69 protein-coding genes and 2 other annotated features (1 of these 71 running past the window's edge) are annotated in these 56,360 nt (G+C 40.3%); of the genes, 67 read left to right on the top strand and 2 right to left on the bottom strand.

Translation table 11 applies throughout. The features are described 5' to 3' along the window. The 63 genes from ACFSBH_RS18635 to rpsI all read left to right on the top strand — a co-directional run. Positions 1 to 229 carry the 3' portion of a CtsR family transcriptional regulator gene (locus ACFSBH_RS18635; protein WP_379599047.1) on the top strand. The gene continues 236 nt to the left of window position 1, outside the view, so the window shows 229 of its 465 coding nt (coding positions 237-465); its start codon lies off the left edge, out of view; the stop codon is at positions 227 to 229. A 22-nt stretch (positions 230 to 251) separates the two neighbouring features. After that, positions 252 to 797, top strand: coding sequence for a UvrB/UvrC motif-containing protein (locus ACFSBH_RS18630; RefSeq protein WP_251514784.1), 546 nt, complete (start codon positions 252 to 254; stop codon positions 795 to 797). Then, positions 794 to 1,855 carry a protein arginine kinase gene (locus ACFSBH_RS18625; protein ID WP_251514783.1) on the top strand — a complete coding sequence of 354 codons (1,062 nt, stop codon included), beginning with the start codon at positions 794 to 796 and terminating at the stop codon, positions 1,853 to 1,855. Before ACFSBH_RS18630 ends, ACFSBH_RS18625 begins: the two co-directional genes overlap by 4 nt. 12 nt (positions 1,856 to 1,867) lie before the next feature. Next, a complete protein-coding gene (gene clpC, locus ACFSBH_RS18620; protein ID WP_251514782.1) occupies positions 1,868 to 4,297 on the top strand; it encodes an ATP-dependent protease ATP-binding subunit ClpC in 2,430 nt (809 codons plus the stop codon). A gap of 152 nt (positions 4,298 to 4,449) precedes the next feature. Continuing rightward, entirely contained in the window at positions 4,450 to 5,817 is a 1,368-nt protein-coding gene (gene radA, locus ACFSBH_RS18615; RefSeq protein ID WP_251514781.1) for a DNA repair protein RadA, read from the top strand. 99 nt (positions 5,818 to 5,916) lie between these two features. Next, on the top strand, positions 5,917 to 7,014 hold the full coding sequence (locus ACFSBH_RS18610) for a PIN/TRAM domain-containing protein (RefSeq protein ID WP_251514780.1): 1,098 nt from the start codon (positions 5,917 to 5,919) through the stop codon (positions 7,012 to 7,014). A gap of 165 nt (positions 7,015 to 7,179) precedes the next feature. Beyond that, the gene (gltX, locus tag ACFSBH_RS18605; protein ID WP_251514779.1) at positions 7,180 to 8,652 is read left to right on the top strand and encodes a glutamate--tRNA ligase; all 1,473 of its coding nucleotides are present in this window, start codon (positions 7,180 to 7,182) and stop codon (positions 8,650 to 8,652) included. Between the two features lie 71 nt (positions 8,653 to 8,723). Continuing rightward, positions 8,724 to 8,949, top strand: a binding site (T-box leader). A 72-nt stretch (positions 8,950 to 9,021) separates the two neighbouring features. Further along, on the top strand, positions 9,022 to 9,684 hold the full coding sequence (gene cysE, locus ACFSBH_RS18600; protein ID WP_251514778.1) for a serine O-acetyltransferase: 663 nt from the start codon (positions 9,022 to 9,024) through the stop codon (positions 9,682 to 9,684). Further along, positions 9,674 to 11,074, top strand: a complete 1,401-nt coding sequence (cysS, locus tag ACFSBH_RS18595; RefSeq protein WP_251514777.1) for a cysteine--tRNA ligase — start codon at positions 9,674 to 9,676, stop codon at positions 11,072 to 11,074. Before cysE ends, cysS begins: the two co-directional genes overlap by 11 nt. Before the next feature lie 2 nt (positions 11,075 to 11,076). After that, positions 11,077 to 11,478, top strand: a complete 402-nt coding sequence (locus tag ACFSBH_RS18590; protein WP_251514776.1) for a Mini-ribonuclease 3 — start codon at positions 11,077 to 11,079, stop codon at positions 11,476 to 11,478. Beyond that, on the top strand, positions 11,471 to 12,217 hold the full coding sequence (rlmB, locus tag ACFSBH_RS18585) for a 23S rRNA (guanosine(2251)-2'-O)-methyltransferase RlmB (RefSeq protein ID WP_251514775.1): 747 nt from the start codon (positions 11,471 to 11,473) through the stop codon (positions 12,215 to 12,217). The genes ACFSBH_RS18590 and rlmB overlap by 8 nt, the downstream gene beginning before the upstream one ends. Further along, a complete protein-coding gene (locus tag ACFSBH_RS18580; protein ID WP_379599042.1) occupies positions 12,217 to 12,726 on the top strand; it encodes an NYN domain-containing protein in 510 nt (169 codons plus the stop codon). The genes rlmB and ACFSBH_RS18580 overlap by 1 nt, the downstream gene beginning before the upstream one ends. Positions 12,727 to 12,838: 112 nt before the next feature. Beyond that, positions 12,839 to 13,492: an RNA polymerase sporulation sigma factor SigH gene (sigH, locus tag ACFSBH_RS18575; protein WP_379599040.1), complete on the top strand. Its 654-nt coding sequence runs from the start codon at positions 12,839 to 12,841 to the stop codon at positions 13,490 to 13,492. 82 nt (positions 13,493 to 13,574) lie between these two features. Further along, a complete protein-coding gene (gene rpmG / locus ACFSBH_RS18570) occupies positions 13,575 to 13,724 on the top strand; it encodes a 50S ribosomal protein L33 (protein ID WP_251514773.1) in 150 nt (49 codons plus the stop codon). A 30-nt stretch (positions 13,725 to 13,754) separates the two neighbouring features. Further along, entirely contained in the window at positions 13,755 to 13,922 is a 168-nt protein-coding gene (gene secE / locus ACFSBH_RS18565) for a preprotein translocase subunit SecE (protein WP_251514772.1), read from the top strand. A 217-nt stretch (positions 13,923 to 14,139) separates the two neighbouring features. Then, positions 14,140 to 14,673 carry a transcription termination/antitermination protein NusG gene (gene nusG / locus ACFSBH_RS18560; protein ID WP_251514771.1) on the top strand — a complete coding sequence of 178 codons (534 nt, stop codon included), beginning with the start codon at positions 14,140 to 14,142 and terminating at the stop codon, positions 14,671 to 14,673. 208 nt (positions 14,674 to 14,881) lie between these two features. Next, entirely contained in the window at positions 14,882 to 15,307 is a 426-nt protein-coding gene (gene rplK / locus ACFSBH_RS18555) for a 50S ribosomal protein L11 (protein WP_251514769.1), read from the top strand. A gap of 169 nt (positions 15,308 to 15,476) precedes the next feature. Further along, the gene (rplA, locus tag ACFSBH_RS18550; RefSeq protein WP_379599037.1) at positions 15,477 to 16,169 is read left to right on the top strand and encodes a 50S ribosomal protein L1; all 693 of its coding nucleotides are present in this window, start codon (positions 15,477 to 15,479) and stop codon (positions 16,167 to 16,169) included. Positions 16,170 to 16,217: 48 nt separating this feature from the next. Next, positions 16,218 to 16,360: a sequence feature (ribosomal protein L10 leader region), on the top strand. 55 nt (positions 16,361 to 16,415) lie between these two features. Beyond that, complete coding sequence (gene rplJ / locus ACFSBH_RS18545) at positions 16,416 to 16,916, top strand: 50S ribosomal protein L10 (protein ID WP_251514767.1); 501 nt, start codon at positions 16,416 to 16,418, stop codon at positions 16,914 to 16,916. 47 nt (positions 16,917 to 16,963) lie between these two features. Beyond that, positions 16,964 to 17,329, top strand: coding sequence for a 50S ribosomal protein L7/L12 (gene rplL, locus ACFSBH_RS18540; RefSeq protein ID WP_251514766.1), 366 nt, complete (start codon positions 16,964 to 16,966; stop codon positions 17,327 to 17,329). Positions 17,330 to 17,633: 304 nt separating this feature from the next. Then, positions 17,634 to 18,236 carry a class I SAM-dependent methyltransferase gene (locus ACFSBH_RS18535; protein WP_251514765.1) on the top strand — a complete coding sequence of 201 codons (603 nt, stop codon included), beginning with the start codon at positions 17,634 to 17,636 and terminating at the stop codon, positions 18,234 to 18,236. A gap of 371 nt (positions 18,237 to 18,607) precedes the next feature. After that, the gene (gene rpoB / locus ACFSBH_RS18530) at positions 18,608 to 22,144 is read left to right on the top strand and encodes a DNA-directed RNA polymerase subunit beta (protein WP_251514764.1); all 3,537 of its coding nucleotides are present in this window, start codon (positions 18,608 to 18,610) and stop codon (positions 22,142 to 22,144) included. 168 nt (positions 22,145 to 22,312) lie between these two features. After that, the gene (gene rpoC, locus ACFSBH_RS18525) at positions 22,313 to 25,921 is read left to right on the top strand and encodes a DNA-directed RNA polymerase subunit beta' (RefSeq protein WP_251514763.1); all 3,609 of its coding nucleotides are present in this window, start codon (positions 22,313 to 22,315) and stop codon (positions 25,919 to 25,921) included. A 222-nt stretch (positions 25,922 to 26,143) separates the two neighbouring features. After that, positions 26,144 to 26,395: a ribosomal L7Ae/L30e/S12e/Gadd45 family protein gene (locus tag ACFSBH_RS18520; protein WP_379599033.1), complete on the top strand. Its 252-nt coding sequence runs from the start codon at positions 26,144 to 26,146 to the stop codon at positions 26,393 to 26,395. A gap of 129 nt (positions 26,396 to 26,524) precedes the next feature. Then, entirely contained in the window at positions 26,525 to 26,944 is a 420-nt protein-coding gene (rpsL, locus tag ACFSBH_RS18515) for a 30S ribosomal protein S12 (RefSeq protein WP_251514761.1), read from the top strand. A 41-nt stretch (positions 26,945 to 26,985) separates the two neighbouring features. Continuing rightward, on the top strand, positions 26,986 to 27,456 hold the full coding sequence (rpsG, locus tag ACFSBH_RS18510) for a 30S ribosomal protein S7 (RefSeq protein WP_251514760.1): 471 nt from the start codon (positions 26,986 to 26,988) through the stop codon (positions 27,454 to 27,456). A gap of 39 nt (positions 27,457 to 27,495) precedes the next feature. Further along, positions 27,496 to 29,577 carry an elongation factor G gene (gene fusA, locus ACFSBH_RS18505; RefSeq protein WP_251514759.1) on the top strand — a complete coding sequence of 694 codons (2,082 nt, stop codon included), beginning with the start codon at positions 27,496 to 27,498 and terminating at the stop codon, positions 29,575 to 29,577. A 119-nt stretch (positions 29,578 to 29,696) separates the two neighbouring features. Beyond that, positions 29,697 to 30,887 carry an elongation factor Tu gene (tuf, locus tag ACFSBH_RS18500; protein WP_379599030.1) on the top strand — a complete coding sequence of 397 codons (1,191 nt, stop codon included), beginning with the start codon at positions 29,697 to 29,699 and terminating at the stop codon, positions 30,885 to 30,887. A 438-nt stretch (positions 30,888 to 31,325) separates the two neighbouring features. Further along, the gene (gene rpsJ, locus ACFSBH_RS18495) at positions 31,326 to 31,634 is read left to right on the top strand and encodes a 30S ribosomal protein S10 (protein WP_251514757.1); all 309 of its coding nucleotides are present in this window, start codon (positions 31,326 to 31,328) and stop codon (positions 31,632 to 31,634) included. A 28-nt stretch (positions 31,635 to 31,662) separates the two neighbouring features. Further along, positions 31,663 to 32,295, top strand: coding sequence for a 50S ribosomal protein L3 (gene rplC, locus ACFSBH_RS18490; protein WP_251514756.1), 633 nt, complete (start codon positions 31,663 to 31,665; stop codon positions 32,293 to 32,295). Between the two features lie 25 nt (positions 32,296 to 32,320). Beyond that, on the top strand, positions 32,321 to 32,944 hold the full coding sequence (rplD, locus tag ACFSBH_RS18485; RefSeq protein ID WP_379599027.1) for a 50S ribosomal protein L4: 624 nt from the start codon (positions 32,321 to 32,323) through the stop codon (positions 32,942 to 32,944). Beyond that, positions 32,944 to 33,231: a 50S ribosomal protein L23 gene (rplW, locus tag ACFSBH_RS18480; RefSeq protein ID WP_251514754.1), complete on the top strand. Its 288-nt coding sequence runs from the start codon at positions 32,944 to 32,946 to the stop codon at positions 33,229 to 33,231. The genes rplD and rplW overlap by 1 nt, the downstream gene beginning before the upstream one ends. 28 nt (positions 33,232 to 33,259) lie before the next feature. Continuing rightward, positions 33,260 to 34,090 carry a 50S ribosomal protein L2 gene (gene rplB, locus ACFSBH_RS18475; protein ID WP_379599025.1) on the top strand — a complete coding sequence of 277 codons (831 nt, stop codon included), beginning with the start codon at positions 33,260 to 33,262 and terminating at the stop codon, positions 34,088 to 34,090. Positions 34,091 to 34,147: 57 nt separating this feature from the next. Continuing rightward, positions 34,148 to 34,426, top strand: coding sequence for a 30S ribosomal protein S19 (gene rpsS / locus ACFSBH_RS18470; protein ID WP_251514752.1), 279 nt, complete (start codon positions 34,148 to 34,150; stop codon positions 34,424 to 34,426). Between the two features lie 20 nt (positions 34,427 to 34,446). Then, complete coding sequence (gene rplV / locus ACFSBH_RS18465) at positions 34,447 to 34,788, top strand: 50S ribosomal protein L22 (protein WP_251514751.1); 342 nt, start codon at positions 34,447 to 34,449, stop codon at positions 34,786 to 34,788. Between the two features lie 3 nt (positions 34,789 to 34,791). Further along, a complete protein-coding gene (gene rpsC, locus ACFSBH_RS18460; protein ID WP_251514750.1) occupies positions 34,792 to 35,433 on the top strand; it encodes a 30S ribosomal protein S3 in 642 nt (213 codons plus the stop codon). Between the two features lie 17 nt (positions 35,434 to 35,450). Continuing rightward, positions 35,451 to 35,885, top strand: a complete 435-nt coding sequence (gene rplP / locus ACFSBH_RS18455) for a 50S ribosomal protein L16 (protein ID WP_251514749.1) — start codon at positions 35,451 to 35,453, stop codon at positions 35,883 to 35,885. Next, positions 35,875 to 36,075, top strand: a complete 201-nt coding sequence (rpmC, locus tag ACFSBH_RS18450; protein WP_251514787.1) for a 50S ribosomal protein L29 — start codon at positions 35,875 to 35,877, stop codon at positions 36,073 to 36,075. The genes rplP and rpmC overlap by 11 nt, the downstream gene beginning before the upstream one ends. 25 nt (positions 36,076 to 36,100) lie before the next feature. Beyond that, positions 36,101 to 36,364: a 30S ribosomal protein S17 gene (gene rpsQ / locus ACFSBH_RS18445; RefSeq protein ID WP_251514748.1), complete on the top strand. Its 264-nt coding sequence runs from the start codon at positions 36,101 to 36,103 to the stop codon at positions 36,362 to 36,364. Positions 36,365 to 36,407: 43 nt separating this feature from the next. Then, the gene (gene rplN, locus ACFSBH_RS18440; protein ID WP_251514747.1) at positions 36,408 to 36,776 is read left to right on the top strand and encodes a 50S ribosomal protein L14; all 369 of its coding nucleotides are present in this window, start codon (positions 36,408 to 36,410) and stop codon (positions 36,774 to 36,776) included. Between the two features lie 32 nt (positions 36,777 to 36,808). Continuing rightward, on the top strand, positions 36,809 to 37,120 hold the full coding sequence (gene rplX, locus ACFSBH_RS18435; RefSeq protein WP_379599021.1) for a 50S ribosomal protein L24: 312 nt from the start codon (positions 36,809 to 36,811) through the stop codon (positions 37,118 to 37,120). Positions 37,121 to 37,147: 27 nt separating this feature from the next. Further along, positions 37,148 to 37,687 (top strand): 50S ribosomal protein L5, encoded by a 540-nt coding sequence (rplE, locus tag ACFSBH_RS18430; protein WP_251514745.1) that lies wholly within the window; start codon positions 37,148 to 37,150, stop codon positions 37,685 to 37,687. Between the two features lie 25 nt (positions 37,688 to 37,712). After that, positions 37,713 to 37,898 carry a 30S ribosomal protein S14 gene (gene rpsN, locus ACFSBH_RS18425; RefSeq protein WP_206269980.1) on the top strand — a complete coding sequence of 62 codons (186 nt, stop codon included), beginning with the start codon at positions 37,713 to 37,715 and terminating at the stop codon, positions 37,896 to 37,898. Between the two features lie 29 nt (positions 37,899 to 37,927). Continuing rightward, complete coding sequence (gene rpsH, locus ACFSBH_RS18420; protein ID WP_251514744.1) at positions 37,928 to 38,326, top strand: 30S ribosomal protein S8; 399 nt, start codon at positions 37,928 to 37,930, stop codon at positions 38,324 to 38,326. 28 nt (positions 38,327 to 38,354) lie between these two features. Then, positions 38,355 to 38,891: a 50S ribosomal protein L6 gene (rplF, locus tag ACFSBH_RS18415; RefSeq protein ID WP_251514743.1), complete on the top strand. Its 537-nt coding sequence runs from the start codon at positions 38,355 to 38,357 to the stop codon at positions 38,889 to 38,891. A 30-nt stretch (positions 38,892 to 38,921) separates the two neighbouring features. Beyond that, positions 38,922 to 39,284 (top strand): 50S ribosomal protein L18, encoded by a 363-nt coding sequence (gene rplR / locus ACFSBH_RS18410; RefSeq protein WP_251514742.1) that lies wholly within the window; start codon positions 38,922 to 38,924, stop codon positions 39,282 to 39,284. Between the two features lie 24 nt (positions 39,285 to 39,308). Continuing rightward, positions 39,309 to 39,812 (top strand): 30S ribosomal protein S5, encoded by a 504-nt coding sequence (gene rpsE / locus ACFSBH_RS18405; RefSeq protein WP_251514741.1) that lies wholly within the window; start codon positions 39,309 to 39,311, stop codon positions 39,810 to 39,812. A 13-nt stretch (positions 39,813 to 39,825) separates the two neighbouring features. Further along, entirely contained in the window at positions 39,826 to 40,008 is a 183-nt protein-coding gene (rpmD, locus tag ACFSBH_RS18400) for a 50S ribosomal protein L30 (RefSeq protein ID WP_251514740.1), read from the top strand. A 28-nt stretch (positions 40,009 to 40,036) separates the two neighbouring features. Continuing rightward, positions 40,037 to 40,477 carry a 50S ribosomal protein L15 gene (gene rplO / locus ACFSBH_RS18395; protein WP_251514739.1) on the top strand — a complete coding sequence of 147 codons (441 nt, stop codon included), beginning with the start codon at positions 40,037 to 40,039 and terminating at the stop codon, positions 40,475 to 40,477. Further along, positions 40,477 to 41,772, top strand: a complete 1,296-nt coding sequence (gene secY / locus ACFSBH_RS18390; RefSeq protein WP_251514738.1) for a preprotein translocase subunit SecY — start codon at positions 40,477 to 40,479, stop codon at positions 41,770 to 41,772. Before rplO ends, secY begins: the two co-directional genes overlap by 1 nt. A 35-nt stretch (positions 41,773 to 41,807) precedes the next feature. After that, positions 41,808 to 42,458, top strand: a complete 651-nt coding sequence (locus ACFSBH_RS18385; RefSeq protein ID WP_379599016.1) for an adenylate kinase — start codon at positions 41,808 to 41,810, stop codon at positions 42,456 to 42,458. 394 nt (positions 42,459 to 42,852) lie between these two features. After that, the gene (gene infA / locus ACFSBH_RS18380) at positions 42,853 to 43,071 is read left to right on the top strand and encodes a translation initiation factor IF-1 (protein WP_156857249.1); all 219 of its coding nucleotides are present in this window, start codon (positions 42,853 to 42,855) and stop codon (positions 43,069 to 43,071) included. A 28-nt stretch (positions 43,072 to 43,099) separates the two neighbouring features. Then, complete coding sequence (rpmJ, locus tag ACFSBH_RS18375; protein WP_010095733.1) at positions 43,100 to 43,213, top strand: 50S ribosomal protein L36; 114 nt, start codon at positions 43,100 to 43,102, stop codon at positions 43,211 to 43,213. A 20-nt stretch (positions 43,214 to 43,233) separates the two neighbouring features. Then, positions 43,234 to 43,599, top strand: coding sequence for a 30S ribosomal protein S13 (gene rpsM / locus ACFSBH_RS18370; protein WP_251514733.1), 366 nt, complete (start codon positions 43,234 to 43,236; stop codon positions 43,597 to 43,599). A 22-nt stretch (positions 43,600 to 43,621) separates the two neighbouring features. Further along, positions 43,622 to 44,011, top strand: a complete 390-nt coding sequence (gene rpsK, locus ACFSBH_RS18365; protein WP_251514731.1) for a 30S ribosomal protein S11 — start codon at positions 43,622 to 43,624, stop codon at positions 44,009 to 44,011. A gap of 252 nt (positions 44,012 to 44,263) precedes the next feature. After that, complete coding sequence (locus tag ACFSBH_RS18360; RefSeq protein WP_251514728.1) at positions 44,264 to 45,208, top strand: DNA-directed RNA polymerase subunit alpha; 945 nt, start codon at positions 44,264 to 44,266, stop codon at positions 45,206 to 45,208. 37 nt (positions 45,209 to 45,245) lie between these two features. Beyond that, the gene (gene rplQ / locus ACFSBH_RS18355; protein WP_251514726.1) at positions 45,246 to 45,602 is read left to right on the top strand and encodes a 50S ribosomal protein L17; all 357 of its coding nucleotides are present in this window, start codon (positions 45,246 to 45,248) and stop codon (positions 45,600 to 45,602) included. A gap of 787 nt (positions 45,603 to 46,389) precedes the next feature. Then, positions 46,390 to 47,229, top strand: coding sequence for an energy-coupling factor ABC transporter ATP-binding protein (locus ACFSBH_RS18350; RefSeq protein WP_251514724.1), 840 nt, complete (start codon positions 46,390 to 46,392; stop codon positions 47,227 to 47,229). Beyond that, on the top strand, positions 47,205 to 48,068 hold the full coding sequence (locus tag ACFSBH_RS18345; protein WP_251514721.1) for an energy-coupling factor ABC transporter ATP-binding protein: 864 nt from the start codon (positions 47,205 to 47,207) through the stop codon (positions 48,066 to 48,068). Before ACFSBH_RS18350 ends, ACFSBH_RS18345 begins: the two co-directional genes overlap by 25 nt. 1 nt (position 48,069) lies before the next feature. Further along, a complete protein-coding gene (locus ACFSBH_RS18340) occupies positions 48,070 to 48,873 on the top strand; it encodes an energy-coupling factor transporter transmembrane component T family protein (protein ID WP_251514719.1) in 804 nt (267 codons plus the stop codon). A gap of 12 nt (positions 48,874 to 48,885) precedes the next feature. Next, a complete protein-coding gene (gene truA / locus ACFSBH_RS18335; protein ID WP_251514717.1) occupies positions 48,886 to 49,629 on the top strand; it encodes a tRNA pseudouridine(38-40) synthase TruA in 744 nt (247 codons plus the stop codon). A 193-nt stretch (positions 49,630 to 49,822) separates the two neighbouring features. Further along, positions 49,823 to 50,260 carry a 50S ribosomal protein L13 gene (rplM, locus tag ACFSBH_RS18330; RefSeq protein WP_251514715.1) on the top strand — a complete coding sequence of 146 codons (438 nt, stop codon included), beginning with the start codon at positions 49,823 to 49,825 and terminating at the stop codon, positions 50,258 to 50,260. Between the two features lie 19 nt (positions 50,261 to 50,279). After that, positions 50,280 to 50,672: a 30S ribosomal protein S9 gene (rpsI, locus tag ACFSBH_RS18325; protein WP_251514713.1), complete on the top strand. Its 393-nt coding sequence runs from the start codon at positions 50,280 to 50,282 to the stop codon at positions 50,670 to 50,672. A gap of 101 nt (positions 50,673 to 50,773) precedes the next feature. On the opposite strand, the gene ACFSBH_RS18320 is transcribed toward rpsI, so the two are convergent. Together ACFSBH_RS18320 and ACFSBH_RS18315 are read right to left on the bottom strand one after the other, a co-directional pair. After that, the gene (locus ACFSBH_RS18320; RefSeq protein ID WP_251514711.1) at positions 50,774 to 51,943 is read right to left on the bottom strand and encodes a site-specific integrase; all 1,170 of its coding nucleotides are present in this window, start codon (positions 51,941 to 51,943) and stop codon (positions 50,774 to 50,776) included. Positions 51,944 to 51,994: 51 nt separating this feature from the next. After that, positions 51,995 to 52,780, bottom strand: a complete 786-nt coding sequence (locus ACFSBH_RS18315; protein WP_251514709.1) for a helix-turn-helix domain-containing protein — start codon at positions 52,778 to 52,780, stop codon at positions 51,995 to 51,997. Positions 52,781 to 52,922: 142 nt separating this feature from the next. Between ACFSBH_RS18315 and ACFSBH_RS18310 the strand changes: the two genes are divergently transcribed. The 4 genes from ACFSBH_RS18310 to ACFSBH_RS18295 all read left to right on the top strand — a co-directional run. Continuing rightward, complete coding sequence (locus ACFSBH_RS18310; protein WP_251514706.1) at positions 52,923 to 53,207, top strand: helix-turn-helix domain-containing protein; 285 nt, start codon at positions 52,923 to 52,925, stop codon at positions 53,205 to 53,207. A 221-nt stretch (positions 53,208 to 53,428) separates the two neighbouring features. Next, the gene (locus ACFSBH_RS18305; protein WP_379599009.1) at positions 53,429 to 54,508 is read left to right on the top strand and encodes a DUF927 domain-containing protein; all 1,080 of its coding nucleotides are present in this window, start codon (positions 53,429 to 53,431) and stop codon (positions 54,506 to 54,508) included. Between the two features lie 55 nt (positions 54,509 to 54,563). After that, positions 54,564 to 55,046 carry a hypothetical protein gene (locus ACFSBH_RS18300; RefSeq protein ID WP_379599007.1) on the top strand — a complete coding sequence of 161 codons (483 nt, stop codon included), beginning with the start codon at positions 54,564 to 54,566 and terminating at the stop codon, positions 55,044 to 55,046. Between the two features lie 582 nt (positions 55,047 to 55,628). Beyond that, a partial coding sequence (locus tag ACFSBH_RS18295; RefSeq protein WP_379599005.1) for a hypothetical protein occupies positions 55,629 to 56,360 on the top strand: 732 nt, incomplete at its 3' end.

Below are 56,360 nucleotides of genomic sequence, written 5' to 3'. Positions count from 1 at the left end.
AGATTTAATCGAAGAAATTATAAAAATGATAAACCCTCACGTATCTCAACAAGCCGCTGTACATGTATTGGATCGGTTAAAGGAAGAGAAAATTATTACGAATCGTGAGGAGAAGCTTATTTTTAGTGCGATTGAACGATCGACTTTACCGTTTCCATTACCAGAACGTGATGAAATCCGTGCCCGAATTTTAACAGCAATGCTAAATACTTTAAAATATTACAGTTGACTCTTTGAGGAGGGGGAGAAGCGTGCGATGTCAAGAGTGTGAAGAACGACAAGCTACCGTTCACTTTAAACAAATTATTAACGGTGAGAAAAAGGAGTTCCACTTATGTGAGGTCTGTGCCCAAGAAAAGGGATACATGCAAATGCCGAATCAAGGTTCCAGCCTTCATGATTTATTGACCGGCTTGTTCAATTTTGATAGTGCTCCCTTAGGTGCCCAGACAGCTAGTACGCAACAATTAAAAGAATTGCAATGCCCTAGTTGTCAGTTAACCTTTTCTGCTTTTAAGGAGATGGGAAAGTTTGGCTGTGCAACGTGCTATGAAACTTTCTCTGGAAGAATTGATCCAATCATACGTCGAGTCCATGCAGGGAATGCGAAACATGCAGGGAAAATTCCTAAAAGAACAGGTGGCAGTATTCAAAAGAAACGTCAATTAGAGGAATATCGTGCTCAGCTGAAGAAATTAATAAGTGAGGAAGCGTTTGAGGATGCCGCTGTTCTAAGAGATAAAATAAAAGCATTAGAAAAAGAAGGACTAGACAAGAGGGAGGCAAGCGAAGAATGACGATGGAGCATTTTCTAAACGAAGCAATCAGTCCTTGGATGCGTGAAGAAGGTGCCGATAACGATATCGTTCTTAGCAGCCGTATTCGCTTGGCGCGGAACTTTGCAAACGTCACTTATCCGGTCCTCGGAAAAGAATCTGAACTAAAAAAAGTTCATGACTTTATGAAAGAGACGTATGATAAAACGTCATTCCAAGATTATAAGAACTTTCACTTTATCAATTTAAAAGACCTTTCGGAAATTCAAACGCAGATTCTTGTGGAAAAGCATTTGATCAGCCCTAATTTAGTCAGGTTTCCTGAGGCAGCAGTACTCATATCAGAGAATGAGCAAGTTTCGATTATGGTGAATGAGGAAGATCACCTTCGCATCCAGCTTTACTTGCCGGGAATGAAGCTTGCCGATGGTCTTGAAGAGGCGTTTGCTCTAGACGACTGGATAGAGGAAAGGATCGATTACGCCTTTGATGAGAAGTTTGGTTATTTAACGAGTTGTCCGACTAATGTCGGTACTGGGATGCGGGCGTCTGTGATGATGCACTTGCCAGCCCTTGTCATTACAAAACAATTGAACCGGATGATTCCTGCAATCAACCAGCTTGGTTTAGTAGTTCGGGGAATTTACGGGGAAGGCAGTGAGTCTCTAGGGAATATATTTCAAATTTCCAACCAAATCACCTTAGGTAAGTCAGAAAAGGATATCGTCCTTGATCTTGCAAGTGTAGTGAATCAACTGATTGAACAGGAGAGGCTTGCAAGAAATTATATTACGGAACAACTTGGAGTCAGCTTAGAAGACCGTGTTTTTAGATCGTATGGAATTCTTAAAAATGCACGGATCATTGAATCAAAGGAAGCATCGAAATGTATTTCTAATGTGCGCCTGGGCATAGACTTAGGTATTATTAAGAATACATCAAAGAATATTTTAAATGAACTCATGATTTTAACTCAACCAGGCTTCTTACAACATTATGCGAAAAGACGATTAACACCACGTGAACGTGATGTGTTTCGTGCTTCATTAATTAGGGAACGACTCGAAATGGAGAAATAGGAGGGACGCCATATGATGTTTGGACGATTTACGGAAAGAGCGCAAAAAGTGCTTGCGCTATCACAAGAAGAGGCAGTACGTCTCGGTCATAATAATATTGGAACAGAACATATCTTGTTAGGCCTAGTTCGCGAAGGAGAAGGTATTGCAGCTAAAGCATTACAATCATTAGGTGTACAGGTGGAGAAAATCCAAGAAGAAGTAGAGAAATTGATTGGGGTCGGCAAACAACCAATGCAATCCATTCACTACACTCCTCGTGCGAAAAAGGTAGTAGAGTTATCTCAAGATGAAGCGAGAAAACTTGGTCATTCCTATGTTGGAACAGAACATATTTTACTCGGACTTATCCGTGAAGGTGAAGGAGTAGCAGCCAGAGTTCTCAACAACCTCGGAATAAGCCTAAATAAAGCCCGTCAGCAAGTTTTAAAACTTCTTGGGAGTAATGAGTCTCAAGCAGGGAGAAGAGGCCGTACAGGGCAGCAATCTAACGCGAGTACGCCAACGTTGGATTCGTTAGCCAGAGATCTAACCGTTAGTGCGAAAGAAGGGAAAATTGACCCTGTTATTGGCCGTGCGAAGGAAATTGAACGTGTGATTCAAGTATTAAGCCGCCGAACAAAGAACAATCCAGTATTGATTGGGGAGCCTGGAGTTGGTAAAACAGCTGTAGCTGAAGGGCTGGCACAGCAGATTGTTGATAATGAAGTTCCAGAAACGTTAAGAGATAAACGTGTGATGACACTTGATATGGGCACAGTAGTTGCTGGTACAAAATATCGTGGTGAATTTGAGGATCGTTTAAAGAAAGTAATGGAGGAAATTCGTCAAGCGGGGAATATCATCCTTTTCATTGATGAGTTGCATACATTGATTGGTGCTGGTGGAGCAGAAGGCGCCATTGACGCATCCAATATTCTAAAACCTTCACTTGCTCGAGGAGAGCTGCAATGTATTGGAGCTACTACAATTGATGAGTATCGAAAGTACATTGAAAAGGATGCTGCCCTAGAACGCCGCTTCCAGCCGATTCAAGTAGATGAGCCGACGGTAGAAGAAACGGTTCAGATTCTGGAAGGTCTTCGTGATCGATACGAAGCACATCATCGAGTAACTATTACAGATGAGGCAATCGATGCCGCAGTTACTTTGTCTGACCGTTATATTACCGATCGTTTCTTACCGGATAAAGCAATTGATTTGATCGACGAAGCAGGTTCTAAAGTGCGTCTCCGCTCTTACACGATTCCACCGAACTTAAAAGAGTTGGAACAAAAACTTGAGGAAGTAAGAAAAGAGAAGGATGCGGCTGTACAGAGTCAAGAATTTGAGAAAGCAGCATCTTTACGAGACACCGAGCAGCGTTATCGTGAAGAATTGGAGAAAACCAAAAATGAATGGAAACAAAAACAAGGCCAAATGGACTCTGAGGTAACAGTTGAGGACATCGCGAGTGTCGTTTCCATCTGGACTGGTGTACCTGTCTCGAAATTGACGAAAGACGAAACTAATCGTCTCTTGAACATGGAAGAAATCCTCCATGAACGGGTGATTGGACAGGAAGAGGCAGTTAAAGCCATTTCTACTGCAATCCGTCGTGCCCGCTCTGGCTTGAAAGATCCTAAACGTCCGATCGGGTCATTCATTTTCCTAGGCCCTACAGGTGTAGGTAAAACAGAACTGGCAAGGGCGCTTGCCGAGGTTATGTTCGCTGATGAAGATGCCATGATACGTGTGGACATGTCCGAGTATATGGAAAGGCACTCTACTGCACGATTAGTCGGCTCACCTCCAGGTTATGTCGGGTATGATGAAGGTGGCCAATTGACGGAGAAAGTACGGAGAAAGCCATATTCGGTAGTTCTGCTTGATGAAGTGGAGAAGGCCCATCCAGAAGTATTCAATATTTTACTGCAAGTTTTGGAAGATGGACGTTTAACCGACTCTAAAGGCAGAACGGTCGATTTCCGAAACACAATTATTATAATGACTTCGAATGTTGGCGCGAGTGAATTGCGCAGAAATAAATTTGTTGGTTTCAACGTAGCTGATGAAAACCAACAGCATTCCGATATGAAATCAAAAGTAATGGATGAGTTGAAAAAAGCGTTCCGCCCAGAATTCTTAAACCGGATTGATGAGACAATCGTATTCCATTCCTTGGAGAAGAAGCATATGAAGGATATCGTGGTACTCATGCTTAAGGAATTGAAGGAGAGATTGGCAGATCAAGAAATTGAGCTCACGATGACAGATAAAGCAGTCGATAAAATTGCTAATGAAGGCTTTGACCCAGAGTATGGAGCTAGACCATTACGCCGTTCCATTCAGCAAAATATTGAAAATCTGCTTTCTGAAGAGTTATTAAAAGGAACGATTGAAAAAGGACAACAAGTAAAGATTGGTTTAAATAATAAAGGTGAATTTATCATCTTAAAGTAATCAACAAAAGCTAGAAGATTTATTTCTTCTAGCTTTTCCTGCAATTTTTCGTTTTTTGTGGCATAATTTAGGAAAAAAGTATCTAAATTGAAATTATTGTGTAACCTACAGAAGGTTAAAATCGTATACAATAAAGAAGGGACCGAATACGTTTGGCAAAGCGAAAGAATACATTTGTATGCCAGGACTGTGGCTACGAGTCACCGAAGTGGATGGGGAAATGTCCAGGCTGTGGTAATTGGAATACGATGGTTGAAGAAATTCAAGCATCTGCCCGTGGTGCCCGTCATGCTGGTGGTACGAGCCGCACAATCAGTAAACCAGAACGGATCACGCATCTTGAATCACAGAAAGAACCACGCATTACAACTGAGATGAGGGAATTTAACCGAGTGCTTGGTGGGGGAATCGTTCCAGGTTCACTTATATTAATTGGAGGAGACCCGGGAATCGGGAAGTCGACTTTGCTGTTGCAAATATCCGCTCAGCTTGCAAGGAAGCTTCGTGTCCTCTATATATCGGGAGAGGAATCAACGAGGCAGACGAAACTCCGTGCGGACCGTCTAGGTATTCAGGAAGAGGAACTCTATGTCCTCAGTGAAACAAATTTATATGATATTAGTCAGCAAATCGAGAAGCTGGAACCAGACCTTATCATCGTGGACTCTATTCAAACAATTTATCGTGAAGAAGTCACCAGTGCACCAGGTAGTGTCTCCCAGGTTCGGGAAAGTACCGGAGAATTGATGAAAATCGCAAAAACAAATAATATTGCTATTTTCATTGTTGGCCATGTGACAAAAGAGGGTGCGATTGCTGGTCCTAGGTTATTAGAGCATATGGTAGATACGGTTTTATATTTTGAAGGGGAACGCCATCATACGTATCGGATTTTACGCAGTGTTAAAAACCGTTTTGGAAGTACACATGAAATGGGTATTTTTGAAATGCGTGAGGAAGGACTGCGTGAGGTGATAAATGCCTCCGAAATATTTTTGGAAGAGCGGAAAGAAGGAACAGCCGGTTCCACAGTAGTTGCGTCCATGGAAGGGACTAGGCCAATCTTAGTTGAAATCCAAGCGTTGATTGCACCATCCAGTTTTGGAAATCCGAGGAGAATGGCTACTGGTATCGATTCAAACCGCGTGTCTTTAATAATGGCTGTATTGGAAAAACGAATGGGGTTCATGCTCCAGAACCAAGATGCTTATTTGAAGGTTGCAGGTGGAGTAAAACTAGACGAGCCGGCAATTGATTTAGCCATTGCACTTAGCATTGCATCCAGTTTTCGTGATCAGCCGACGGCATCGAAGGACATTTTTATTGGTGAGGTTGGGCTGACTGGAGAAATCAGAAGGGTATCCCGAATTGAACAACGGGTGCAAGAAGCGAGTAAGCTTGGTTTCGAGCGGGTTATTTGTCCAAAGAATAATTTGGAAGGCTGGACAATACCTAAAGACATTCAAGTGGTTGGTGTGTCGACTATTCAAGAAGCTTTTGAAGTGGGACTAGCAAGGTAATTTACACTTTTAATGAATTTTAAGGATTCGTCGTTATTCTATTCGTTAATGGTTATAAATAGTAAATAAAGGTAATAATAAACGTTAGGAGGTGAAAGTATGCTGAAAAAGGTTGTTCATATCTTTTTTATCGTCCTTGGTGGAACGATTGGGTATCTATATATTCCGGTTATCATAAATTTATTGAACCTAGATATGGACTTATTGAAAAATCCTTACCTTGGGATGGTTGTTGGGGCCCTTATTTTATTTTTACTCTCATACTTTATTGTTGATTATGTAGTGAATTTCTTCAAATGGATAGAAGAAGCTCTCATCAAACTACCTGCTATGGATTTGTTTTTTGGTAGTTTAGGGATGATCGTTGGACTTGTTATTTCTTACCTTGTTACGATGCCGCTACAAGATATCAACATTCAAGTAGTCTCTCAGGTGCTTCCAATCTTCATTACAATTATCCTAGGTTATTTAGGTTTTCGCGTAGGCTTCCGTCGTCGAGATGAGTTTTCCAATCTATTGCGGGCTGGTAAAAAAGAGAAGCCCAAAAATACAAATAGTGAAGATGCAGATGATGTGGTTCAAGATATACCGAAACCGAAGATTCTCGATACAAGTGTAATCATTGACGGCAGAATTGCCGATATTTGCAGTACGGGATTTTTAGAGGGGACACTGGTAATTCCTCAATTTGTTTTAGGTGAGTTGCAACATATCGCTGACTCCTCCGATGCATTGAAGAGGAACCGCGGCAGACGCGGGTTAGATGTCCTAAACCGTATTCAAAAGGAATTGCCGATTCAAGTAGAGATTTATGAAGGAGATTTTGAGGATATTGCTGAAGTAGACAGCAAGCTTATCAAACTCGCGAAGGTGACAAACGGAATCGTCGTTACAAATGATTTTAATTTAAACAAAGTATGTGATTTGCAGCGTGTGCCAGTTCTAAATATCAATGACTTGGCAAATGCGGTCAAACCTGTTGTCCTTCCTGGTGAAGAACTCGTAGTCCAAGTGATCAAGGACGGGAAAGAACAGAGACAGGGTATCGCATATTTGGATGATGGAACGATGATTGTTGTGGAAGAAGGTCGGGATTATATCGGCAAGACGATTGAGGTCATCATCACAAGTGTGCTGCAGACCTCAGCAGGCAGAATGATTTTTGCCAAACCAAAAACACTTGAAAAAGCACTGTAAAAAAGGTATAACTTATTATGGATAAGAGTTTAAAAGTGATAACACAAATTGTTATCACTTTTCTTGCATCAATCAACACAAAATCCAGTCGAGAGTAAAGCATTTCTGCTGGGTGGGCTGTTAATGTATAATTTAAGGCTATTTTTAGAAAAGAGGGGAAGCATCATGACGAATGAGGTTCGTGTTCGCTATGCACCAAGCCCGACAGGTCATTTGCATATTGGAAACGCTAGAACAGCATTATTTAATTACTTATTTGCCAAACATTACGGTGGAGACTTTATTATCCGTACAGAGGATACAGATGAAAAACGTAATGTTGAAGGTGGCGAAGAAAGCCAACTTCAATACCTGAAATGGCTGGGAATTGAATGGGAAGAAGGCCCAGATGTCGGTGGAGACTATGGTCCATACCGTCAGACAGAGCGTCTGGATATTTATCAAAAATATGTGGACGAGCTACTTGAGCGTGGGCTTGCTTATAAATGTTATATGACGGAAGAAGAACTGGAAAATGAACGTGAGGAACAAAAAGCAAAAGGCCAGGTTCCGAAGTATTCTGGTGCACATCGTGATTTGACGGAAGAGCAAATCGCAGCTTTTGAAGCGGAAGGAAGATTGCCTAGTATTCGTTTCCGTGTTCCGGATGATGTTACGTATACATTCAATGATCTTGTGCGGAAAGATATTACGTTTGAATCCAGTGACTTTGGTGACTGGGTCATTGTAAAGAAAAATGGCATCCCAACATATAACTTTGCGGTTGCTATTGATGATCATCTTATGAATATCACTCATGTTCTTCGGGGGGAAGAGCATATTTCAAATACACCAAAACAAATGATGATTTATGAAGCGTTTGGATGGACGCCGCCGAAGTATGGTCATATGACACTCATCTTAAATGAAAACCGTAAGAAATTAAGTAAGCGGGATGAACATATTCTGCAATTCATTGAGCAATACCGTAATCTTGGTTATTTGCCAGAAGCGATGTTCAACTTCATCAGTTTACTTGGTTGGTCTCCAGTTGGTGAAGAAGAGATTTTCGATAAAGCAACATTGATTGAGATTTTTGATCCAGAGAGATTATCCACATCTCCAGCAATCTTCGATCAGCAAAAATTAAAATGGATGAACAATGAGTATATTAAAAACTCAGAGTTGGATAAGGTCATTGACCTGGCTATGCCGTATTTAATTAAAGCTGGGAAGCTCTCAGAAGATATGGATGAAGAGCAAAGAAACTGGGCTGAAAAAGTCATTTCACTCTATCGCGAGCAGCTGCGCTATGGTGAAGAAATAATTGAATTGACGGAACTGTTCTTTACAGACGATATCACGTATGACGAAGCGGCTACGAATGTGTTGGAGGAAGAGCAGGTGCCGGAAGTCCTTTCGACTTTCAGAGATAAGTTAAGTCAATTGGATGATTTTACAGCTGATGAAATCAAGGCTCAAACAAAAGCAACTCAAAAAGAAACTGGCCATAAAGGTAAAAAATTATTCATGCCTATCCGTGTCGCAACGACCGGTCAAACACATGGCCCCGAACTGCCACTGGCAATTGAGCTTTTAGGTAAAGACGTCGTCATTACACGTCTTGATAAAGTGTTACAGGAGTTATCTTCAAACTAAAAAAACTTCTTTGATACGCTTACGCATAAGGCTTCACAAAATTTAAAAACTGTAATATAGTAATAATAAATATTGGAACGTTGAAGAGGAAAAGTAGGAAGTCTTTCGTTTATACAGAGAGAATCACCTTGGCTGCGAGTGATTTTAAGCGAAATTTCCGAAGTGCCCCTCGGAGTCTATCATGGAAACCTTAGTACATGATAGCGGTCCTCTACCGTTAACAAGAGCACGAGTTGGAAGGAAGTATATGTTTCTTTCAAACAGAGTGGAACCGCGCAAGGAAAATGCGTCTCTGTATTTGCAGAGGCGCATTTTTTTGTTGTTTTTTTGGGCAACTTGGAACGATCCTAAGAAAGGTGGTAACGGGTAATGGGTATTTTTAAACGCATGAAGGAAGATATGGATGTTGTGTTTGAACAGGACCCTGCTGCACGAACATATTTTGAGGTTTTCTTAACATATTCAGGCCTCCATGCTGTATGGTTTCACCGGATAGCCCATGCGTTTTATAATAAAAGATTATTTTTCCTCGCACGAGTCATTTCACAGGTTAGCCGATTCTTCACCGGAATTGAAATACATCCAGGTGCAAAGATAGGTAGACGGTTGTTCATTGACCATGGTATGGGCGTCGTGATCGGGGAGACATGTGAAATTGGTGATAATGTAACCATTTATCAGGGTGTGACCCTCGGTGGAACAGGAAAGGAAAAAGGCAAGCGACACCCGACGGTAAAAGATAATGCACTTATTTCTACAGGAGCAAAAGTATTAGGTTCCATCACCATTGGAGAAAATGCTAAAGTCGGGGGAGGCTCAGTTGTCCTTAAAGATGTTCCGGCAAACTCAACAGTCGTTGGGATTCCTGGAAAGGTTATTGTGCAAGATGGTGTGAGGGTGAAAGATTTAGATCATCATAAGTTGCCGGATCCAGTAGCTGATAAAATGAAGGAAATGCAAGAACAAATAGATGCACTTCAAGCTGAATTAGTGAAACTCAAGGAAAGGAGTCAGCTCCAGAATGTCGATTAAAATATATAATACGTTAACAAGAGAAAAAGAAGTATTCAACCCAATTGAAGAAGGTAAGGTAAGAATGTATGTTTGTGGGCCGACGGTTTATAACTACATTCACATTGGAAACGCCCGCCCGGCAATTGTATTTGATACTGTGAGACGCTATTTTGAATATAGAGGCTACGAAGTGAATTATGTACTTAATTTCACGGATGTCGATGATAAAATCATCAATGCCGCGAGGGAAAGCGGCGAGGATGTCCGCACATTGGCAAACCGTTTTATTGATGCCTATTTAGAGGATGTGCAAGCATTAGGTGTGAAGAAAGCGACCCATCATCCCCGGGTTACAGAAACGATGGATGATATCATCACCTTTATTCAAGGATTGATTGATAAAGGATATGCATATGAAGCAGCAGGTGATGTGTATTTTAAACCGCGTGCGTTTGAAGAGTATGGTAAGCTTTCGCAACAATCTATTGACGAGCTGCGTGCTGGGGCGCGGATTCAAGTCGGTGAAAGGAAAGATGACCCGCTGGACTTTGCGCTCTGGAAGAAAGCCAAAGACGGAGAAATCGCATGGAACTCACCTTGGGGTGAAGGAAGACCAGGCTGGCACATCGAGTGCTCAGCGATGGCAAAGAAATATCTTGGCGAAACGATTGATATTCATGCTGGCGGACAGGATTTAACGTTCCCGCACCATGAGAATGAAATAGCTCAATCCGAATCTTTAAACGAAAAGCCGTTTGCTAATTACTGGATGCATAATGGCTATATCAATATCGATAATGAAAAGATGTCCAAATCATTGGGGAACTTCGTGTTGACTAGAGAACTGATTGAGCAGCACGATCCTCAAGTATTACGATTCTTTATGCTAAGTGTGCATTACCGTAATCCGATCAACTTTACGGAAGAACTCCTGGAGAGTGCGAAAAACAGCTTGGATAGGATTAAGACCGCATATCATAACCTTGAACATCGGAAGCAAGCAAGCTTGAATCTTGTTGGCGACTCTGAGGAATGGCTATCCAAGATAGAGCAGTTCACATTGGATTTTGAAAAAGAAATGAATGATGATTTCAATACAGCAAATGCTATTTCTATACTGTTCGACCTTGCTAAAGAAGCAAATATTTATATCGGTAAAGAACAAACAGATAGCTCGGTACTCGAGACTTTCCAAACAGCAATCGCCAACCTCCTCCGTATTCTTGGTATAGAAGTGGAAGTGGAGCAGGAATTATTGGATGAAGAGATCGATGCACTGATTGAAGAAAGAAATGAAGCAAGAAAAAATAAAGACTATAAACGTGCAGATGAAATCAGAGACCTTCTAAAAGAAAAATCAATCATTTTAGAAGACACTGCACAGGGAGTTCGTTGGAAAAGAGGCTAAACATGAATGCGAAACAAATGAAGAGTTTAGCGCTCGCTTACATGGGTGATGCCATTTATGAAGTATATGTCAGGGAATATCTATTAAATTCAGGTCAGGTCAAGCCCCATTTGCTGCATCAACAAGCTGTCCGGTTTGTTTCAGCAAAGGGGCAGGCCACTGTCTTGCTCCACTGGCTGGATTCCGAGCTGCTTGATGAAGATGAGCGAAAAATCGTCGCTCGCGGCAGAAATGCAAAATCTGGATCTATACCAAAAAACAGTAGTGTACAAACCTATCGTTATAGCACAGCTTTTGAAGCTTTACTAGGCTACCACTATTTGGATAAGAATGAAGACAGGCTTCATGAATTGATGCAAGCTGCTGTAACTTTCATAGAAGAAGGGAAGAAAAGAGATGAGTGAAGAAATAATTATAGGCAAAAACCCAGTGATGGAGGCACTCTCCTCTGGACGTTCAGTAAATAAAGTATTTGTTTCTGAGCATTTGAACCCTAGTACTGTAAGCAAATTAAAGCAGCGTGCAAAAGAAGCTGGAACAATTGTACAGAAAGTACCGAAATCTAAGCTTGACTCGCTATCTGATGGGAATCATCAGGGGATTGTTGCATACGTTGCTTCTTATGATTATGGAACTCTTGATGATTTATTTGATCGTGCGGAACAAAAAGGGGAAGATCCTTTTTTTATTATATTGGACGAGTTGGAAGATCCGCATAATCTTGGTTCCATTCTGCGGACTGCAGATGCTACTGGAGTACATGGAGTCATTATTCCGAAGCGACGTTCAGTTGGACTTACCGCAACCGTCGCTAAAACCGCTGCTGGGGCAATTGAACATGTCCCTGTCGTTCGTGTGACAAATATCGCAAATACGATTGATGAACTAAAAGAGAAAAATATCTGGGTTGTTGGAACAGCTGGAGAAGCGACAGAAGATTACCGCAGACTGGACGGTACACTTCCGATTGCTGTTGTCATCGGAAATGAAGGTAAAGGAATATCCAGGCTCGTCAAGAAAAAATGCGACTGGACCGTAAGCATCCCGATGTCCGGAGAAGTGTCCTCACTCAATGCTTCGGTCGCATGCAGTTTATTACTATATGAGGTATACAGGAAGCGTAATCCGCTGGGTGAGAGCTGATGAACATTTTACTAGTAGATGGCTACAATATTATTGGCGATTGGGAAGAACTACAACGATTGCGAGATAAGGATATGGCAGCTGCTAGAGATCTGCTTATTGAACGGATGGCAGACTATCAAGCTTTCACAGATACAAAAGTCATTATTGTCTTTGATGCCCACGAAGCGCCAGGGAAGGAAAGTAAACTGAAGAAGTTTAAAGTTGAAGTCATCTACACGAAAGAGAACGAAACGGCTGATGAGCGGATTGAACGGTTGATCAAGAAGCTGAAAAATGTAAAAACTCAAGTCTATGTAGCGACTTCTGACTATACGGAGCAACGGACCATATTTGCCCAAGGTGCGTTAAGATTGTCTGCCCGCGAGCTGAAAGTGGAACTGCAAGATATGGAAAATGAAATTACTTTGCGTTTGAAGGAGCAAGAAAAAAAGCAACCTCAATCGAAAATTATCCTTGATCAAGAGATACTGGAGCGGTTTGAAAAGATGCGTAGGGGAGAAAATTGAGAAAATTTATCATTTTCATGTAAAAAACCGCTGGAAGATATTGACGAAAGCGCTATCTCTGCTATATAATAGCGTTTACAGCTAGCTTATCATATGGGAACGGGGGTAATTCTTGGTGGAGCTCAAGCAATTGGACACGGAATATTCAGGCTTACATATGCTTGATGATGAAGAACTCATTCATTTGATTCATCAAGAAGACAAACATGCGTTAGATTTTCTGATCAATAAATATCGCAACTTTGTCCAAGGGAAAGCGCAAGCCTACTTTTTGATTGGTGCCGATCGTGAGGATATCGTCCAAGAAGGTATGATCGGACTTTACAAAGCAATTCGAGATTATGATAAAGAAAAATTATCTTCATTCAAAGCTTTTGCCGAACTATGTATAACCCGTCAAATCATTACTGCTATCAAAACCGCAACAAGGCAAAAGCATACCCCGCTGAATTCCTATGTTTCATTGGACAAGCCAATTTTTGATGAAGAATCGGACCGGACTTTAATCGATGTAATCGCAGGTTCCATGTCAGTCGATCCTGAAGAATTATTGGTGAATCAAGAGAAACTCGTAGATATGGAGTTCAAATTGTCTGAATTATTAAGCGGATTTGAGAAGCAAGTGCTTCATCTTTATCTTGATGGTTGTTCTTATCAAGAGATATCAGCGAAGCTGGACCGTCATGTCAAGTCGGTTGATAATGCACTTCAGAGAGTCAAAAGAAAGCTGGAGCAATTGATCAAAGAAAATAAAATTAAAAGTTAAATCTCGGAGTGGCGTTGACACGAAAGGCAATGTCATGCTACATTATTAGTTGTAAAAATACCCTGTAAGTAGGGATGATAATATGAGTAAAAAGATAACTTTAGCGTGTGCTATTTGCTCAAGCAGAAATTATTCAACTAATAAAAATGTATCCACAACATCTACCAGATTAGAAGTGAAGAAATATTGTAAACACTGTGGGGAGCATACATTGCATCGAGAGACAAAGTAGCGCATCAGGTGGAGCTTGGGGGGTACAAGAATGTTTAAGTTCTTAAAAGACGTATCGCGAGAAATGAAAAAGGTAAGTTGGCCAACTGGTAAGGAACTAAGAAGTTATACCGTAATTGTTTTGAGCACTGTTATTTTAATGGCTATCTTCTTTTTCATAGTTGATTTAGGAATTTCATCGTTTCTAGAACTTTTTTGAATAATAATTTAGCATATATGCTATAATGAGAATGAATATAGTTACTTAAAAGAAAACCCGCACTAAGACGGGTTTTTCATATTGGAGCGAAACATGAAGCAGTCTGAGTATGGCACCATGTAAAAGGACAAACACCCCAATACGTCCCAAGGTGCTATCCGAGGTTTTTCGTTAATTTACTATAAAGGGAGGGAAGGGGCAAGAGTGTCCTGAGAGCATGGAGAAAAATTGGTATGTGGTCCATACGTACTCCGGTTATGAGAATAAAGTTAAGATCAATCTGGAGAAACGTGTTGAAACGATGGGGATGCAGGATAAAATCTTCCGCGTCATCGTTCCTGAAGATGAAGAAACAGAAATTAAAAACGGTAAGAAGAAAGTTGTAAAAAAGAAATCCTTTCCTGGTTATGTGCTGACAGAAATGGTCATGACAGATGATTCTTGGTATGTAGTGAGAAATACACCTGGAGTGACGGGATTCGTTGGTTCCAGCGGACACGGTACAAAACCTACTCCACTAATGCCTGACGAAGTTGAAGATGTATTAAGGCGAATGGGTGTCCAAGCGACGGAAGTTCAAGTTGACTTTGAAATCAAAGAAAACGTCCGAGTGAAGGAAGGTCCATTTGCCGACTTTGAGGGTACGATTGAAAACATCGATCTCGATAAGCAGAAAATTAAAGTTCATGTAAATATGTTCGGCAGAGAAACGCCGATTGAATTGGACTTTTCCCAAGTGGAAAAATTATAAAGCGTTTGGGCTCATTCCAGTCAATCTAAAGGTGCGAGAGCTTTATTATTTATAAAACCATATAAAAAAGATTGAATGAGACTTGCGTATTTATAAAATACATGGTAGAATTTCAATGTTATTTATGCGCTTCGTATTGAAGGTGTATAAAATGAGTGGGAGGGGAAAGCCCTAATACCACATCACGGACTTTAAGGAGGTGTGTCTCGTGGCGAATAAAGTAATCAAATTAGTGAAACTACAAATCCCAGCTGGAAAAGCTACTCCAGCACCACCAGTAGGACCAGCACTTGGTCAAGCAGGTATCAACATCATGGGATTCTGTAAAGAGTTCAACGCACGTACACAAGACCAAGCGGGTTTAATTATCCCTGTGGAAATTACGGTGTTTGAAGACCGTTCATTTACATTTATTACGAAAACTCCACCAGCAGCTGTTCTATTAAAGAAAGCAGCAGGAATTAATTCTGGTTCTGGTGAGCCTAACAAAACTAAAGTGGCTACAGTTAAACGTGATAAAGTAAAGGAAATCGCGGAAACTAAAATGCAGGATTTGAACGCAGCGGATGTTGAAGCAGCTATGCGTATGGTTGAAGGTACAGCCCGCAGTATGGGTATCACAATCGAAGACTAATTCGGTAACTGATTAGCTGTGGTCTCTTTGGAAGGACACAGCTAATCTAGTGCTCTTTGTTTTATATGACAAAGCGAGGACTTTTGCTGACTGCAAGTTAGAAAGGTTCTTTATGGTTTTACACGTGGGAGGTATAACCGTTAATACCACAATCGAGGAGGAAATATAAATGGCAAAAAGAGGTAAAAAGTATCAAGACGCTCAAAAGCTGATTGATCGTTCAAAAGCTTATGAAGTTGAAGAAGCTGTTTCCCTCGTTAAAGAAACTGCAAAAGCTAACTTTGACGAGACAGTGGAAGTGGCATTTCGTTTAGGAGTAGATCCAAAGAAAGCGGACCAACAAATCCGTGGCGCAATGGTTTTACCGCATGGTACTGGTAAAACACAACGCGTTCTAGTATTCGCTAAAGGTGAAAAAGCAAAAGAAGCAGAAGCTGCTGGAGCTGATTATGTAGGTGAAGCGGAATACATCGAGAAAATCAATCAAGGTTGGTTTGATTTTGATGTGATTGTTGCGACTCCAGACATGATGGCTGAAGTAGGTAAGCTGGGAAGAGTGCTTGGACCAAGAGGTCTAATGCCTAACCCGAAAACTGGAACAGTAACGTTTGAAGTAGAGAAAGCTGTCAACGATATTAAAGCTGGTCAAGTAGAATATCGTGTAGATAAGCAATCCAACGTTCATGTTCCTGTTGGAAAAGTTTCCTTTGAAACAGAAAAACTTGTTGAAAACCTTGAAGCGATCATTGAGCAGATCATTAAAGTTAAACCTCAAGCTTCAAAAGGAACTTACTTGAAGAATGTTTCCATTGCTTCTACAATGGGACCTGGAATCAAGCTTGACGTTTCTAATTACAAATAATAAAAAAGCATTGACTTGAAAAAAGTCCTTTGATATAATGACTCTTGTTAAAAAGAATACATTATACCGTAGACAGCAGGTGCGCTCTGGCGCTTAATATCCCGCCGAGGTGTTTTATAAAAGCATTCTAAATTCGTGTTTAGATTGTATTATAAAGCTCTCATGTCTATGAGGGCTTTTTTTATAGACTTGATGCGTGGTAATGCTACGGGAACGGTATGATACAAGTAATTAGGAGGTGGAACAATGTCTAACGTGTTGGAACAAAAGAAACAAATTGTACAAGAAATTGCAGATAAGTTTACAGAAAGCCAAACATCAGTTGTAGTTGACTATCGTGGTCTTGACGTATCTCAAGTTACTGAATTACGTAAACAATTACGTGAAGAGGGAATTGAATTCCACGTTTACAAAAACACGATGACTCGCCGTGCAACAGAATCTGTTGAATTAGGTGAACTTAACGAAGTGTTGGTTGGCCCAACAGCAATTGCATTCAGTAAAGACGATGTCGTTGCCCCTGCTCGTATCCTTAACAACTTTGCTAAGGAGAATGAAGAGCTTGAAATTAAAGGTGGCGTAATCGAAGGAAAAGTAGCTAGCTTAGAGCAAATCAAAGAACTTGCAGACCTTCCAAACCACGAAGGTATGGTTTCTATGTTGCTCAGCGTACTACAAGCTCCAATCCGCAACTTCGCTTATGCTGTTAAGTCTGTTGCTGATCAAAAAGAAGAACAAGGCGCTTAATGCCAGAACGATATAAAATAAAAAATTAACTTAGGAGGATTTAAATCATGACTAAAGAAGAAATGATTAGTGCGATTAAAGAAATGTCCGTTTTAGAATTAAACGATTTAGTAAAAGCTATTGAGGAAGAGTTTGGCGTAACTGCTGCTGCTCCAGTTGCAGTTGCAGGCGGTGCTGCTGGTGGCGGTGCTGAAGCTGAGCAAACAGAATTTGACGTAATTCTTACTGGTGCTGGTGCATCTAAGATTAAAGTTGTTAAAGCTGTTCGTGAAATCACAGGTCTTGGACTTAAAGATGCAAAAGGTCTTGTTGACGAAGCTCCAAAACCAATTAAAGAAGGCGTATCTAAAGATGAAGCTGAAGAGATTAAATCTAAACTTGAAGAAGCTGGCGCTGAAGTAGAAGTTAAATAAGTTTAATAAATAAAAATAAAGAGCTCGTCGTTTATGTCGACGGGCTCTTGTTTCATAAAAGAAACTTCATCCGATGGAACTTCTCAGATTGTTCATTTTGCAAACTTCCTGGATAACGAAGTTTAAGTGAATCGGTATATGATATCCATGACTCTCTTGGAAATTTGTTTTCCTTACATAATAATAGGGTGTCAGGGCGGTTGTATATTAAGAGTTTATTCGATCTTCTCACATCAAATCACACTTCCTAAGGCGTCGTTATTACCTTCGCCTTAAGTAAACGATAAACGAAGTAGGTGTTCAAATGAATGAGCATTACTTTTCCGAAAAGCCCCAAACAGAAAGTTCACCAAGACATTTGCAAACTAAATTACGAGATAAAAATTATACATTTACGAGTGATACGAATGTTTTCTCCAAGGGGAAGATTGACTTTGGCTCACGGGTATTGATTGAAACATTCGAAGAGCCTGCGATCGATGGAGATTTTTTGGATCTAGGTTGCGGTTATGGACCGATTGGGATTTCACTTGCGGGAACATATCCGAATCGCCACGTCGTTTTAGCTGACGTGAACGAAAGAGCTCTCTCCTTAGCTGAAAAAAATGCAAATGCCAATCATGTGTCGAATGTTGAAGTGATTCGCAGCGACCGTTTTTCTAATTTGGAAGGCAGGAAGTTTGCGGCAGTTATCACTAATCCTCCGATCAGAGCGGGGAAAACAGTAGTGCATGGAATGTTTGAAGGTGCTAAAGAGGCTTTGGTGGAAAATGGTGAACTATGGGTGGTTATTCAAAAGAAACAAGGTGCGCCATCTGCACAGAAAAAAATCAACGAACTATTTGGTAATGTTGAGGTCGTTGATAAGAAAAAAGGCTATTTTATTTTAAGAGCACTTAAAATTTGACCTTATTCGGTCAATGTGGTAGCATATTATAATGCTACGATGGGCTCTGTTTGTCAAGCGTAAACCGCAAATAAATATCTAAAACGTATATTTTGCCGACAGACGGAGACAATGGAATAAGTATAATAGACAGATTGTTTAATGTTTCTTCATATAGTTTACCAAAATTTAATGGACTTGTACAACTGTATTTTCATATCCTTGGGAAATACAGTCGTATAACTCTTGAAGTTGTAAGCGATGAAGAATTTTGTTGTTTGTGCAAGTTATATAAAAACGAGATTGGGCATCCGTCCAATTTCCGTTTTAAATAATAAAATAATTCCGTAGAGAATCCTCTACGAAACATAAGATCTTAAGGGGTGAAGCAGTTGACAGGACAACTAGTTCAATATGGCAAACACCGCCAGCGTAGAAGCTATGCACGTATCAGCGAAGTATTAGAGCTGCCAAATTTAATCGAAATTCAAACCGCTTCTTATGAATGGTTCATGGAAGAAGGGTTAAGGGAAATGTTTAGAGACATTTCTCCAATTGAGGATTTCACCGGTAACCTTTCATTAGAATTTGTAGATTATAGTTTGGGTGAGCCTAACTATCCTGTAGACGAATCAAAGGAAAGAGATGTAACCTATAATGCTCCCCTTCGCGTGAAGGTTCGTTTATTAAATAACGAAACTGGTGAAGTGAAGGAACAGGAAGTATTTATGGGTGATTTCCCATTGATGACTGATACAGGTACATTTATCATCAACGGAGCTGAGCGTGTAATTGTATCCCAGCTTGTACGTTCCCCAAGTGTGTACTTTAACCATAAAATCGATAAAAATGGTAAGCGCGGAGTTCAAGCAACCGTCATTCCGAACCGTGGCGCTTGGCTTGAATTCGAAACGGATGCAAAAGACGTTGCTTACGTGCGGATTGACCGTACACGTAAACTACCAATCACGGTATTACTACGTGCTTTAGGTTTCGGTACGGACCAAGAAATCATTGACCTTCTAGGTGATAATGAATACTTGAGAAACACCCTTGAAAAAGATAATACGGAAACAACAGAGAAAGCATTACTAGAAATATATGAACGGCTTCGTCCGGGTGAACCGCCAACTGTAGAAAATGCTAAAAATCTATTGATTTCACGTTTCTTTGATCCGAAGCGTTATGATTTAGCTCATGTTGGTCGTTATAAAATGAACAAAAAGCTGAATATCAAAAACCGTTTATTCAACCAAGTGTTAGCCGAAACGATTGCTGATCCTGAAACAGGTGAGGTTCTTGCGGAGAAAGGTGATCGTTTAGAGCGTAAATTACTAGATAAACTTATTCCTTTCTTGGAGAGGGAAGAAGAGAAGCTTGGCGAACATGTCATCTCTCTTCATGATGGAGTTTTAGAAGAGGATATCAGCCTTCAGTCCATTAAGATTATTGACCCTACAGACCCAGAAGGTGAGCGGGAGTTAACCATCATTGGAAATGGTGGCGTGGATAATGATGTAAAAAACATCACTCCAGCTGATATTTTGGCTTCCATCAGCTATTTCTTTAACTTGCTGCACAGAGTGGGCGATGTAGATGATATTGATCATTTAGGAAACCGTCGTTTACGTTCTGTTGGTGAACTGCTGCAAAACCAATTCCGAATCGGTCTATCTCGTATGGAACGCGTAGTACGTGAAAGAATGTCAATTCAAGACACTTCCAGCGTGACACCACAGCAATTAATCAATATACGTCCTGTTATTGCATCAATTAAGGAGTTCTTTGGTAGTTCGCAGTTATCCCAGTTCATGGATCAAACAAACCCATTGGGAGAACTCACGCATAAGCGTCGTTTATCTGCGCTTGGACCTGGAGGATTAACCCGTGAACGAGCTGGTTTTGAAGTACGTGACGTCCACTACTCTCACTATGGTCGTATGTGTCCGATTGAAACACCGGAAGGACCGAATATCGGTCTGATCAACTCCTTATCCAGTTATGCGAAAGTAAATAAATTTGGTTTCATTGAATCACCATATCGCCGTGTGGATCCGGAAACTGGTCAGGTGACGGACCAAATTGATTACCTTACAGCTGATGAGCAAGATAATTATATCGTTGCACAAGCAAACGCGCCTTTAGATGAGAATAATCGTTTTGCGAATGAAGAAGTAATTGCTCGTTTCCGTGAAGATAACATCGTTGTTTCACGAGACAAAGTGGATTATATGGACGTTTCACCGAAGCAGGTTGTCTCTGCGGCTACTGCATGTATTCCTTTCTTAGAGAATGACGACTCGAACCGTGCACTAATGGGTGCGAACATGCAGAAGCAGGCAGTTCCTTTATTGGTTCCAGAATCACCTATAGTTGGAACGGGAATGGAATATGTAAATGGTAAAGATTCCGGTGCTGCAGTTCTTTGCCGCCATGCAGGAATTGTTGAACGAGTAGAAGCGAAGGAAATTGTTGTCCGTCGCATCTCTGAAGTAGATGGGAAAGAAGTCGAAGGAGATACGGATGTTTACAAGTTACAGAAATTCCAACGTACAAACCAAGGAACATGTTATAACCAACGTCCAATCATTAAAGAAGGCGACCGTGTAGATAAGGGCGAAATCTTAGCAGATGGACCTTCCATGGAACTAGGAGAACTTGCTCTTGGTCGAAACGTATTGGTCGGTTTCATGACATGGGAAGGGTATAACTACGAGGATGCTATCATTATGAGTGAGCGTCTAGTGAAAGATGATGTATATACTTCCATTCATATTGAAGAATTTGAACTGGAAGCACGTGATACGAAACTTGGACCGGAAGAGATTACGAGAGATATTCCGAACGTTGGGGAAGAAGCGCTTAAAAACCTTGACGAAAATGGAATTATCCGTGTCGGAGCAGAAGTGAAAGATAGCGATATTCTTGTAGGAAAGGTAACACCAAAAGGGGTTACGGAATTATCTGCAGAAGAGCGTCTGCTTCATGCGATTTTCGGTGAAAAAGCTCGGGAAGTAAGAGATACTTCTTTACGAGTTCCTCATGGCGGTGGCGGTATTGTTCTTGACGTCCGTGTATTCAACCGCGAAGATGGCGATGAACTGTCTCCAGGGGTCAACCAGCTCGTCCGCGTTTATATCGTACAGAAACGTAAAATCTCTGAAGGAGATAAAATGGCTGGTCGTCACGGAAACAAAGGTGTTATTTCGAAGATTCTACCAGAAGAAGATATGCCGTTCATGCCAGACGGAACGCCGATCGACATTATGCTTAACCCACTAGGAGTTCCATCCCGTATGAACATCGGACAAGTGTTCGAGTTGCATCTCGGAATGGCAGCGAGACTCTTAGGAATTCACGTAGCATCTCCGGTATTTGACGGTGCTACGGAAGAGGATGTACATGAAACGTTACAAGAAGCTGGAATGGCTCCAGACGCCAAGACGGTCCTGTATGACGGAAGAACTGGAGAGCCATTCGATAACCGTGTATCTGTTGGTGTCATGTATATGCTTAAACTAGCTCACATGGTTGATGATAAATTGCATGCCCGTTCAACTGGTCCATACTCACTTGTTACTCAGCAGCCACTTGGTGGTAAAGCACAATTTGGTGGTCAGCGTTTTGGAGAGATGGAGGTTTGGGCGCTTGAAGCATACGGTGCAGCTTACACGCTTCAAGAAATCCTTACTGTCAAATCTGATGATACAGTTGGTCGTGTGAAGACTTATGAAGCGATTGTCAAAGGACATAACGTACCAGAACCAGGAGTTCCTGAATCATTCAAGGTACTTATCAAGGAGCTACAGAGTTTAGGACTTGATGTTAAAATGCTGAACAGCCACGAAGAAGAAATCGATATGCGGGAACTTGAAGATGATGAAGTTCAGGCAGCATCGAAGCTCAACTTAGAAATTGAAGAGAACTAAATAGTGAATGCTATGCGCCCGTTCCGTGACGTATAGACTGGAATGGGCCGTGGCTGTTTTAGTTCGTATAGTATTCCTTAAAGATAAAATGAAGTGAGAATTGATAATGGGCGATCAATTCTCCTTCTCTTATATAATTACAGCACATAAATAAGGGAGGATTGCCCCTTGCTAGATGTAAATACGTTCGAATATATGAAAATAGGTTTAGCTTCTCCGGAGAAGATCCGTTCATGGTCTTACGGTGAAGTGAAAAAACCAGAAACCATCAACTACCGTACCTTAAAGCCTGAAAAAGACGGTCTGTTCTGTGAAAGAATTTTTGGACCGCAGAAAGACTGGGAATGTCATTGCGGAAAGTATAAACGAGTACGCTATAAAGGTGTAGTCTGTGACCGCTGTGGAGTAGAAGTGACGAAAGCGAAAGTGCGTCGTGAAAGAATGGGGCATATTGAATTGGCGGCTCCTGTATCTCATATTTGGTATTTCAAAGGAATCCCGAGTCGGATGGGGCTTGTTCTTGACATGTCACCACGTGCCTTAGAAGAGGTCATTTACTTTGCCGCATATATTGTTACGGATCCAGGTAATACACCGCTTGAAAAGAAACAACTTTTGTCTGAGAAAGAATATCGTGCTTATTACGATAAATATGGAAAATCCTTCCGTGCAGAAATGGGTGCTGAAGCGATCCGCAAGCTACTTCAAGATATTGACCTTGAAAAAGAAGTAAAGACTTTACGTGAAGAGTTGAAGACTGCCCAAGGTCAACGTAGAACACGTGCAATCAAGCGTCTTGAGGTAATGGAAGCTTTTCGTAATTCTGGTAACGAACCAAGCTGGATGGTATTAGATGTTCTTCCGGTCATTCCACCAGAAATTCGCCCAATGGTGCAGCTTGACGGTGGACGTTTTGCTACATCCGACTTAAATGATTTATACCGCCGGGTAATTAACCGTAATAACCGTCTGAAAAGACTATTAGATCTTGGTGCACCTAGTATTATCGTACAAAACGAGAAACGTATGCTCCAAGAGGCGGTTGATGCATTGATTGATAACGGACGTAGAGGTCGTCCAGTAACAGGTCCAGGTAACCGACCGTTAAAATCACTTTCTCATATGCTGAAAGGTAAACAGGGACGTTTCCGTCAAAACCTGCTAGGTAAGCGTGTGGACTACTCTGGTCGTTCTGTTATCGTTGTAGGTCCGAACCTCAAAATGTACCAATGTGGATTGCCAAGAGAAATGGCCCTTGAGTTATTCAAGCCGTTCATTATGAAAGAGCTGGTAGACAGAGGCCTAGCTCATAATATCAAATCCGCTAAGCGGAAAATTGAACGGGTCCATCCGGATGTATGGGATGTTCTCGAGGATGTTATTAAAGAGCATCCAGTACTATTAAACCGTGCACCTACTTTGCACCGTTTAGGAATTCAAGCCTTCGAACCAACTCTAGTGGATGGTCGGGCAATTCACTTGCACCCTCTAGTATGTACAGCATATAACGCTGACTTTGATGGTGACCAAATGGCGGTTCACGTACCGTTATCAGCAGAGGCGCAAGCTGAAGCAAGAATTCTTATGTTGGCAGCACAAAACATCCTAAACCCTAAAGATGGGAAACCGGTAGTTACTCCTTCCCAGGATATGGTTTTAGGTAACTATTATTTAACGTTAGAACGAGAAAATGCAATTGGTGAGGGAAGTGTCTTCAAAGACACCAATGAAGCATTAATCTCTTACTATACAGGAAATGTTCATCTCCATACGAGAGTTGCTGTTCATGCAGGAAGCTTAAACAATAAAACTTTCACAGAAGAACAAAACAGCAAATTATTAATCACAACTGTTGGTAAACTAATATTTAATGAGATTCTTCCAGACTCCTTCCCGTTTATTAACGAACCAACTAGAACGAATCTGGAAGACAAAACGCCAGATAAGTACTTTGTTGATCCGGGAACAGATGTAACAGAAGTCATTAAGAACGCCGAATTAATCAGACCGTTCAAGAAAGGTTTCTTAGGTGATATTATTGCTGAAGTCTTTAAACGCTTTAAGATCATCGAGACCTCTAAGATGCTTGACCGTATGAAAGATTTAGGGTTCAGATATTCGACTAAAGCTGGTATGACAGTTGGTATTTCCGATATTGTCGTTCTACCAGGTAAAGAGAAAATCTTAGATGAGGCCCAAGATAAAGTAGATAACGTCTTGAAACAATTCCGTCGTGGTCTTGTTACAGAAGAAGAGCGTTACGATCGTGTGATTTCTATCTGGACACAAGCAAAAGACACGATCCAAGATAAACTGATGGAGTCCCTAGACAATCGAAATCCAATCTTCATGATGAGTGACTCTGGAGCACGTGGTAACGCATCGAACTTTACTCAGTTAGCTGGAATGCGTGGACTTATGGCCGATCCGTCTGGTAAAATCATCGAGCTTCCGATTAAATCCAGCTTCCGTGAAGGGTTGACGGTACTAGAGTACTTTATCTCTACTCACGGAGCCCGTAAAGGACTTGCGGATACAGCGCTGAAGACTGCTGACTCTGGATACTTGACGAGACGTCTTGTAGACGTTGCCCAAGATGTCATCATTCGAGAAGAAGACTGTGGTACCGACCGTGGACTTCCGGTACGTGCTTTAGTTGACGGATCAGAAGTGATTGAGCCGCTTATCGATCGTTTGATTGGACGTACAGCATTCAATGAAATTGTCCATCCTGAAACTGGCGATGTTATTGTGAAGCATAACGAAATGATCCATGAAGATCAGGCGAAAGAGATTGTAAATGCCGGAATTGAAGAAGTTAACATTCGAACTGCCTTCACATGTAATACAAAACACGGCGTTTGCCAAAAATGTTATGGTCGAAACCTCGCTACTGGTTCAGACGTTGAAGTGGGAGAAGCGGTAGGGATTATTGCTGCCCAATCAATTGGAGAACCGGGTACTCAGTTGACAATGCGTACGTTCCATACAGGTGGGGTTGCCGGAGATGACATCACTCAAGGTTTACCGCGTATCCAAGAGCTATTTGAAGCTCGTAATCCTAAAGGGGAAGCGGTAATCACTGAAATTTCCGGAACGGTTCAAGAAATTAAAGAAGTAAAAGATAAATATGAAATTGTCATTCAAGGTTCTGTTGAACAGCGTACCTATCCGGTGCCATATAATGCAAGAATGCGAGTTGCAGAAGGCGACGAGGTAGAAGCCGGACAGGAGCTTACGGAAGGTTCAGTTGATCCAAAAGAGCTTCTGCGAGTTAAAGGTGTAGAAGGGGTTCAGGATTACTTGCTGCGTGAAGTTCAACGAGTTTACCGTATGCAAGGGGTAGAAATCGGTGACAAGCACGTTGAAGTAATGGTACGTCAAATGCTACGTAAAGTCCGTGTGGTTGACGCTGGTGATACAGATGCACTTCCAGGTTCATTGCTTGAATTGCATCAATTCAGGGATATCAACAAACCGGTACTTCTTAGCGGTGGCAACCCAGCAATCGGTAGACCGGTCTTGCTTGGAATTACGAAAGCATCTCTTGAAACAGATTCCTTCCTATCTGCAGCTTCCTTCCAAGAAACGACTCGTGTCTTGACGGATGCAGCGATAAAAGGTAAACGTGATGACTTGCTCGGACTAAAAGAGAACGTCATTATCGGTAAGCTTGTTCCAGCTGGTACTGGTATGCAACAATACCGGACAATCGAAACCGGATTGGATTTGCCTGAGATGGAAGAGGCTGTCGAAGAAACAGAAACAGTTAAGTAATATAATTGCCTGTCCTGCTCCACGTTGTATTCTTAAGGAAACAACCTGTGAAGGTGATGCAATAGAACCTTTTCAGGAGCTGGACGCGGCATAATATATAAGGGTAAAAATAAATTTGGAAGCACCGTAAAATTAACAAATAAATTATTGACATTAAAAACTGAGGATGTTAATATATTCAAGGTGCTTCCAATTTATACTTGTTGCTTTGGAGGATGTAAGATGTCTTATGAAAAAGTGACAGAATTTAGATCTCGTCTAATTATTGGAATAAAGCAGACACAGAAAGCCATGAAAAATGGCGAAGTAAGTGAAGTTTTTATTGCTGATGATGCTGAAAAGCATATTACGCAAAAGGTAGCTAATTTAGCTGAAGAGCTAGGAATACCTTGTCAGCGTGTGGATTCAATGAAGAAATTAGGTAAAGCTGCAGGTGTGGAAGTGAATGCTTCAACGGTTGCGGTCAAAAAATGATTTGGTGCACAGAGCACCAAAAATTCTTTTTTACCTTCAAATGAACCACCTGGGTGTGTGGTATTACATCTAGCTTGTATATAGCTAGTTACAGCTTATTTTAATTCGAAAGAAGGGAGGAAAAACAAGATGCCTACAATTAACCAATTAATCCGTAAAGGACGTGTAAGCAAGCCTAAAAAGTCTGACTCTCCTGCACTTAACAGAGGATACAACAGCTTCAAAAAGCAGCTTACAAACCATAACTCTCCACAAAAACGTGGTGTATGTACACGTGTTGGTACATTAACTCCTAAAAAACCGAACTCAGCATTACGTAAATATGCGCGTGTTCGTTTATCTAATAACATGGAAGTTACTGCATACATCCCTGGTATTGGTCACAACCTACAAGAGCACAGTGTAGTTTTACTACGCGGTGGACGTGTAAAAGACCTTCCTGGGGTACGTTATCACATCGTTCGTGGTGCCCTTGACACTGCTGGTGTTGAAGGACGTATGCAAAGCCGTTCAAAATACGGTGCGAAGAAGCCAAAAGAAAACAAATAATCTCAGCATGAAAATAGACAAACAGGAAAGGAGGTAGACATATGCCACGTAAAGGACCAGTACCTAAGCGCGATGTCTTACCAGATCCGATTTACAATTCAAAATTAGTGACTCGTCTTATCAATCAAATTATGGTTGATGGTAAAAGAGGTATCGCACAAAAGATTCTATACAACGCATTCAATCTAGTTCAAGAACGCACTGGACAAGATCCAATGGAAGTTTTTGAGCAAGCAATGAAGAATGTAATGCCAGTACTTGAAGTACGTGCACGCCGTGTTGGTGGTTCAAACTACCAAGTGCCGGTTGAAGTTCGACCAGAACGCCGTCAAGCTTTGGGTCTACGTTACCTTGTTAACTACTCACGCCTACGCGGAGAGAAAACAATGGAAGATAGACTAGCAAACGAAATCATCGATGCTTCTAATAACACAGGTGCAGCTGTTAAGCGCCGTGAAGAAATGCATAAAATGGCTGAAGCGAATAAAGCATTCGCTCACTACCGTTGGTAAGATAAAACTAATAAAGCACTATAGGAAGGAGAAGAATACATGGCAAGAGAGTTCTCCTTGGAAAAGACGCGTAATATTGGGATTATGGCACATATTGATGCTGGTAAAACCACTACAACTGAGCGTATTCTTTTCTATACAGGACGTATTCATAAAGTTGGTGAAACTCACGAAGGTGCTTCTACGATGGACTGGATGGAGCAGGAGCAGGAGCGTGGAATCACGATCACATCTGCTGCTACTACAGCACAGTGGAAAAACCACCGTATCAACATCATTGATACTCCAGGACACGTAGACTTCACAGTAGAGGTTGAACGTTCACTCAGAGTACTTGATGGAGCGGTGACTGTTCTTGACGCACAATCTGGTGTTGAACCACAAACAGAAACAGTATGGCGCCAAGCTACTACTTATGGTGTACCAAGAATTGTATTCATTAACAAAATGGATAAAACGGGTGCAGACTTCTTATATGCTACAAACACATTAAGAGACCGTCTAGGTGCAAATGCACACCCTGTCCAAATGCCGATTGGCGCAGAGGATCAATTCGAAGGAATCATCGACTTAATCAATATGGAAGCTCACTTCTATAAAGATGATTTAGGAACAGTTGATGAGTCTGCTGAAATCCCTGCTGAATTGAAGGATCAAGCAGAAGAGCTTCGTGCAGAATTGATTGAAGCAGTTGCTGAAACTGATGAAGATCTAATGATGAAATATCTTGAAGGTGAAGAAATCTCGGTTGACGAATTGAAACAAGCAATTCGTAATGCAACACTTGCTGTAGATTTCTACCCAGTGTTCTGTGGTTCTGCTTTCAAGAACAAAGGTGTTCAGTTACTTCTTGACGGTGTACTTGATTATCTTCCAGCTCCAACAGATGTTGCTGCGATTGAAGGTATCGTACCTGGAAAAGAAGATGAAAAAGTTACTCGTGAGTCAGATGACAATGCACCATTTGCTGCATTGGCATTTAAAGTTATGACAGACCCGTTCGTTGGTAAACTAACGTTCTTCCGTGTTTACTCTGGTACACTAGAATCAGGTTCATACGTGAAAAACAGTGTGAAAGACAAACGTGAACGTGTTGGTCGTATCCTACAAATGCATGCGAACTCCCGTGAAGAGATTTCTATAGCTTATGCTGGTGAAATCGCTGCAGCGGTTGGTTTGAAAGATACAAGTACCGGTGACACTTTATGTGATGAAAAACACCCGGTAATCTTAGAATCAATGGAATTCCCAGAGCCGGTTATCTCGGTTGCGATCGAACCGAAGACAAAAGCCGACCAAGATAAAATGGGTACTGCTTTGGCTAAACTTGCTGAAGAAGATCCAACGTTCAAGACAGAAACGAACACAGAAACTGGTCAGACAATCATTTCTGGTATGGGTGAGCTTCACCTTGATGTTATCGTTGACCGTCTGAAACGTGAATTTAAAGTGGAAGCTAACGTAGGTGCTCCACAAGTTGCTTACCGTGAAACGTTCCGCCAGGCTGCTGAAGTTGAAGGTAAATTCATTCGTCAATCCGGTGGACGTGGACAATATGGACACGTTTGGATTAAGTTTGAACCTAACGAGGAAGGCGCAGGCTTTGAGTTCACAAACGCTATCGTTGGAGGGGTTGTTCCTCGTGAATACATTCCTTCAGTTGAGCAAGGTATCGAAGAAGCACTTGAAACTGGTGTACTAGCTGGATATCCATTAATCGATGTCAAAGCAACACTATATGATGGTAGCTACCACGATGTCGACTCTAACGAGATGGCATTTAAGATTGCGGCTTCAATGGCACTTAAAGCAGCTAAGAACAAATGTAACCCAGTACTGCTTGAGCCAATGATGCGTGTAGAAATCGTAATCCCTGAAGAATACATGGGAGATATCATGGGTGACGTTACATCACGCCGTGGACGTATTGAAGGAATGGAAGCTCGTGGAAATGCACAGCTTGTAAAAGCGTTCGTACCACTCTCTGAAATGTTTGGTTACGCAACAGCTTTACGTTCTAATACTCAAGGTCGTGGAACGTATACAATGGTATTCGATCACTACGCAGAAGTACCTAAATCAATCTCAGAAGAAATTATTGAGAAAAACGCTGGACAATAATTGATTTTTTGAATGATTTAACGTATAACATTTAGTGAGGACTAGAGAATAATCAACTTATTATTCCTTAGTTAAAATAAATTATAATAACAGTTATTTATTTAAAGGAGGAACTATAAATGGCTAAAGAAAAATTCGACCGCTCCAAACAGCACGTTAACGTTGGAACTTTAGGACACGTTGACCATGGTAAAACTACGTTAACTGCTGCTATTACTACTGTAATGAACAAAGTATACGGTGGTGGAGACGCAAGAGGTTATGACCAAATTGATAACGCACCAGAAGAAAGAGAACGTGGAATCACAATCGCTACTTCTCACGTTGAGTACGAAACTGAAAACCGTCACTATGCACACGTTGACTGCCCAGGTCACGCGGACTATGTTAAAAACATGATCACTGGTGCTGCACAAATGGACGGTGCTATTCTAGTAGTATCTGCTGCTGATGGCCCAATGCCACAAACTCGTGAGCACATCCTACTTTCTCGTAACGTTGGAGTACCTGCTTTCGTAGTATTCCTAAACAAAGTTGACATGGTTGACGATGAAGAGTTACTAGAATTAGTAGAAATGGAAGTTCGTGACCTATTAACTGAATACGACTTCCCTGGTGATGACGTACCAGTAGTAGCAGGTTCTGCTCTTAAAGCACTTGAAGGTGTTGCAGAATACGAGGAAAAAATCGTTGAGCTTATGAAAGCTGTTGACGAATACGTTCCAACTCCAGAACGTCAAACTGACAAACCATTCATGATGCCTGTTGAGGATGTATTCTCTATTACAGGTCGTGGTACAGTTGCAACTGGACGTGTTGAGCGTGGACAAATCAAAGTTGGAGAAGAAGTTGAGATCATTGGTCTTAATGAAGCTCCTGGTAAAACAACTGTTACAGGTGTTGAGATGTTCCGTAAACTTCTTGACTATGCAGAAGCTGGAGACAACATCGGTGCGTTACTTCGTGGGGTAGCTCGTGAAGATATCAGCCGTGGTCAAGTTCTTGCAAAACCAGGAACTATCACTCCACACACAAACTTCAAAGCTGAAGTTTACGTATTATCAAAAGAAGAAGGTGGACGTCATACTCCATTCTTCTCTAACTACCGCCCACAGTTCTACTTCCGTACTACGGATGTAACTGGTGTATGTCAACTTCCTGAAGGCGTAGAAATGGTTATGCCTGGGGACAACGTTGAAATGACTGTAGAACTTATCTCACCAATCGCGATTGAAGATGGAACTCGTTTCTCTATTCGTGAAGGTGGACGTACAGTAGGATCTGGCGTTGTAACATCAATCACTAAATAAGTTATACATCTTTATAAAAATGGGCAGCTAATTCTAGCTGCCTATTTTAATTTGCTCTTCAAGATATAGTTTTCGGTGTCCTGCCAATAAGTCTATAAACTTAGATTCTACCCTAGAAGTCTTTGAATTTAGTGCTGTTAAATCGCCTATATGCAATTTCCCTCTAAAATATGCAAACTCACCTTGAAAAAGAGTAAAAAATCCCGAGAAAACCTTGCAATCCATAGAAAACATGCGTATAATATGTAGATGTGCAATTGATTCTTATCTAAGAAAAAGGTTGCAATGGCCAACGAATTCTTATATAATATTAATGTTGGTCTTAAAACGGCGATGAAGTGAAAGGTTGTTGGCACACCCGGCCGCTTTGCCATGGCGGTGTGTCAAGAAATTTTCATGGAGAATGTCTATAATAATATGGGCGAAGGAGGGAAAATGATGGCAAAAGAAAAAATCAGAATCCGTTTGAAAGCTTATGATCACCGAGTATTGGATCAATCTGCAGAAAAGATTGTTGCAACTGCAAAACGTTCTGGAGCAAATGTTTCTGGACCGATTCCATTACCGACAGAAAAGAATGTATATACAATCTTACGTGCGGTGCATAAATACAAGGATTCACGTGAGCAATTCGAAATGCGTACACATAAACGTCTAATCGATATTGTGAACCCAACACCAAAAACAGTGGACTCACTTATGAGACTAGATCTGCCAAGTGGTGTAGATATTGAAATTAAATTATAATATAAACGAAATATAGGAGGTGTAACGGATGACGAAAGGAATCTTAGGTCGCAAAATCGGCATGACTCAGTTATTCTCTGAGACTGGTGAGTTGATCCCAGTGACAGTGATTCAAGCTGAGCCGAACGTCGTATTGCAAAAAAGAACAAACGAAAATGATGGATATACAGCAATTCAATTAGGGTTTGCGGATAAGAAAGAACATCGTGCAAACAAAGCGGAAAAAGGACATGCTGAAAAAGCGAGCACTAGCCCTAAGCGCTACGTTCGTGAAATCCGCACCGAAAATATCGACGAGTATGAAGTAGGTCAAGAAATCAGTGTTGATATTTTCACAGCTGGAGAGAAAATTGATGTAACAGGAACTTCTAAAGGTAAAGGATTCCAAGGCTCTATTAAACGTCACGGCCAAGCTCGTGGACCAATGAGTCACGGTTCTCATTTTCATAGAAGCTCTGGGGCAATGGCTATGGCAGCTACTCCAGCACGTGTATTTAAAGGTAAAAAATTACCAGGACAAATGGGTAATGAACAAATTACAATTCAAAACCTTGAAGTAGTAAGTGTAGATGCAGAAAAGAATCTACTACTAGTTAAAGGCAATGTTCCAGGCGCGAAAAAATCCTATGTTAAAATTACTAGCGCATTAAAAGGAAATTAATCACTAAAAGAAGGGAGGATTTGTCATGCCAAAAGTAACATTGTTTAAGCAAGATGGAAGTAACGCAGGAGAAGTTGAATTAAACGAAGCGGTATTCGGTATCGAGCCAAACACTCATGTATTACACGAAGCAGTAGTAATGCAACGTGCATCATTACGCCAAGGTACACATGCAGTCAAAAACCGTTCTGCAGTTCGTGGCGGTGGTCGTAAACCATGGCGTCAAAAAGGAACAGGACGTGCACGTCAAGGTTCTATCCGTTCACCACAATGGGTTGGCGGTGGAGTAGTATTTGGTCCTACACCACGCAGCTACAGCTACAAGCTACCTAAAAAGGTGCGTCGTTTAGCGCTTAGATCTGCTTTATCTTCTAAAGTGAAAGAAGAAAACATCTTTGTTTTAGAGCAACTTGCATTGAATGCTCCAAAAACAAAAGAAATCATCAATTTACTAGATGCATTAAAAGTAGATGAGAAAGCATTAATTGTGACTGCTGATACTAATGAAACAATTGCTCGTTCAGCAAACAACCTTCAAACAGTTAAAGTATTGACTGTAGAGGAGTTGAACGTATTAGATATCTTAACGTATGACAAGTTAGTTATTACGAAAGATGCGGTCGAAAAAGCAGGGGAGGTGCTTGCATAATGAAAGATCCACGTGATATTATTAAGCGCCCTATCATTACTGAGCACAGTGCTGATTTAATGGCAGACAAGAAATATACTTTCGAAGTCGACCCTAAAGCAAACAGAACTGAAATCAAAAACGCTGTTGAAGTAATCTTCGGTGTAGAAGTAGAAAAAGTTAACACAATGAACCTAAAAGGTAAATTCAAGAGAATGGGACAATACGGAGGATTCCGCCCAAATCGTAAAAAAGCTATCGTTCAGCTTTCAGAAGACAGTAAAGATCTAGATTTCTTTGAAGGCTAAAATCAATTATTGAGAAGGAGGGAAAAAGATGGCGATCAAGAAGTTCAAACCAACTTCAAACGGTAGACGTAATATGTCTGTTTCAACATTTTCAGAGATTACTACGGATACCCCAGAAAAATCCTTGCTCGCTCCGCTTAGCAAACAAGCTGGACGTAATAACCAAGGTAAAATCACTACTCGTCATCACGGTGGCGGTCACAAGCGTCAATATCGTATCATCGATTTTAAACGTGACAAAGACGGAATACCAGGACGCGTTGCTACAATCGAATACGATCCGAACCGTACAGCAAACATTGCATTAATTAATTATGCAGATGGAGAAAAACGTTATATTCTAGCTCCTAAAGGTTTACAAGTAGGGCAAGAAATCGAATCAGGTACTGAAGCGGATATCAAAACAGGTAATGCTTTACCACTTGCAAACATCCCAGTAGGTACAGTTATTCATAACGTTGAATTAAAACCAGGACGTGGAGGACAACTCGCTCGTTCAGCTGGTTCAGAAGCACAAATCCTTGGACGTGAAGGTAAATACACACTTGTCCGCTTAGGATCTGGTGAAGTTCGCCTAATCTTGAGCTCATGCCGTGCAACAATCGGTCAAGTTGGAAACATCGAACATGAACTAATCCGTGTCGGTAAAGCTGGTCGTTCACGCTGGTTAGGCAAGCGCCCAACTGTACGTGGATCAGTTATGAACCCGAATGATCACCCACACGGTGGTGGTGAAGGACGCGCGCCAATTGGACGTAAATCACCAATGTCACCATGGGGTAAACCGACTCTTGGTTACAAGACTCGTACACGCAACAAGCCGTCTGATAAGTACATTGTTCGTAAACGTAAAAAATAACAAAATAAGACGGGAAACAGTTAGGCCCGTCTCTAAACTCTGGAAGGAGGTTTATCCATGGGTCGTAGTTTGAAAAAAGGACCTTTCGCTGATGACCATCTATTGAAAAAGGTTGATGCAATGAACGAAAGTGAAAAGAAACAAGTTATCAAAACTTGGTCTCGTCGTTCTACAATCTTCCCATCTTTCGTTGGTCTCACAATCGCAGTATATGATGGACGTAAACACGTTCCGGTTTATATCACAGAAGATATGGTTGGACATAAATTAGGTGAATTCGCGCCAACTCGTACGTATAGAGGACACGCTGGCGACGACAAGAAAACAAAACGCTAAAATGAGAGGAGGCTACTCGCATGCAAGCTAAAGCCATTGCAAAATCGGTTCGTATCGCTCCTCGTAAGGTACGTTTAGTCGTTGATCTGATTCGAGGAAAAAATGTTGGTGAAGCAATTGCAATTTTGAAACATACACAACGTGGTGCTTCTCCAGTCGTAGAAAAAGTATTGAAATCTGCTATCGCAAACGCAGAACATAACTACGAAATGGATACAGACAACTTGGTTGTTTCTGAAGCATATGTAAACGAAGGTGTAACGTTGAAACGTTTCCGTCCACGTGCACAAGGACGCGCAAGTCAAATTAACAAACGCACAAGCCACATTACAGTTGTGGTAACTGAAAAGAAGGAGGGGTAGTTAGTGGGTCAAAAAGTACATCCAACGGGTCTTCGCGTAGGAATCATTAAAGACTGGGAGTCAAGATGGTACGCTGGTAAAGATTATGCAGACTTACTACATGAGGATATTAAGATCAGAGAATATCTTGAGAACCGCTTAAAGACAGCCGCTGTTTCTTCTATCGAAATCGAGCGTGCAGCTAACCGTGTGAACATTACGATTCATACAGGTAAACCAGGTATGGTTATCGGTAAAGGCGGATCTGAAGTTGAAGCTCTAAGAAAAGCATTGAACAAATTAACTGGTAAAAGAGTTCATATCAATATCGTTGAAATCAAAAAGGTGGACTTGGACGCAAAATTGGTTGCTGACAGCATTGCACGTCAGTTAGAAAACCGTATTTCATTCCGTCGTGCTCAAAAGCAAGCAATCCAAAGAACAATGCGTACAGGAGCTAAAGGAATCAAAACTCAAGTATCTGGACGTCTAGGTGGAGCGGACATCGCGCGTGCAGAACACTACAGTGAAGGAACAGTACCACTACACACATTACGTGCCGACATCGACTATGGTACAGCAGAAGCTGATACTACTTACGGTAAACTTGGCGTAAAAGTGTGGATCTATCGTGGTGAAGTCCTTCCAACTAAAAAAGAAAAATAAGGAAGGGGGCACTTTATATGTTAATGCCTAAACGTGTAAAATATCGTAGACAACACCGTGGTAAAATGAGAGGTCAAGCGAAAGGCGGTACAACTGTTTCTTTCGGTGAATACGGCCTACAAGCTACAGAAGCTTCTTGGATTACAAGTCGTCAAATTGAAGCTGCCCGTATTGCAATGACACGTTACATGAAACGTGGCGGTAAAGTTTGGATTAAAATCTTCCCAGACAAACCATATACAGCTAAGCCTTTAGAGGTACGTATGGGTTCTGGTAAAGGTGCTCCAGAAGGCTGGGTAGCAGTAGTAAAACCAGGAAAAATTATGTTTGAAATCGCAGGAGTGGACGAAGCTGTAGCTCGTGAAGCGTTACGTCTAGCTGCTCATAAATTGCCTATTAAAACTAAGTTTGTAAAACGCGAAGAAATTGGTGGTGAAAGCAATGAAGGCTAAAGAAATAAGAGAATTAACCACTGCCGAAATTGAAGATAAAGTGAAATCACTAAAAGAAGAATTGTTTAATTTACGCTTCCAGCTTGCTACAGGTCAGTTGGAAAACACTGCACGTATCCGTGAAGTACGTAAATCGATCGCTCGTTTAAAAACAGTTGCTCGTCAACGTGAATTAACTGCAAATAACTGATCTCGAGAGAGGAGGTACTTAAGGTATGTCTGAACGTAATAATCGTAAAGTTTACACAGGCCGTGTTGTATCGGACAAAATGGACAAAACAATCACTGTTGTTGTTGAAACAAACAAAGTCCATAAATTATACGGAAAACGTGTAAAGTACTCCAAAAAGTTTAAGGCACATGATGAAAACAACCAAGCTAAAACTGGTGACATCGTGCGTATCATGGAAACTCGTCCACTATCTGCTACAAAACGTTTCCGCTTAGTGGAAATTGTAGAAGAAGCGGTCATTATATAATCAAAGTTGATTCGGAACAAATCCGAAGGGAGGTCACAGTGTTATGATTCAACAAGAAAGTCGTCTAAAAGTTGCTGATAACTCTGGTGCTCGTGAAGTGCAAACAATCAAAGTTTTAGGTGGATCAGGCCGTAAGACTGCCAATATCGGTGATGTAATTGTTTGCTCGGTGAAAAAAGCAACACCAGGAGGCGTTGTCAAAAAAGGTGACGTCGTTAAAGCGGTAATCGTTCGTTCTAAATCTGGTGCACGTCGTAAAGATGGTTCATACATTCGTTTTGATGAAAATGCTGCTGTAATTATCCGTGATGATCAGAGCCCAAGAGGTACTCGTATCTTTGGACCTGTCGCACGTGAATTACGTGATGCTAAATTCATGAAAATCGTATCTCTAGCTCCAGAAGTATTATAAGTGAATCTTATCCTTAAGGAGGTGCGTAAAGCATGCATGTAAAAAAAGGTGATAAAGTAAAAGTTCTATCCGGAAAAGACCGTGGTAAAACAGGTACAATCCTTGAAGTATACCCGAAGAAAGACCGTGTACTTGTTGAAGGAGTCAATATGGTACAAAAACACGCAAAACCTTCTCAAGAAAACCCACAAGGTGGAATCTTAAACCAAGAAGCTGCAATTCACGTGTCTAACGTATTACCAATCGACCCTAAAACAGGTGAACCAACACGAGTTGGCTATGAAGTACGCGACGGTAAGAAAGTGCGTATTGCTAAAAAGTCCGGAGAAGCCTTAGATAAATAAGTTTGAAGTTGAAAGGAGGGCGCCATAATGAACCAATTAAAACAAAAATTTCAAGATGAAGTTACTCCATCTTTAATGAATAAATTTGACTATAAATCTGTCATGCAAGTACCAAAAGTTGAAAAGATCGTAATCAATATGGGTGTTGGTGACGCAGTACAAAACTCTAAAGCATTAGATAGTGCTGTTGAAGAATTATCCCTAATCTCTGGTCAAAAACCATTGATCACTCGTGCTAAGAAATCAATCGCTGGTTTCCGTTTACGTGAAGGAATGCCGATCGGCGCAAAGGTTACACTTCGCGGTGAACGTATGTATGAGTTCCTTCAAAAGTTGATTGCTGTTTCTCTTCCACGTGTACGTGACTTCCGTGGAATCTCAAAAAACGCTTTTGACGGTCGTGGAAACTACACATTAGGTGTAAAAGAACAACTAATTTTCCCGGAGATTAACTACGATAAAGTAAACAAAGTACGCGGACTGGATATCGTTATTGTTACAACTGCTAACACAGACGAAGAAGCGCGTGAGCTTTTATCAGAGTTAGGCATGCCTTTCCAAAAATAAGCTCTAGCATTAAGGAGGGAAATTTGTGGCTAAAAAATCAATGATTGCAAAACAACAACGTAAACAGAAGTACAAAGTTCAAGAATATACTCGCTGTGAACGTTGCGGACGTCCGCATTCTGTAATTCGTAAATTTAAACTTTGCCGTATTTGTTTCCGCGAACTTGCCTATAAAGGTCAAATTCCTGGTGTCAAAAAAGCAAGCTGGTAAACCCCAATCTGGGAAGGAGGTAATGATGAATGGTTATGACAGATCCAATCGCAGATATGCTTACTCGTATACGTAATGCGAATACTGTAAAACATGAAAAGTTGGAGCTTCCTGCTTCAAAAATGAAAAGAGAAATTGCTGATATCCTAAAACGTGAAGGATTCGTTAAGGATTATGAGTATATTGAAGATAACAAACAAGGTGTACTGCGTATTTTCTTGAAATACGGTAAAAACGAAGAAAAAGTAATCACTGGAATCAAACGTATCAGTAAACCTGGTTTACGTGTATATGCAAAAGCCGATGAAGTACCACGTGTATTGAACGGATTAGGAATTGCTATCGTGTCTACTTCAAAAGGTGTACTGTCTGATAAAGAAGCTCGCAGCCAACAAGTTGGTGGCGAAGTACTTGCATATGTTTGGTAATATTCTTTAACCCAAGGAGGTGCAGAAAATGTCTCGTATAGGATTAAAACCGATTGAAATTCCTCAAGGTGTAGAAGTGAAGTTTGATGGTAACCACGTTACTGTTAAAGGACCTAAAGGTGAACTTTCTAAACAAATCCATGAGGATATGAAAATTAACGTTGAAGATAATGTAATCACAATAGAACGTCCAAGTGATCATAAAGAACACCGTGCGTTACACGGAACAAGCCGTACTATGATCGCAAACATGATCGAAGGTGTAACTAACGGATTCCAAAAATCACTTGAAATCCAAGGGGTAGGTTACCGTGCACAAATGCAAGGTAAGAAACTAGTAGTGAATGCTGGTTATTCCCACCCTGTAGAAATCGATCCAATCGAAGGAATTGAAATCGAAGTTCCTAAGAACACAGAATTAACCGTTAAAGGTATCGATAAAGAGCTTGTTGGCGCAGTTGCTGCTAACATCCGTGCAATTCGTCCACCAGAACCTTACAAAGGTAAAGGTATTCGTTATGTTGGCGAACATGTACGCCGTAAAGAAGGTAAAACTGCTAAGTAAGATTAGTTAGGTATGAAAGGAGTGACCTAGATGATCACAAAACCGGACAGAAATGAAACGCGTAAGAGAAGACACGCGCGTGTACGCAAGTTTGTTACTGGAACTGCTGAACGTCCACGTCTAAACGTATATCGTTCAAATAAACATATTTATGCACAATTAATCGACGATGAGAATCGTGTTACGGTTTCTAGCGCTTCTACAAATGATAAAGACTTGAACATTACTAATGGTGGTAACGTTGAAGCTGCGAAATTAGTAGGAGAAGCAATTGCTAAACGTGCTATTGAGAAAGGCTTCAAGTCAGTTGTATTCGACCGTGGAGGCTATCTATATCATGGACGTGTAAAAGCTTTGGCTGAGGCTGCAAGAGAAGCAGGTCTCGAATTTTAATCGATAAAGGAGGTTACCATTTTAATGAATAATTCAATCGATCCAAACAAATTAGATTTAGAAGAACGTGTGGTATCGATCAACCGCGTTTCTAAAGTTGTTAAAGGTGGACGCCGTATGCGTTTTGCTGCATTGGTTGTTGTTGGCGACAAGAACGGTCATGTCGGTTTTGGTACAGGTAAAGCACAAGAAGTACCAGAAGCAATCAAAAAAGCAGTAGACAATGCGAAAAAGAATTTAATCCGTGTTCCACTTGTAGGTACTACAATTCCGCATGAAATCATTGGTGAATTCGGTTCTGGTAATGTACTGATGAAACCTGCTACAGAAGGTACTGGAGTTATCTCTGGTGGACCTGTCCGTGCGGTACTAGAGCTTGCTGGTGTTGGTGATATTCTTACTAAATCACTAGGAGCAAGCACTCCAATCAACGTGATTCGTGCAACAATCAATGGTTTAGAAAATCTTAAAACAGCAGAGGATGTAGCTAAACTACGTGGAAAGTCTGTTGAAGAACTGTTAGGATAAGGAGGGAAACAAAATGTCTAACAAATTAGAAATCACCCTCAAACGCAGTGTGATCGGCGGTACGCAAGTACAAAGAAAAACCGTTGAAGCACTAGGCTTAAAGAAAATCCGTCAATCAGTGGTACTTGAAGATACACCATCTGTTCGTGGTATGATTAATAAAGTATCCCACTTAGTAGACGTTAAAGACGCTTAAAGAAATTTTAACAAGAGGAGGTGCTCCGATGAAACTTCATGAACTAAAAGCGAATGAAGGTACTCGTAAAGAAAGAAACCGTGTAGGACGTGGAATGTCATCTGGAAATGGTAAAACTTCCGGACGAGGACATAAAGGTCAAAAAGCACGTTCAGGCGGTGGTGTTCGTCCAGGGTTCGAAGGTGGACAAATGCCTCTATTCCAACGTTTACCGAAGCGCGGCTTTACAAACATCAATCGTAAAGAGTATGCTATCGTTAATCTAGATAAACTCAACCAGTTTGAAGAAGGCACTGAAGTTACACCTGAGCTATTACTAGAAGTAGGTGTCGTAAGCAAATTAAATTCAGGTATTAAAATACTTGGTAATGGCGCGATCGATAAAAAGCTCACAGTAAAAGCTCATAAGTTCTCTCAAAGTGCGAAAGAAGCAATTGAGGCTGCGGGCGGTAAAACTGAGGTGATCTAATGTTTCGCACAATCTCCAACTTTTGGCGTGTTGCTGACATCAGACAGAAGATACTCTTTACATTAGCGATGTTGATTATTTTCCGTCTGGGCACATTTATTCCTGTACCGTTTACGGATAGAGCAGCACTCGACTTTATCACGAATCAACAAAATGTATTTGGATTCCTAAATACATTCGGTGGAGGAGCTTTACAAAACTTTTCTATTTTTGCGATGGGGATTATGCCTTACATTACTGCTTCCATTATTATGCAGCTATTGCAAATGGATGTTGTCCCTAAATTCACAGAGTGGAAAAAGCAAGGAGAAATGGGCCGTAAGAAAATAGCTCAAGTAACACGCTACTTTACTATAGTACTTGCGTTTATCCAGGCGATTGCCATGTCGGTAGGATTCAATGCGATGGCAGGCGGCCTATTGATTCAAGATCCTGGTTTTGTGAAATTCTTGGTTATAGCGCTCACCCTCACTGCAGGAACAGCATTCCTAATGTGGTTAGGTGAACAGATAACTGCACATGGAGTAGGTAATGGAATTTCCATCCTTATCTTTGCGGGTATCGTTGCAGCTGTACCCAATGGGGTTACCCAGCTAGTCAGTCAGTATTTCGTTAATGCTGGAGATGAGCTGTTCATTAACATTATTATTGTCACGATCATTTTACTTGTTGTAATTGCGGTAACGGTTGGCGTTATATACGTAAACCAAGCACTGCGTAAGATACCAATTCAATATGCGAAGAAATTGGTTAATCGTTCACCTGTAGGTGGTCAATCTACACACTTACCAATCAAGGTGAATGCAGCTGGAGTTATTCCAGTAATCTTTGCGAGTGCCTTCATGATGGCACCAACTACGATTGCTGGTTTCTACGAAGGGAATTCGGTAGCTAATACGATTTATAATATATTCCAATTTACAGAACCAATTGGAATGGTGATTTATGCAGCGTTGATTATCGCATTTACTTATTTCTATACATTTGTTCAAGTCAACCCAGAGCAAATGGCAGAGAACTTGCAAAAGCAAAGTGGATATATTCCGGGTATCCGACCTGGACATAACACGGAAATGTATCTCACTCGTGTGATTAAGCGGCTGACATTTGTAGGAGCGCTGTTCTTGGCAGCTGTTTCCATTCTACCGATTATCTTAGGAAGTGTTGCAAATCTGCCTCAATCCGTTCAGATTGGCGGAACAAGCTTACTAATCGTTGTAGGGGTTGCTTTGACAACAATGAAACAGTTGGAAGGACAATTAGTGAAGCGTCACTACAAAGGTTTTATTAAATAATTTCCTGCCAAAAGTGAAAAAGCGAGGGGAAACTATTGAATTTAATTTTAATGGGTCTACCTGGTGCTGGAAAAGGCACTCAGGCAGACAAAATAAAAGAAAAATACAACATCCCTCATATTTCTACAGGGGATATGTTCCGATCAGCAATTAAAGAAGGTACAGACCTCGGGAAAAAAGCAAAAGAATTCATGGATCAAGGAGCACTTGTTCCAGATGAAGTCACGATTGGAATTGTGAGAGAGCGTTTGATGAAGGATGACTGTAAGAACGGTTTTCTATTGGATGGTTTTCCGAGAACCATCCCACAGGCGCAAAGCTTAGAAAAGCTTCTCACAGAATTAAACCAATCCATTGATTTTGTGTTGCATGTAGATGTTCCAGCAGAAAAATTAGTGGAGCGTTTATCCGGCCGACGAATTTGTCCGACTTGTGGAACAGCATATCATATCGTATTCAATCCTCCGAAAGAGGAAGGAATCTGCGATAAAGATGGTTCAACATTAACCCAACGCGATGATGATAAGCCTGAAACGGTGAAAAATCGTTTAGCCGTAAACCTTGAGCAAATGCAACCTTTACTCGACTTTTACCAAGAGAAAGGGTATCTTGCACGAGTAAATGGAGACCAAGATATTGATGTTGTTTTCCAAGAGATTGAATCCAAGTTGGAAAACCTGGCTTAAGACGCTCAGAATAGGTGCAATTCTTTCTCTGTAAAGTTATAATGAAGGGCGTAGTAGCAACTGTTTAAAGTGTATCTTTATGCTTTATCCACGTTGTTCGCGATCGCACCGGTGTAGGTGAAATTCGTTCCTGTTTTTCTTGGATGTGAAACGGGCGAGTGCCAGTCGCAAGTGTTGTGGATGATCGGTACGTCTTATTAGCAGATGGAGAGTAAATCGAAGCCAATAAGCCGAAGAAGATACATTCTTCTAAAGAGAGCTTAAGGACTTATTATCTCCAGAAGTCCCAATAGCCTTCTAGAAACTGATTACGTCACAAACGGGAAATTGCTATTTCAATTTGCTTGGTCTTCAAGCGATGTGACTGATTTGAAGAAGGGAGACTAAAAACACGATGGCGAAAGATGATGTTATTGAAGTGGAAGGCACTGTAACGGAAACATTACCGAATGCAATGTTTCATGTTGAGCTTGAAAACGGGCATACCGTTTTAGCGCATGTATCTGGAAAAATTCGTATGCACTACATTCGAATCTTACCAGGTGACAAGGTTACAGTTGAACTTTCTCCGTATGATTTAACAAGAGGTCGAATTACGTACCGTTATAAATAATGCTCCGATATTAAAGGAGGTACTAAGGATGAAAGTAAGAGCATCTGTAAAACCAATTTGCGAAAAATGTAAAGTAATTAAGCGTAAAGGCAAAGTAATGGTAATTTGTGAAAATCCAAAGCATAAACAAAAACAAGGCTAAACAGGAGGTGCTAAAACAGTATGGCACGTATTGCAGGTATTGATATCCCACGTGACAAACGAGTAGTTATTTCCTTGACGTATATTTACGGAATTGGTAAATCAACTGCACAACAAGTCCTTAAAGAAGCAAACGTTTCTGAAGATACTCGCGTTCGCGATTTAACTGAAGACGAATTAGGACGTATCCGTAAAGCGATCGAGTCACTTACGATTGAAGGAGATCTTCGCCGTGAAGTTTCCCTTAACATCAAACGTCTAATGGAAATCGGTTCTTACCGTGGTTTACGTCATCGTCGTGGATTACCAGTTCGTGGTCAAAAAACGAAGAACAACTCTCGTACACGTAAAGGCCCACGTAAAACAATGGCTAACAAGAAGAAGTAATTTGAAAGGAGGATCATTTTAAATGGCTCGTAATACAAACACACGTAAACGTCGTGTCAAAAAGAATGTTGAGGCAGGTATCGCACATATCCGTTCTACATTCAACAACACGATTGTAACGATTACTGACCAAAAAGGTAATGCTATTTCTTGGAGTTCTGCTGGTGCATTAGGGTTCAAAGGTTCTCGTAAATCTACTCCTTTTGCAGCTCAAATGGCTGCTGAAACAGCTGCAAAAACAGCAGTAGAGAATGGTATGAAACACCTAGAAGTAACCGTTAAAGGACCAGGAGCAGGACGTGAAGCAGCAATTCGTTCACTTCAAGCAGCTGGCTTAGAAGTAACTGCAATTGTTGACGTAACACCGGTTCCTCATAATGGTTGTCGCCCACCGAAACGTCGTCGTGTATAATCCACTGCATTTGGTTACTAATAGAGCTAATTTGATAGCTTTTTAGTAAACATCGTATAGATTTTGTCACCCTGTCTATACTGGGTTATAATGGTAATATTATACTCTGCACGTTTTTTAGTAAACGATAGATAGGAATGTACGAAGGAAAGACAGGTAGTGCTGGAATTTGCGCGACTGCCTACTTGAGGAATTTCGGTTAGACTTTTGGTCTAACCGGGGTTTCGACGTTTTTAAGGAGGGTTTTATTTAATGATTGAAATTGAGAAACCAAAAATTGAAACGGTTGAAATTAGTGATGATGCTACATTTGGAAAATTCGTAGTTGAACCTCTTGAGCGTGGATATGGTGCCACTCTTGGAAACTCCTTGCGTCGTATTTTACTGTCCTCACTTCCGGGTGCTGCTGTTACTTCAGTTCAGATTGACGGTGCATTGCATGAATTTTCCACGATCGACGGCGTGGTAGAAGATGTGACTACTATCATCTTGAACTTAAAGAAGCTCGCACTTAAAATCTATTCTGATGAACCAAAGACATTGGAATTAGATATTCAGGGTAAAGCTAATGTGACTGCTGCAGATTTGACATATGACAGCGACGTTGAAGTGATGAATCCAGATCTTCACATTGCAACGGTTAACAGCAAGGGTCGCTTGTATATGAAAATGACTGCTGAACGCGGTCGTGGCTATCGCCCGGCTGAGGAAAACAAACATGAAGAACAACCAATTGGAGTCATTCCAGTAGATTCTATCTTTACACCAGTTGAGCGTGTGACCTACCAAGTAGAGAATACGCGTGTTGGGCAGATAGTTGACTATGATAAATTAACGCTTGAAGTAACGACTGACGGCAGTATTCGTCCAGAAGAAGCTGTTTCTTTAGGTGCAAAAGTTATTTCAGAGCATCTTAATATTTTCATCGGTTTGACAGATGAAGCTCAAAACGTTGAAATCATGGTGGAAAAAGAAGAAGATCAAAAAGAAAAAGTAATGGAAATGACGATTGAAGAACTCGATCTTTCTGTAAGATCATATAACTGCTTAAAGCGTGCTGGTATCAATACTGTTCAGGAACTTACAACAAAGACCGAAGAGGATATGATGAAAGTGCGTAACTTAGGTCGTAAATCATTGGATGAGGTTAAGAATAAACTTTCTGATCTCGGATTAGGTTTACGAAATGATGACTAAGCAGTCACCTTTAGATTGTAAAAAGGAGGGATAGTCCATGACTAGAAAGTTAGGACGTACCACAGATCATCGTATGGCACTACTTCGTAACCTTGCATCTGATTTAATTATTCATGAACGCCTCGAAGTAACAGAAGCAAAAGCGAAAGAGCTTAGATCTGTAGTCGATAAAATGATTACACTTGGCAAACGTGGTGATCTTCATGCACGTCGTCAAGCAGCAGCATTTCTTTATAACAAAGAAACAGAAGATGACAACTCAGTGATTCAAAAGCTTTTCGATGACGTTGCAAAACGTTATGAAGATAGACAAGGCGGCTATACACGTGTACTTAAACTCGGTGAGCGCCAAGGCGATGGAGCACCCATGGCAATCATTGAATTGGTTAAATAAAAAAAGGCAAGGGCAGGACGAAATCTCTCCTAAAGAGGTGAATCCAAGCCCTTTTTTTGTATAAAGAAGTAGAGTAGAGAGCGCTATTTTATGGCATACTTTGATTTTCGTGCTCATATTATTTTCAAGCCATAGAAGCCCTCTCAGTGCATGAATCGAATAAGAATCAGAGTGTTCATGTCCATAGAGGCCCTCTCAGTGCATGAATCGAAAAAGAATCAGAGTGTTCATGTTCATAGAGGCCCTCTCAGTGCATGAATCGAAAAAGAATTAGAGAGTTCGCGTTCATAGAAGCTCTCTCAGTGCATGAATCGAATGAGAATTAGATTGTTCGTGTTCATAGAGTCTCTCTCAGTGCACGAATCGAATAAGAATCAGATTGTTCGTGTCCTTAGAGTTTCTCTTAGTGCACGAATTGAATGAGAATTAGATTGTTTGTGTTCATAGAGTCTCTCTCAGTGCACGAATCGAATAAAAGTTAGAGTATTCGTGTTCATAGAGGTCTTCTCAGTACACGAACGATATGAGAATCTGTGGCTTCGTTCCAATAGAATGATACACTATGCGAAACCTTCTTTTTTATTACAAACAGGGAGTTGTTTAGTGGAATCAGGCCAAGAATAATACAAGTTTCTCGGTTCACGAGAAGGAGCAGAGATTAGCAGAGAACGCTTCTAGTAAATTCGGGTCGAAAGATGAGATATTTAAATGATTCTCATCCTATCTTGTTATATACTATAACTTACATAGAAACGACCCACCGTAGAAGCGGGAGGAGGCACGAAAGATGAGAAAGGCTTTGATAGAATTCCGGAATGTTTCATTTCGGTATAGCGATACGAATCCTTGGGTTTTGAAAGATCTTTCATTCTCAATTTATGAAAATGAATTCGTGGCCATTATCGGGCACAATGGCTCGGGAAAATCGACTATTGCTAAATTAGTAAACGGTTTACTTTTTCCCCAAGAGGGAGAAATTTTAATAAATGGCGTTACTGTCAATGAGGAAACGATCTGGGATATCCGTCGTGAAGTTGGTATGGTGTTTCAGAATCCGGATAATCAGTTTGTTGGTGCTACTGTTCAAGATGATGTTGCCTTTGGTATGGAAAATCGTGGGATTCCCCGGGAAGAAATGATTAAAAGAATAGAGGATAATTTAGCTGCAGTCGGTATGCTGGATTATCGTTTAACTGAACCACATCGCCTTTCAGGTGGTCAAAAACAGCGGGTAGCAATCGCCGGTGTGTTGGCTATTTATCCTAAGGTGTTAATTCTGGATGAAGCTACCGCCATGCTTGATCCTAGAGGAAGAAAGGAAATTATGCAGACGGTGGCGAGCCTCAGCGAACAACAAGGGTTGTCACTAATTACGATTACACATGATTTGGCAGAAGTAGTACAAGCTGAACGGATAATTGTGATGAATCAAGGAGAAATATGGGCAGAAGCGACACCGAGAGAGATATTTTCCAAGCGCAATCAACTAAAAGAAATTGGGTTGGATGTTCCATTTGTAGCAATTTTGGCAGATGAGTTAAAACGGGCTGGGATAGAGCTTACGAAGGAACCTTTAAATCATGAGGAACTGTTGGAGGAATTATGGACATTACATTCAAAAACGTAACTTATATTTATCAAAAAAATTCTCCCTTTGAACATAAAGCGCTTGAAAATCTCTCATTCCATATTCCTTCAGGCACATTTGTAGCGATAATCGGTCATACAGGTTCTGGAAAATCAACGTTGATCCAACATTTGAATGGCTTAACTGTTCCAAGTGAAGGTGAAGTGCATATCGGCGATTTTAAACTGACGAATGATGAGAAGCCGAAAAATATGAAAGAGCTTCGAAGTAAAGTTGGGGTCGTATTCCAATATCCAGAACATCAACTGTTTGAAGAAACAATCGCAAAGGATATTGCTTTCGGTCCGCAAAATTTCGGTGTGTCGGAAGAGGAAATTGAAAGACGAACGAAAGAAGCATTACGTCAAGTACGATTATCTGAGGAACTCCTGGAACGTTCCCCCTTTGATTTAAGTGGTGGGCAAAAAAGGCGTGTGGCGATTGCGGGTGTCCTTGCAATCCAACCAGAAGTGCTCGTGCTTGATGAGCCGACAGCTGGTCTCGACCCACGTGGACAGAAGGAAATTATGGATATGTTTTATAACCTGCATCGGGAGGCTGGACTGACAACGATACTTGTCACACATAGCATGGATGATGCTTTGAAATATGCCGACCAAATATTGATTTTAAATAAAGGAACGAAATTCATGGAAGGTACACCAATTGACGTCTTCCGTCAAAAAGAAGCACTGCAAAGTGTGCAATTGGATGTGCCCGAAGTCGTTCAATTCCTGACAAGTTTTGAGGAAAAAATGGGCAAGCCGATAAACTTCTCGAATCAATCGATTGATGAAATTGCAACTTCCATCAGTGAGATTGTAAAAGGAGTGGAATAAAATGAATAACTCCTTGATTATCGGCCAATATGTACCAGGTAACTCATTTATCCACCGTCTAGATCCACGGACAAAAATAACAATAATATTTTTCTTTGTTTTTATCGTATTTTTTGCCAATAATGTACCGAGTTACGGCGTCTTGGTTCTCTTTGCGTTAACTTGTATGTTTACAAGCAAGATTCCAATTCGCTTTATTATGAAGGGTCTTACACCGGTATGGTTTCTCATAATCTTTACGTTTATTCTGCACTTAATCGTAACGAGAGAAGGAACAGTCCTATTTGAGTTAGGAATCTTTGAAATCTATTCAGGAGGACTTATCCAAGGTTTTGCAATTTCAATTCGTTTCTTTCTCTTAATACTTGTTACATCTTTATTAACACTAACGACGACACCAATTGAGATTACAGATGCAATTGAAGACATGCTTCATCCATTAAAAAGATTTAAGTTTCCTGTACATGAGCTTGCCTTGATGATGTCGATTTCTTTACGCTTCATCCCAACGTTGATGCAGGAAACAGATAAGATATCCAAGGCACAAGCTTCACGAGGGGTGGACTTTCGTACAGGCCCATTAAAAGAGCGGATCAAGGCCATTGTCCCATTGCTCGTTCCACTGTTTATCAGCGCATTTAAGCGTGCTGAAGAATTAGCGATGGCGATGGAGGCAAGAGGATATCAAGGCGGAGATAACCGTTCAAAACTGCGGGAATTGCAAATTACGAAGCTTGATATTTTCGGTTATATTATTTTTGTGCTTGTCATAGCTGTTTTATTTGTGACAAGGACCTACGGGTAGAGGTTATAATCCATGACTAGAATTAAATGTACTTTAGCTTATGACGGCTCGAATTTCTATGGTTTTCAGATTCAACCTGATAAGCGGACCGTCGCTGGTGAATTAGAACAGGCACTGAAAAAAATCCATAAAGGCGAATCTATCCGGATTCAAGGTTCAGGACGAACAGATACCGGCGTACATGCGGAAGGACAAGTCATTCATTTTGATTCCAAGCTCTCTTTGGGAGCGGATAACTGGAAGAAGGCATTAAATGCATTGCTTCCTGATGACATCTTCATCAAGGCCGCTGAAATCGTCTCAGAGGACTTTCATGCGCGTTTTAATGCTAAGATGAAGGAATACCACTATTATGTCCGTACAAGCCCTGAGCGCGACGTATTTAGCCGTAATTATGCCTATCATGTTCCTGAGCAGCTCAACCTGACAAAAATGCAAGATGCATGTGCATACTTGAAAGGTACCCATGATTTCACGACTTTTTCATCGGTGAAAGCAACGGTGCAAGGAAGTCGGGTTCGGACACTCTACACTGTAACGTGTGAAGAACATCCAAATGGGTTTCGCTTTGTTTTTATCGGTGATGGGTTTCTTTACAATATGGTCCGTATTCTTGTGAGCTTCCTGCTCGATGTAGGCAGAGGGAAATGGCAACCAGAAGAAACGCTGGAACTACTCGCTGCCAAAGATCGCACGAGGGTAGGAAAAACGATTGGACCAGAAGGTTTATACCTTGTACGGGTCGTTTATGAATAATTAGAAATTTGTATGAAAAAAAGACGGAAAAAATATAACCAAACCTTGACAAAGCACGCGGTTATGTTATATTATGATTTATGGCATTTTATTTCTAAACCATGATTAGCCCCGGAATCTAATTGTGTTTTTTAGAAACTTAAAATACAAAATATGAAACGTGATTTTATATATATATGGAGGGAAAAATACCATGCGCACAACATTCATGGCAAACGAAGCGAACATCGAACGTAAATGGCTTGTTGTTGATGCAGAAGGCAAACGTCTAGGTCGTCTTGCTAGTGAAGTTGCTTCTATCCTTCGCGGAAAGAACAAACCAACTTACACACCACATGCAGACACTGGTGACTATGTCATCGTAATCAACGCAGAAAAAATCGAACTATCAGGTAACAAAGAACAGGACAAAATGTATTACCGTCACTCAAACCACCCAGGTGGATTGAAAGAGAGTAATGCAGCAGAAATGCGTGCTAAGCACCCTGAACGCATGATCGAGCTTGCGGTTAAAGGCATGCTTCCAAAAGGTCCTTTAGGACGTAAAATGTACTCTAAATTACATGTTGTTGTCGGTCCAGAACATAAACATCAAGCACAAAAACCAGAAGTTTACGAGCTTCGTGGGTAATCAAAGGAGGTAAAATTCATTGGCACAAGTACAATACTACGGCACAGGACGTCGTAAAAAATCAACTGCTCGTGTACGTTTAGTACCAGGTTCAGGTAAAGTTACAATCAATGGTCGTGAAGCAAGTGACTATTTCCCATATGAAACACAACTTCTTATTCTAAACCAGCCATTGGCTGCTACAGAAACAGAAGGAACTTATGATGTGTTAGTTAATGTTCACGGTGGTGGATTCACTGGTCAAGCTGGTGCAATTCGTCACGGAATCGCTCGTGCGCTTTTACAAGCTGATCCAGAATATCGTGCTTCCCTAAAACGCGAAGGCTTCCTAACACGTGACCCTAGAATGAAAGAGCGTAAGAAATACGGTCTTAAAGGCGCTCGTCGTGCACCACAGTTCTCAAAACGTTAATATCGTTGGTATATCAACGTTTACAACCTCTTCCTGGGTATATTGGGAAGGGGTTTTTTTATGCTAAGAACTTGATTGAATACCCCTTGAATACCCTTCGCTTAAAAGTTGAGAAAATTATTGATTGTAGCTGTAGCTTTCTCATTCATTACATCTGAAACGTGTGTATAGACATTCATCGTTGTTTGGATATCTTTATGTCCCAAACGTGCCTGTGTAGCTTTTATTGGAACTCCGGCTTCACATAAATGAGAAGCGTGTGTATGTCGCAATCCGTGAACTGTAATCCTAGGCAAGTCAGTATGTTTGTTGAAAAAGCTGTATAGTGACTCATTTGGCGAAGCTAGACGGAGATATTTCATTACTCCTTCATCTTTATCAAAACGGGTAAATACAGGCACTTGTTCAGCACTATAAGGTATACCCAACAGTTCATATTCTTTTCTTTGGATATTTTGCCACTCTTGAAGCGTAGAGAGTGTGGGTTCGTTAAATTCAACTATCCTTCTCGAATTGATAGTCTTTGGTTGATGCAACGCTTGAATACCATCATATTGAGCAAGTGTTTTTCTAACAAAGACGGTTCGGTTGGTAAAATCAATATCTGACCAGTGTAATGCGAGAGCTTCGCCTTTTCTTAATCCAGTGACGGCCAACAGACGAAATAGCGTGTAATTTTTAAAGGTCATATCTTCTTTTGCTCTCTTTAAAAATTCTTGCAGTTCGTCTTTAGTGAAGAAATTCCCTTTCTCCTCATCTTCATCATAAAAGAGCTCACTATGCAATTTAGGAATTGTTACATATTCCATAGGGTTCCTCTGGATTAAACCATACTTCATAGCGTACTTAAACACGAGGTTTGCCTGAATTTTGTAATCATTAAATGTCTTTAATTCAGTTGCCCACTCATTGATTACTTTTTGACAATATAGGTTTGTGATATTAGCAATTTTTAAATGTCCGAACTTAGGCAGTATCCGTTTAAATTTGCTTTGAATAGCTTTAATGGTTGTTGGCTTTACCTCAAGCTTATGTTGTTTGATCCAAAGCTCATATACATCTCTAAATGTAAGTTCGTTAACACTACCAGGACCATCCTCATTTACTTCCAAACGAAGCTGAGCTAAAGCGATTTGGGCTTCTTTCCTAGATTTAAATCCTCTTCTAGTCGTTCTTTTCTTTTTCCCCGTGATTGGGTCAATACCAATATAAAAGTTGAACATATAGGCTTTTGAGCCGTCTTTCTTTTTGTATTCTTTAATATTTGCCAATTAATACCTTTCCTTTCCATACGCTGGCGGGCGATATGGGTAAAGGTAACATTAGTTAAAGTGAAAAAATATAGCTGTTTCTCCAGTTTCTTTGTCAAAATGAATGTCTTCAATATCAGGATATTTAAATTTTAAATAAGCAAAATTAGCGATTTTTTTATTATTACCTACTTTACCTTTTTTAAAGTTTTCCCAGCTAAGATCCTCTGGGTCAGCGTAGCTAATTGGGACATTTATACTTAATCCGAATATAGAACCTCGTTCAAACCCTTCCCAGTTAACATACGCTAAAGAAGGAGTCTCTTTGTTAGCAAAATCCATATTCCATAGTAGATCTGTAACGATTAAATAAGCCATAACATTGAGAGCAATTTTATTCTCATTTGGATTAAACTTAATACTTAAATCATGATTTGTATGTTCGGGCTTATAATCATCAAATGTGATGTGTAAATATGACTTTTCGTTCTTGCTGTTGACTTTGAAATATAAAACAGAAAAGGTAAAGTCATAAATTAATTCGGGTTCTCCACCACTTTCTAAATCAGCCCAGATTTGATAACGAAATGGTCTGCACTCATGGCTTTTTAAAGGAGTATAGTCATTTTCAATGCTTTTTACATGCATAGCGTACAAATCAGTTACTTCTTCTAACAAATCCGAGATTCCTACATTTGTGGCATTTAAAATTTTGTTTAACGTATCGTACTGAATTCCTTTACTTTTATTATTCACCATTAAACTAATAGTGTTTTTCGAGATACCAGTTCGTTCATGAAGTTCTGTGATTGATATTCCTTTATTATCTAGTATTTCTTTTAGCCTCATTCTAATCATTTTTACCACCTCCTTTTAAGAATATAATACCATATATAGTATAAAAAACAAACATATAGTATAAAATCATTGACATTATTTTTTGTAATGATACTATATGAAGTATAATAATACTATATGCAGTTAAAAGGAGGTGATTTCTATGCAAATGAATGTTCCAATACAATTATCCAATGATTTTATTGCTTCCTATGAAAAAGCTTTGTTGGAGATGACACAGCAAGTTGTAGAGAAAGTTCAATTGGATAGTGATTATAAGCCTTATATGAATAAGAAAGAAGCTGCACAGTACATTGGAGTTAGCTTTAATACCTTCCAAAAGCTAGAGAAAATGGGGCTTCCAATAATTGAAATTGATGGGATTCGTTTAGTAAGGAAGCAGGACATTGATGATTTCTTGGATGAACATAAAAACACAATGAAATAAGCACTATGCTGGCGGGCAATATGTGCAAAGGAAGGATAAGAGGAATTGGATTGTGGAAACAAAAAGTCTCCCGATGCTGCAACATCAGGAGACCCACATACACTCCATTTTGAAAGGAGATTCTTGATGGATATTTTGATACTTCAATTTTATAACATTCTAGGAGAGTTGGCAACGTCCCGGCGTAGGGGGTGCTGGGATTGACGGTCTACGAGGAATTCATGAAAGAGGTAGAAGGGTTTGGAATTCCAAGCCCTTTTTTCATGAAAGACAATAAGCTAATGCGACTAAATGAAAAAGATAATGAAGAAGAATTTATTAGCAGACAAATTCCCTATGTTACAAAGTGTTTTGACGACATAGAGAAAAACAATGTTCAGTATGAATTAAAATGGTTTAATGACGGCAAAGTGTACAGTGAAGTGGTTCCTGCAATTGCATTAGCAACGAAGCGAGAAGTGATTGCACTTGCAAACAAAGGGTTAAGTAGCAACGATCGAAATGCACGCCACCTAATTGAGTATTTCGATTTGTTTCTAGAAAAAAATAAACTGAAGCGTTCAGTGGTTGTCAGTCACCTGGGTTATGTGGGAAATCATTTTATTCATCCACTGATAGAGTCCAAGTTTCGCATTGTTCCACCTGATGAGGGAGAGATACAAAGGCTTAAAGCTATCAAGTGCAGTGGGACTGTTGAGGATTGGATAACAAATGTGTTGGAACCTCTTTATGATAATCCAAAGGCATTATTTCCTATTATGGCATCATTTGCTTCTGTACTCTTTAAGGAATTTGATTTAAGTCCAATTATTGTTGATATATCTGGTATTTCTTCAAGTGGTAAGACTACCGTTCAAAAGGTTTGTGCCAGTGTTTGGGGGAAGCCAAGTGGTTATATTAGTTCAATGCTTACAACGAAGGTAGCAATTGAGCGAATTGCTTCATTTCTCAATGCATTTCCCTTAATTCTTGACGATACAAATACAGCTCATGATAAAAAAGCATTACAACAGATCATTTACTTATTTGGTAATGGAACAGGGAAAATGCGGGGCAGTCTAGACGGCAGTCGGGGGACGAGCTCTTGGCAATCGGTATTTATCACTACAGGTGAAAATAACATTTTAGAATACACAAATTCACAAGGGAGTGCTGCACGAGTTATTCCGATCACAAACTTTAAGTTTATAAATAAAACTGCTGATTATTTTACTCTCTTGAATCAAAATGTAGAGCTATATTACGGAAGTATAGGGCTTGAGTTCATAAAACGCTGGGGGGAATCATTCAGAGCGATTTAAAAGCAGATTTAAGGAGCTAACGAATCTATTTCAATCCAATACTAACAATAATATCATGCGTAGAATAGCCTTGCATTTTGCATTTATCGTATATGTCGCAGAAGTCTTAAATGAACTATTTAAAGACGAAGGTATGAAAATTCCAGTTAGCGATTTTAAAGATTTATTTAATGCTATATGCTCTGAAAATGACCATGTAGATCGAGCTAAGAATGTATTAATAGAGATACTTGAGGAGCTAGATGCCAATAGAAATCATATCTTTGCTGAATATGAATCGAATAGCGGCATTCACGCAATCTTTAATAAGAATGGGTTATATTTAACCATCGACTATATAAATAAGAGATTGGGAGAGGATGCAAAGCAGATAAGACAAGCGTGGATGAATCAACAGCTTACCCTTGAACAAAAGAATGGAAGGAAGATCGTCGATTATAAAGCTATAACTCATAAAAAGCAAAATTTCCGAGTTACTCAGGTAAATCCAGAGTTTATAGAAGAACAAGGTTTTAATTTTTCTAGAAACTATTTTTAACTTAAGATATTATAGTGTGTAATTTTGTAATTATGTAATTAAGAGTTATAAAGTCAGTCATTTGAGGGACAAAGCGATTACAAATTTAAATACAAAAAAGTTATTGCTAGAAAAAATACAAGAAAAATAGATGGGATTACAAGTGGAATTACTACTTGTAATCCTCCTTTTGTTCCGGTGAAACAGGATTTTGAATAAAATTACAAAATTACAAGTATTGTAGCGTAGCATAATATTTATAATCCAGATATCTATCATATTCCGATTAAATTAAAAATAATTCAAATACTTATGATAAAAAGGACTTACTTAATTAAGTAGTTCGGTGTAAACTGAATTTATAGAAATAATTGAAATGGAAGTTTGTGAAGAAATGTACTTACATTAACGGGGCAGTAGAGTTGTGTAAGGATCGAAACCTTTAACACTGGTGAAACGTATGTAATATTAATTGAAAAGAAAGTAGGAGACTCTATGTCAGCAAATAAGTGGCTTCTGGCATAATTACCACCTTCTCACACCGTAGCTGACTTTATTGGAAGTGTGGAGTTGCATATAAATAAAACAGGGTGGGGATTACAAATGGAAAAAAAAGAAGAGTACTTAGCTTTGCTTTCTAAAACATATGATGAAGCAGTAGAATATTTACTTAAAAAATATGGTGCAGCAAGAGATGATTTCTTCAGGGAACAATCATATGAACGATTCTTAAAAGGAGAAATAAAAAAAATTACAAAAGGGAAGTATTCGAGATCTGTCGAGGGGTTAGAGTGTCATCACATTGATGAAAATAAGTTTTTAAATATGACAAATGAGTCTTTTATAAAAGCTCAAAATATTGCTTTTAAATATCACAAAAAAGAAAGGTTAGTGTTTTGTGATATAGTTGAACATGCTATTCTGCATACTATAATTTCAAAAGAAACCGCGTTAGAATTTGGTATTCCAGGATATCAAGTTTTTTTACGTCCCAAAATAAAGGACTGGTATGTGGAAAAGATTATTCCTAAAAAAAGTAAATGGCATATTGCCTGTTACCATAGATCTTACATAACACCTGAAGACGCATATGAATTATTAGAAAATATGGACAGTATATTGTCTGTTGAACAAAAACGAATAAATCAAGAAGAGTTGGAAGAGAAAAAGATAATGATTCGGAAAGGCAATTTCAAAAACTTAAATAGTGATAGTTCTAGACATGAAATTGTTGGTGCATTGTATGATTTGAATAAAATGGGTGCTTCAGGGTATCTTCATGTATTTAATGATTTTGTATACTCTGAGAAATATAAAAAAAAGATCATCCAACCT

This window comes from Oceanobacillus luteolus, from assembly GCF_042678205.1.
Taxonomy (GTDB): domain Bacteria; phylum Bacillota; class Bacilli; order Bacillales; family Amphibacillaceae; genus Oceanobacillus; species Oceanobacillus luteolus.
Note: the sequence above shows the minus strand (reverse complement) of the source record. Positions and strands in the feature narration are given on the sequence as shown.

Coding starts and splice junctions, on each gene's coding strand:
- ACFSBH_RS18625 (WP_251514783.1), top strand. CDS start 794: ATGACGATGGAGCATTTTCTAAACGAAGCAATCAGTCCTTGGATGCGT.
- clpC (WP_251514782.1), top strand. CDS start 1,868: ATGATGTTTGGACGATTTACGGAAAGAGCGCAAAAAGTGCTTGCGCTA.
- ACFSBH_RS18610 (WP_251514780.1), top strand. CDS start 5,917: ATGCTGAAAAAGGTTGTTCATATCTTTTTTATCGTCCTTGGTGGAACG.
- gltX (WP_251514779.1), top strand. CDS start 7,180: ATGACGAATGAGGTTCGTGTTCGCTATGCACCAAGCCCGACAGGTCAT.
- cysE (WP_251514778.1), top strand. CDS start 9,022: ATGGGTATTTTTAAACGCATGAAGGAAGATATGGATGTTGTGTTTGAA.
- cysS (WP_251514777.1), top strand. CDS start 9,674: ATGTCGATTAAAATATATAATACGTTAACAAGAGAAAAAGAAGTATTC.
- ACFSBH_RS18590 (WP_251514776.1), top strand. CDS start 11,077: ATGAATGCGAAACAAATGAAGAGTTTAGCGCTCGCTTACATGGGTGAT.
- rlmB (WP_251514775.1), top strand. CDS start 11,471: ATGAGTGAAGAAATAATTATAGGCAAAAACCCAGTGATGGAGGCACTC.
- ACFSBH_RS18580 (WP_379599042.1), top strand. CDS start 12,217: ATGAACATTTTACTAGTAGATGGCTACAATATTATTGGCGATTGGGAA.
- rpmG (WP_251514773.1), top strand. CDS start 13,575: ATGAGTAAAAAGATAACTTTAGCGTGTGCTATTTGCTCAAGCAGAAAT.
- secE (WP_251514772.1), top strand. CDS start 13,755: ATGTTTAAGTTCTTAAAAGACGTATCGCGAGAAATGAAAAAGGTAAGT.
- nusG (WP_251514771.1), top strand. CDS start 14,140: ATGGAGAAAAATTGGTATGTGGTCCATACGTACTCCGGTTATGAGAAT.
- rplA (WP_379599037.1), top strand. CDS start 15,477: ATGGCAAAAAGAGGTAAAAAGTATCAAGACGCTCAAAAGCTGATTGAT.
- rplJ (WP_251514767.1), top strand. CDS start 16,416: ATGTCTAACGTGTTGGAACAAAAGAAACAAATTGTACAAGAAATTGCA.
- rplL (WP_251514766.1), top strand. CDS start 16,964: ATGACTAAAGAAGAAATGATTAGTGCGATTAAAGAAATGTCCGTTTTA.
- ACFSBH_RS18535 (WP_251514765.1), top strand. CDS start 17,634: ATGAATGAGCATTACTTTTCCGAAAAGCCCCAAACAGAAAGTTCACCA.
- ACFSBH_RS18520 (WP_379599033.1), top strand. CDS start 26,144: ATGTCTTATGAAAAAGTGACAGAATTTAGATCTCGTCTAATTATTGGA.
- rpsL (WP_251514761.1), top strand. CDS start 26,525: ATGCCTACAATTAACCAATTAATCCGTAAAGGACGTGTAAGCAAGCCT.
- rpsG (WP_251514760.1), top strand. CDS start 26,986: ATGCCACGTAAAGGACCAGTACCTAAGCGCGATGTCTTACCAGATCCG.
- fusA (WP_251514759.1), top strand. CDS start 27,496: ATGGCAAGAGAGTTCTCCTTGGAAAAGACGCGTAATATTGGGATTATG.
- tuf (WP_379599030.1), top strand. CDS start 29,697: ATGGCTAAAGAAAAATTCGACCGCTCCAAACAGCACGTTAACGTTGGA.
- rpsJ (WP_251514757.1), top strand. CDS start 31,326: ATGGCAAAAGAAAAAATCAGAATCCGTTTGAAAGCTTATGATCACCGA.
- rplC (WP_251514756.1), top strand. CDS start 31,663: ATGACGAAAGGAATCTTAGGTCGCAAAATCGGCATGACTCAGTTATTC.
- rplD (WP_379599027.1), top strand. CDS start 32,321: ATGCCAAAAGTAACATTGTTTAAGCAAGATGGAAGTAACGCAGGAGAA.
- rplW (WP_251514754.1), top strand. CDS start 32,944: ATGAAAGATCCACGTGATATTATTAAGCGCCCTATCATTACTGAGCAC.
- rplB (WP_379599025.1), top strand. CDS start 33,260: ATGGCGATCAAGAAGTTCAAACCAACTTCAAACGGTAGACGTAATATG.
- rpsS (WP_251514752.1), top strand. CDS start 34,148: ATGGGTCGTAGTTTGAAAAAAGGACCTTTCGCTGATGACCATCTATTG.
- rplV (WP_251514751.1), top strand. CDS start 34,447: ATGCAAGCTAAAGCCATTGCAAAATCGGTTCGTATCGCTCCTCGTAAG.
- rplP (WP_251514749.1), top strand. CDS start 35,451: ATGTTAATGCCTAAACGTGTAAAATATCGTAGACAACACCGTGGTAAA.
- rpmC (WP_251514787.1), top strand. CDS start 35,875: ATGAAGGCTAAAGAAATAAGAGAATTAACCACTGCCGAAATTGAAGAT.
- rpsQ (WP_251514748.1), top strand. CDS start 36,101: ATGTCTGAACGTAATAATCGTAAAGTTTACACAGGCCGTGTTGTATCG.
- rplN (WP_251514747.1), top strand. CDS start 36,408: ATGATTCAACAAGAAAGTCGTCTAAAAGTTGCTGATAACTCTGGTGCT.
- rplX (WP_379599021.1), top strand. CDS start 36,809: ATGCATGTAAAAAAAGGTGATAAAGTAAAAGTTCTATCCGGAAAAGAC.
- rplE (WP_251514745.1), top strand. CDS start 37,148: ATGAACCAATTAAAACAAAAATTTCAAGATGAAGTTACTCCATCTTTA.
- rpsH (WP_251514744.1), top strand. CDS start 37,928: ATGGTTATGACAGATCCAATCGCAGATATGCTTACTCGTATACGTAAT.
- rplF (WP_251514743.1), top strand. CDS start 38,355: ATGTCTCGTATAGGATTAAAACCGATTGAAATTCCTCAAGGTGTAGAA.
- rplR (WP_251514742.1), top strand. CDS start 38,922: ATGATCACAAAACCGGACAGAAATGAAACGCGTAAGAGAAGACACGCG.
- rpsE (WP_251514741.1), top strand. CDS start 39,309: ATGAATAATTCAATCGATCCAAACAAATTAGATTTAGAAGAACGTGTG.
- rpmD (WP_251514740.1), top strand. CDS start 39,826: ATGTCTAACAAATTAGAAATCACCCTCAAACGCAGTGTGATCGGCGGT.
- rplO (WP_251514739.1), top strand. CDS start 40,037: ATGAAACTTCATGAACTAAAAGCGAATGAAGGTACTCGTAAAGAAAGA.
- secY (WP_251514738.1), top strand. CDS start 40,477: ATGTTTCGCACAATCTCCAACTTTTGGCGTGTTGCTGACATCAGACAG.
- infA (WP_156857249.1), top strand. CDS start 42,853: ATGGCGAAAGATGATGTTATTGAAGTGGAAGGCACTGTAACGGAAACA.
- rpmJ (WP_010095733.1), top strand. CDS start 43,100: ATGAAAGTAAGAGCATCTGTAAAACCAATTTGCGAAAAATGTAAAGTA.
- rpsM (WP_251514733.1), top strand. CDS start 43,234: ATGGCACGTATTGCAGGTATTGATATCCCACGTGACAAACGAGTAGTT.
- rpsK (WP_251514731.1), top strand. CDS start 43,622: ATGGCTCGTAATACAAACACACGTAAACGTCGTGTCAAAAAGAATGTT.
- ACFSBH_RS18360 (WP_251514728.1), top strand. CDS start 44,264: ATGATTGAAATTGAGAAACCAAAAATTGAAACGGTTGAAATTAGTGAT.
- rplQ (WP_251514726.1), top strand. CDS start 45,246: ATGACTAGAAAGTTAGGACGTACCACAGATCATCGTATGGCACTACTT.
- ACFSBH_RS18350 (WP_251514724.1), top strand. CDS start 46,390: ATGAGAAAGGCTTTGATAGAATTCCGGAATGTTTCATTTCGGTATAGC.
- ACFSBH_RS18345 (WP_251514721.1), top strand. CDS start 47,205: ATGGACATTACATTCAAAAACGTAACTTATATTTATCAAAAAAATTCT.
- ACFSBH_RS18340 (WP_251514719.1), top strand. CDS start 48,070: ATGAATAACTCCTTGATTATCGGCCAATATGTACCAGGTAACTCATTT.
- truA (WP_251514717.1), top strand. CDS start 48,886: ATGACTAGAATTAAATGTACTTTAGCTTATGACGGCTCGAATTTCTAT.
- rplM (WP_251514715.1), top strand. CDS start 49,823: ATGCGCACAACATTCATGGCAAACGAAGCGAACATCGAACGTAAATGG.
- ACFSBH_RS18315 (WP_251514709.1), bottom strand. CDS start 52,780: ATGATTAGAATGAGGCTAAAAGAAATACTAGATAATAAAGGAATATCA.
- ACFSBH_RS18310 (WP_251514706.1), top strand. CDS start 52,923: ATGCAAATGAATGTTCCAATACAATTATCCAATGATTTTATTGCTTCC.
- ACFSBH_RS18305 (WP_379599009.1), top strand. CDS start 53,429: ATGAAAGAGGTAGAAGGGTTTGGAATTCCAAGCCCTTTTTTCATGAAA.
- ACFSBH_RS18300 (WP_379599007.1), top strand. CDS start 54,564: ATGCGTAGAATAGCCTTGCATTTTGCATTTATCGTATATGTCGCAGAA.